Origin of the sequence: Streptococcus oralis (genome assembly GCF_023109315.1) — a bacterium.
In the GTDB taxonomy this organism is placed as follows: Bacteria; Bacillota; Bacilli; order Lactobacillales; family Streptococcaceae; genus Streptococcus; species Streptococcus oralis_BS.
This window is the reverse complement of sequence record NZ_JALDUF010000009.1, coordinates 1-57,671: the sequence shown is the minus strand read 5'-3', so window position 1 is coordinate 57,671 and position 57,671 is coordinate 1. Positions and strand designations below refer to the sequence as shown.

At 40.8% G+C, this 57,671-nt stretch carries 53 protein-coding genes, 2 tRNA genes and 2 pseudogenes; 54 read left to right on the top strand and 3 right to left on the bottom strand.

What is annotated here, in order from left to right; all coding sequences use genetic code 11:
• The first annotated feature begins 189 nt into the window (after positions 1–189).
• The 8 genes from M1F74_RS09510 (at position 190) to M1F74_RS09475 (ending at position 7,940) form a co-directional block, all read left to right on the top strand.
• Complete coding sequence (locus M1F74_RS09510) at positions 190–780, top strand: class I SAM-dependent methyltransferase (protein ID WP_247946967.1); 591 nt, start codon at positions 190–192, stop codon at positions 778–780.
• The gene (locus M1F74_RS09505) at positions 777–2,054 is read left to right on the top strand and encodes a pyrimidine-nucleoside phosphorylase (protein ID WP_247946966.1); all 1,278 of its coding nucleotides are present in this window, start codon (positions 777–779) and stop codon (positions 2,052–2,054) included. Before M1F74_RS09510 ends, M1F74_RS09505 begins: the two co-directional genes overlap by 4 nt.
• A 19-nt stretch (positions 2,055–2,073) precedes the next feature.
• Positions 2,074–2,736, top strand: a complete 663-nt coding sequence (deoC, locus tag M1F74_RS09500; RefSeq protein WP_247946965.1) for a deoxyribose-phosphate aldolase — start codon at positions 2,074–2,076, stop codon at positions 2,734–2,736.
• Entirely contained in the window at positions 2,723–3,112 is a 390-nt protein-coding gene (locus M1F74_RS09495; RefSeq protein WP_084853448.1) for a cytidine deaminase, read from the top strand. The genes deoC and M1F74_RS09495 overlap by 14 nt, the downstream gene beginning before the upstream one ends.
• 89 nt (positions 3,113–3,201) lie before the next feature.
• Entirely contained in the window at positions 3,202–4,257 is a 1,056-nt protein-coding gene (locus M1F74_RS09490; RefSeq protein ID WP_001036153.1) for a BMP family lipoprotein, read from the top strand.
• 137 nt (positions 4,258–4,394) lie between these two features.
• Entirely contained in the window at positions 4,395–5,930 is a 1,536-nt protein-coding gene (locus M1F74_RS09485) for an ABC transporter ATP-binding protein (protein WP_247946964.1), read from the top strand.
• The gene (locus M1F74_RS09480) at positions 5,923–6,981 is read left to right on the top strand and encodes an ABC transporter permease (protein ID WP_247946963.1); all 1,059 of its coding nucleotides are present in this window, start codon (positions 5,923–5,925) and stop codon (positions 6,979–6,981) included. Before M1F74_RS09485 ends, M1F74_RS09480 begins: the two co-directional genes overlap by 8 nt.
• Before the next feature lie 2 nt (positions 6,982–6,983).
• Positions 6,984–7,940: an ABC transporter permease gene (locus tag M1F74_RS09475; protein ID WP_247946962.1), complete on the top strand. Its 957-nt coding sequence runs from the start codon at positions 6,984–6,986 to the stop codon at positions 7,938–7,940.
• Positions 7,941–7,955: 15 nt separating this feature from the next.
• Here M1F74_RS09475 and plsY read toward each other — a convergent pair whose 3' ends face one another.
• On the bottom strand, positions 7,956–8,615 hold the full coding sequence (plsY, locus tag M1F74_RS09470) for a glycerol-3-phosphate 1-O-acyltransferase PlsY (protein WP_247946961.1): 660 nt from the start codon (positions 8,613–8,615) through the stop codon (positions 7,956–7,958).
• Positions 8,616–8,750: 135 nt separating this feature from the next.
• Between plsY and parE the strand changes: the two genes are divergently transcribed.
• The 18 genes from parE to M1F74_RS09380 all read left to right on the top strand — a co-directional run bounded on the left by parE (position 8,751) and on the right by M1F74_RS09380 (position 27,507).
• Complete coding sequence (gene parE, locus M1F74_RS09465; protein WP_247946960.1) at positions 8,751–10,694, top strand: DNA topoisomerase IV subunit B; 1,944 nt, start codon at positions 8,751–8,753, stop codon at positions 10,692–10,694.
• A gap of 18 nt (positions 10,695–10,712) precedes the next feature.
• A complete protein-coding gene (locus tag M1F74_RS09460) occupies positions 10,713–11,543 on the top strand; it encodes a hypothetical protein (RefSeq protein ID WP_247946959.1) in 831 nt (276 codons plus the stop codon).
• An 87-nt stretch (positions 11,544–11,630) separates the two neighbouring features.
• The gene (locus M1F74_RS09455; RefSeq protein WP_247946958.1) at positions 11,631–12,449 is read left to right on the top strand and encodes an aminoglycoside 6-adenylyltransferase; all 819 of its coding nucleotides are present in this window, start codon (positions 11,631–11,633) and stop codon (positions 12,447–12,449) included.
• Between the two features lie 206 nt (positions 12,450–12,655).
• Positions 12,656–15,136: a DNA topoisomerase IV subunit A gene (gene parC / locus M1F74_RS09450; protein WP_247946957.1), complete on the top strand. Its 2,481-nt coding sequence runs from the start codon at positions 12,656–12,658 to the stop codon at positions 15,134–15,136.
• 115 nt (positions 15,137–15,251) lie between these two features.
• On the top strand, positions 15,252–16,289 hold the full coding sequence (locus M1F74_RS09445) for a branched-chain amino acid aminotransferase (RefSeq protein ID WP_318779489.1): 1,038 nt from the start codon (positions 15,252–15,254) through the stop codon (positions 16,287–16,289).
• A 112-nt stretch (positions 16,290–16,401) separates the two neighbouring features.
• On the top strand, positions 16,402–16,632 hold the full coding sequence (locus M1F74_RS09440; protein WP_000037107.1) for a DUF2969 domain-containing protein: 231 nt from the start codon (positions 16,402–16,404) through the stop codon (positions 16,630–16,632).
• Between the two features lie 49 nt (positions 16,633–16,681).
• Positions 16,682–16,762: transfer RNA gene (locus tag M1F74_RS09435), tRNA-Tyr, on the top strand.
• An 8-nt stretch (positions 16,763–16,770) separates the two neighbouring features.
• Positions 16,771–16,842, top strand: a tRNA-Gln gene (locus M1F74_RS09430).
• 162 nt (positions 16,843–17,004) lie between these two features.
• On the top strand, positions 17,005–18,207 hold the full coding sequence (gene rpsA, locus M1F74_RS09425; protein WP_001001620.1) for a 30S ribosomal protein S1: 1,203 nt from the start codon (positions 17,005–17,007) through the stop codon (positions 18,205–18,207).
• 82 nt (positions 18,208–18,289) lie between these two features.
• Positions 18,290–18,787 carry a GAF domain-containing protein gene (locus M1F74_RS09420; protein WP_247946956.1) on the top strand — a complete coding sequence of 166 codons (498 nt, stop codon included), beginning with the start codon at positions 18,290–18,292 and terminating at the stop codon, positions 18,785–18,787.
• The gene (gene dnaX / locus M1F74_RS09415) at positions 18,787–20,442 is read left to right on the top strand and encodes a DNA polymerase III subunit gamma/tau (protein ID WP_247946955.1); all 1,656 of its coding nucleotides are present in this window, start codon (positions 18,787–18,789) and stop codon (positions 20,440–20,442) included. Before M1F74_RS09420 ends, dnaX begins: the two co-directional genes overlap by 1 nt.
• 27 nt (positions 20,443–20,469) lie before the next feature.
• A complete protein-coding gene (locus M1F74_RS09410) occupies positions 20,470–20,664 on the top strand; it encodes a DUF3272 family protein (RefSeq protein WP_001081611.1) in 195 nt (64 codons plus the stop codon).
• Positions 20,665–20,815: 151 nt separating this feature from the next.
• Positions 20,816–21,586 (top strand): Fe-S cluster assembly ATPase SufC, encoded by a 771-nt coding sequence (gene sufC / locus M1F74_RS09405; RefSeq protein WP_247946954.1) that lies wholly within the window; start codon positions 20,816–20,818, stop codon positions 21,584–21,586.
• 27 nt (positions 21,587–21,613) lie between these two features.
• Positions 21,614–22,876 (top strand): Fe-S cluster assembly protein SufD, encoded by a 1,263-nt coding sequence (sufD, locus tag M1F74_RS09400; RefSeq protein ID WP_247946953.1) that lies wholly within the window; start codon positions 21,614–21,616, stop codon positions 22,874–22,876.
• A 10-nt stretch (positions 22,877–22,886) separates the two neighbouring features.
• Positions 22,887–24,110: a cysteine desulfurase gene (locus M1F74_RS09395; RefSeq protein ID WP_247946952.1), complete on the top strand. Its 1,224-nt coding sequence runs from the start codon at positions 22,887–22,889 to the stop codon at positions 24,108–24,110.
• Positions 24,097–24,537: a Fe-S cluster assembly sulfur transfer protein SufU gene (gene sufU, locus M1F74_RS09390; protein ID WP_247946951.1), complete on the top strand. Its 441-nt coding sequence runs from the start codon at positions 24,097–24,099 to the stop codon at positions 24,535–24,537. The genes M1F74_RS09395 and sufU overlap by 14 nt, the downstream gene beginning before the upstream one ends.
• Before the next feature lie 35 nt (positions 24,538–24,572).
• Positions 24,573–25,985 (top strand): Fe-S cluster assembly protein SufB, encoded by a 1,413-nt coding sequence (gene sufB, locus M1F74_RS09385; RefSeq protein WP_049478151.1) that lies wholly within the window; start codon positions 24,573–24,575, stop codon positions 25,983–25,985.
• Between the two features lie 124 nt (positions 25,986–26,109).
• Positions 26,110–27,507, top strand: a complete 1,398-nt coding sequence (locus M1F74_RS09380) for an APC family permease (protein WP_247946950.1) — start codon at positions 26,110–26,112, stop codon at positions 27,505–27,507.
• Positions 27,508–27,529: 22 nt separating this feature from the next.
• Here the strand turns inward: M1F74_RS09380 and M1F74_RS09375 are convergent, their stop codons facing one another.
• The gene (locus M1F74_RS09375; protein WP_000619962.1) at positions 27,530–28,378 is read right to left on the bottom strand and encodes a YitT family protein; all 849 of its coding nucleotides are present in this window, start codon (positions 28,376–28,378) and stop codon (positions 27,530–27,532) included.
• Between the two features lie 143 nt (positions 28,379–28,521).
• Between M1F74_RS09375 and M1F74_RS09370 the strand changes: the two genes are divergently transcribed.
• Both M1F74_RS09370 and M1F74_RS09365 read left to right on the top strand, forming a co-directional pair.
• Complete coding sequence (locus M1F74_RS09370; protein ID WP_000195448.1) at positions 28,522–29,358, top strand: DegV family protein; 837 nt, start codon at positions 28,522–28,524, stop codon at positions 29,356–29,358.
• Between the two features lie 106 nt (positions 29,359–29,464).
• A complete protein-coding gene (locus M1F74_RS09365; RefSeq protein ID WP_001284630.1) occupies positions 29,465–29,740 on the top strand; it encodes an HU family DNA-binding protein in 276 nt (91 codons plus the stop codon).
• Positions 29,741–30,015: 275 nt separating this feature from the next.
• Here M1F74_RS09365 and M1F74_RS09360 read toward each other — a convergent pair whose 3' ends face one another.
• Entirely contained in the window at positions 30,016–31,002 is a 987-nt protein-coding gene (locus M1F74_RS09360) for an L-lactate dehydrogenase (RefSeq protein ID WP_000204722.1), read from the bottom strand.
• A gap of 194 nt (positions 31,003–31,196) precedes the next feature.
• On the opposite strand from M1F74_RS09360, the gene gyrA reads away from it, so the two are divergent.
• The 26 genes and pseudogenes from gyrA to topA all read left to right on the top strand — a co-directional run bounded on the left by gyrA (position 31,197) and on the right by topA (position 57,572).
• On the top strand, positions 31,197–33,665 hold the full coding sequence (gene gyrA, locus M1F74_RS09355; RefSeq protein WP_009730259.1) for a DNA gyrase subunit A: 2,469 nt from the start codon (positions 31,197–31,199) through the stop codon (positions 33,663–33,665).
• Positions 33,665–34,411, top strand: a complete 747-nt coding sequence (locus tag M1F74_RS09350; RefSeq protein ID WP_084852316.1) for a class A sortase — start codon at positions 33,665–33,667, stop codon at positions 34,409–34,411. The genes gyrA and M1F74_RS09350 overlap by 1 nt, the downstream gene beginning before the upstream one ends.
• Before the next feature lie 73 nt (positions 34,412–34,484).
• Positions 34,485–34,901 (top strand): hypothetical protein, encoded by a 417-nt coding sequence (locus tag M1F74_RS09345; protein ID WP_084873236.1) that lies wholly within the window; start codon positions 34,485–34,487, stop codon positions 34,899–34,901.
• Between the two features lie 26 nt (positions 34,902–34,927).
• A pseudogene (locus tag M1F74_RS09340) lies at positions 34,928–35,557 on the top strand (hypothetical protein).
• Positions 35,558–35,688: 131 nt separating this feature from the next.
• A complete protein-coding gene (locus M1F74_RS09335; RefSeq protein WP_084932676.1) occupies positions 35,689–35,892 on the top strand; it encodes a hypothetical protein in 204 nt (67 codons plus the stop codon).
• Positions 35,893–35,929: 37 nt separating this feature from the next.
• Positions 35,930–36,261: pseudogene (locus M1F74_RS09330) on the top strand (hypothetical protein).
• A gap of 45 nt (positions 36,262–36,306) precedes the next feature.
• Positions 36,307–36,654, top strand: a complete 348-nt coding sequence (locus tag M1F74_RS09325; protein WP_247946949.1) for a hypothetical protein — start codon at positions 36,307–36,309, stop codon at positions 36,652–36,654.
• Between the two features lie 124 nt (positions 36,655–36,778).
• Entirely contained in the window at positions 36,779–37,576 is a 798-nt protein-coding gene (locus M1F74_RS09320; RefSeq protein WP_000254787.1) for a formate/nitrite transporter family protein, read from the top strand.
• A 150-nt stretch (positions 37,577–37,726) separates the two neighbouring features.
• Complete coding sequence (locus tag M1F74_RS09315; protein WP_000196319.1) at positions 37,727–39,007, top strand: O-acetylhomoserine aminocarboxypropyltransferase/cysteine synthase family protein; 1,281 nt, start codon at positions 37,727–37,729, stop codon at positions 39,005–39,007.
• 94 nt (positions 39,008–39,101) lie between these two features.
• The gene (locus M1F74_RS09310) at positions 39,102–40,376 is read left to right on the top strand and encodes a DUF2130 domain-containing protein (protein WP_247946948.1); all 1,275 of its coding nucleotides are present in this window, start codon (positions 39,102–39,104) and stop codon (positions 40,374–40,376) included.
• A 6-nt stretch (positions 40,377–40,382) separates the two neighbouring features.
• Positions 40,383–42,053, top strand: a complete 1,671-nt coding sequence (locus tag M1F74_RS09305) for a hypothetical protein (RefSeq protein WP_247946947.1) — start codon at positions 40,383–40,385, stop codon at positions 42,051–42,053.
• A 9-nt stretch (positions 42,054–42,062) separates the two neighbouring features.
• Entirely contained in the window at positions 42,063–42,863 is an 801-nt protein-coding gene (locus M1F74_RS09300) for a hypothetical protein (protein WP_247946946.1), read from the top strand.
• The gene (locus M1F74_RS09295) at positions 42,864–43,949 is read left to right on the top strand and encodes an AAA family ATPase (RefSeq protein WP_247946945.1); all 1,086 of its coding nucleotides are present in this window, start codon (positions 42,864–42,866) and stop codon (positions 43,947–43,949) included.
• Positions 43,950–43,969: 20 nt separating this feature from the next.
• A complete protein-coding gene (gene truB, locus M1F74_RS09290; RefSeq protein WP_247946975.1) occupies positions 43,970–44,848 on the top strand; it encodes a tRNA pseudouridine(55) synthase TruB in 879 nt (292 codons plus the stop codon).
• Positions 44,849–44,960: 112 nt separating this feature from the next.
• Positions 44,961–45,599: a uridine kinase gene (gene udk / locus M1F74_RS09285; protein WP_001181372.1), complete on the top strand. Its 639-nt coding sequence runs from the start codon at positions 44,961–44,963 to the stop codon at positions 45,597–45,599.
• A 128-nt stretch (positions 45,600–45,727) separates the two neighbouring features.
• Positions 45,728–47,068, top strand: a complete 1,341-nt coding sequence (gene xseA / locus M1F74_RS09280) for an exodeoxyribonuclease VII large subunit (RefSeq protein ID WP_247946944.1) — start codon at positions 45,728–45,730, stop codon at positions 47,066–47,068.
• Positions 47,046–47,258: an exodeoxyribonuclease VII small subunit gene (locus M1F74_RS09275; protein WP_057487718.1), complete on the top strand. Its 213-nt coding sequence runs from the start codon at positions 47,046–47,048 to the stop codon at positions 47,256–47,258. The genes xseA and M1F74_RS09275 overlap by 23 nt, the downstream gene beginning before the upstream one ends.
• Positions 47,255–48,130 (top strand): polyprenyl synthetase family protein, encoded by an 876-nt coding sequence (locus tag M1F74_RS09270; protein ID WP_247946943.1) that lies wholly within the window; start codon positions 47,255–47,257, stop codon positions 48,128–48,130. The genes M1F74_RS09275 and M1F74_RS09270 overlap by 4 nt, the downstream gene beginning before the upstream one ends.
• A complete protein-coding gene (locus M1F74_RS09265; protein WP_247946942.1) occupies positions 48,123–48,938 on the top strand; it encodes a TlyA family RNA methyltransferase in 816 nt (271 codons plus the stop codon). The genes M1F74_RS09270 and M1F74_RS09265 overlap by 8 nt, the downstream gene beginning before the upstream one ends.
• Entirely contained in the window at positions 48,931–49,362 is a 432-nt protein-coding gene (locus M1F74_RS09260) for an arginine repressor (RefSeq protein ID WP_084932663.1), read from the top strand. The genes M1F74_RS09265 and M1F74_RS09260 overlap by 8 nt, the downstream gene beginning before the upstream one ends.
• A 6-nt stretch (positions 49,363–49,368) precedes the next feature.
• The gene (gene recN, locus M1F74_RS09255) at positions 49,369–51,036 is read left to right on the top strand and encodes a DNA repair protein RecN (protein ID WP_247946941.1); all 1,668 of its coding nucleotides are present in this window, start codon (positions 49,369–49,371) and stop codon (positions 51,034–51,036) included.
• A complete protein-coding gene (locus M1F74_RS09250) occupies positions 51,037–51,765 on the top strand; it encodes a metallophosphoesterase family protein (RefSeq protein WP_247946940.1) in 729 nt (242 codons plus the stop codon).
• 78 nt (positions 51,766–51,843) lie between these two features.
• Entirely contained in the window at positions 51,844–53,667 is a 1,824-nt protein-coding gene (gene lepA / locus M1F74_RS09245) for a translation elongation factor 4 (protein WP_247946939.1), read from the top strand.
• Positions 53,668–53,812: 145 nt separating this feature from the next.
• The gene (locus tag M1F74_RS09240; protein WP_247946938.1) at positions 53,813–54,436 is read left to right on the top strand and encodes a hypothetical protein; all 624 of its coding nucleotides are present in this window, start codon (positions 53,813–53,815) and stop codon (positions 54,434–54,436) included.
• A gap of 83 nt (positions 54,437–54,519) precedes the next feature.
• The gene (gene dprA / locus M1F74_RS09235; protein WP_247946937.1) at positions 54,520–55,368 is read left to right on the top strand and encodes a DNA-processing protein DprA; all 849 of its coding nucleotides are present in this window, start codon (positions 54,520–54,522) and stop codon (positions 55,366–55,368) included.
• Positions 55,369–55,484: 116 nt separating this feature from the next.
• Positions 55,485–57,572 (top strand): type I DNA topoisomerase, encoded by a 2,088-nt coding sequence (topA, locus tag M1F74_RS09230; protein ID WP_247946936.1) that lies wholly within the window; start codon positions 55,485–55,487, stop codon positions 57,570–57,572.
• Positions 57,573–57,671 lie beyond the last annotated feature (99 nt).

The window sequence follows — 57,671 nt, the reverse complement described above, 5'->3', positions numbered from 1 at the left end:
CCTGATTACAGACGAACTGTTTTTTCCTGACTATGATAATTTGTAGTTCCCGATAGATTGTAATGTATTTCTAATCATTGAAAGAGATTGAAGAAAAGGTTTTTTGACTAGGATTCTTCAGTCTTTTTCATTTTATCATCACTTTGTAAACGACTTACAATTCAAGCCAAATTATGGTAAAATAGTTTTATGAGTAAAATGTATTATGCAGAAAATCCTGACGCTGCTCACGACATACATGAGTTGAGAGTGGAGTTGTTGGGAGAAAAAATGACCTTTTTGACGGATGCGGGTGTTTTTAGCAAGAAAATGGTTGACTTTGGGAGTCAGCTTTTATTGAAGTGTCTAGAGGTTAACAAAGGAGAAACGGTCCTTGATGTGGGTTGTGGATATGGGCCTTTGGGCTTGTCCTTGACCAAGGCTTATGGAGTTCAGGCAACCATGGTTGATATCAATAATCGCGCCTTGGACTTAGCGCGACAAAATGCTGAACGAAATAAGGTTGAAGCGAGGATTTTCCAATCCAATATCTATGAACAAGTTGAAGGGAAATTTGACCATGTTATTTCTAATCCGCCTATTCGAGCGGGTAAACAAGTTGTTCATGAGATTATCGAAAAGAGCAGAGATTTCTTGAAAGATGGAGGTGATTTAACCATTGTTATTCAAAAAAAACAAGGTGCTCCGAGTGCCAAAAGCAAGATGGAAGATGTTTTTGGAAATTGTGAAATAGTAAAGAAAGACAAGGGATATTATATCCTTAGAAGTGTGAAAGAATGAGAGCAGTTGATTTAATTCAAAAGAAACGAGATGGTCAAGAACTTACTTCAAATGAAATCAAGTGGCTAATAGAAGGCTATGTGGCAGGAACTGTTCCAGACTATCAGATGTCTGCCTTTGCTATGGCGGTTTATTTCAAAGGAATGACGACACGAGAGATTTCTGACCTGACGATGAATATGGTTAAGACAGGTCAGGAGTTTGACTTGTCAGCTATTGATGGGGTTAAAGTTGACAAACATTCTACTGGTGGTGTAGGTGATAAGGTGACCTTGATTTTAGCTCCCCTTGTTGCTAGCTTTGGTGTGCCCGTGGCAAAAATGAGTGGTCGTGGACTAGGGCATACTGGCGGAACCCTAGATAAGTTGGAAGCAATCAAGGGCTACCAAGTCGAGCGAAGTCAAGAAGATTTCATTCGTCAGGTACAGGACATTGGTGTATCTGTTATTGGGCAGTCGGATCAGCTGGTTAAAGCAGACAAACTTCTCTATGCCCTCCGAGATGTGACAGCAACTGTCGACACGATTCCTTTGATTGCTAGTTCGGTGATGAGCAAGAAAATTGCTGCTGGGGCGGATGCTATTTTGCTAGATGTAACAGTCGGTGAGGGTGCCTTCATGAAGACGGTTGATGAGGCGCGTGAATTGGCTCAAACCATGGTCGATTTGGGTAAGGCCGTTGGTCGAAAGACAGTAGCGGTTATTACCGATATGAGCCAGCCCTTGGGACGAGCCATTGGCAATCGTCTCGAAATCCTAGAAGCAATTGAAATTCTTCAAGGAAAGGGTCGAGAAGATATCAGTCACTTTATTTGTGAACTAGCTCAGATTATGCTTGGTTTGGCAAATGTCGAGAAGACGGTTGAAGAAGTCCGTCAACACCTTGAAAACGGCCAAGCGCTGGCTAAGTTTGAAGAAATGGTAGCAGCTCAAGGCGGTGATTTAGAAGATCACTATCGTCCAGTAAATGTTACGCATGTGGTGGAAATCCCAGCTCAAGAGTCAGGTGTCATTTCAGCCCTTCCAGCGATGGAATTTGGTCTCTATGCCATGAGATTGGGAGCTGGTCGTGCAGTCAAGTCTGATGCTTTAGACTATGAAACTGGAATCGTTTTTGAGAAGAAGGTTGGTGACTCCGTTCAAAAGGGAGAAATTGTCGCAAAAGTTTATACAAATGGAAAAATTTCCCCTCAACTAGTTACAGAATTCCAAAAATATGTTAAAATAAATGATAGTGTGAAACGTTTGCAGGAAATAATTGAAATCATCTCATGAAAAAGAGAGGAATCCGAATATGAAATTAAACAAATACATTGATCATACGCTTTTAAAACAAGATGCAAGTCAAGAACAAATTGATCGTTTGCTATCTGAAGCGCGTGAGTATGACTTTGCCAGCGTTTGTGTTAATCCCACATGGGTTAAACATGCGAAAACAGGACTTGAAGACTCAGATGTAAAGGTTTGTACAGTAGTTGGTTTCCCCTTGGGAGCGACAACTTCAGCTGTAAAAGCTTTTGAAACCAAGGAAGCCATCCAAAATGGTGCAGATGAGATTGATATGGTTATCAATGTTGGTGCTCTCAAATCAGGTAATCTTGATTTGGTTGAATCGGACATCCGTGCTGTCGTAGAAGCAAGTGGTGACAAGTTGGTTAAGGTCATTATTGAAGCTTGCTTGTTGACAGACGATGAAAAGGTGGTGGCTTGCCAATTATCCCAGAAAGCAGGCGCTGACTTTGTCAAAACATCAACTGGATTTTCAACTGGTGGTGCCACTATAGAGGATGTTAAGTTGATGCGTAAAACGGTCGGACCAGATATGGGAGTTAAGGCAGCTGGTGGTGCTCGTTCTTATGCGGATGCCGTTGCTTTTGTGGAAGCGGGCGCTACCCGTATCGGAACGTCAGCTGGCGTTGCAATTTTAAAAGGAGAATTAGCAGATGGCGACTACTGAGTTGATTGAACTAGCAATTGAAACCAGCAAGCAAGCCTATGTACCCTATTCTCACTTTCCTGTTAGTGCTGTTCTAGTGGCGAAAGATGGTAACGTTTATACAGGTGTTAATATTGAGAATGCTAGCTATTCTTTGACAAACTGTGGAGAGCGTACAGCGATTTTCAAAGCAGTTTCCGAAGGCCAAAGAGAGTTTTCAGAGTTGATTGTCTATGGACAGACTGAAAAACCTATATCACCATGTGGTGCTTGTCGCCAAGTGATGGCTGAATTTTTTGAAAAAGATCTAAAAGTGACACTTGTCGCAAAAGATAAATCGACGGTCGAGATGACGGTCGGGGAGTTACTTCCATACTCTTTTACAGACTTAAACTAGTCTGAGTCACTCTTTGAGTGACGCGGTCCTTGTGGCCAACCAATCCATACTTGCAACATCGTTGCACATCTTATTTAGGAGGTTCAGTAATGAACAAGAAACAATGGCTAGGCCTTGGTCTAGTTGCAGTAGCAGCAGTTGGACTTGCTGCATGTGGTAACCGCTCTTCTCGTAACGCAGCTTCATCTTCATCAGAAATGAAGACGAAAGCAGCGATCGTAACAGATACTGGTGGTGTTGATGATAAATCATTTAACCAATCAGCTTGGGAAGGTTTGCAAGACTGGGGTAAAGAACACAATCTTTCTAAAGATAAAGGTTATACTTACTTCCAATCAACAAGCGAAGCAGACTATGCTAACAACTTGCAACAAGCGGCTGGAAGTTACAACCTGATCTTCGGTGTTGGTTTTGCACTTCACAATGCAGTTGAAGAGGCAGCAAAAGACCACTCTGACTTAAACTATGTCTTGATTGATGATGTGATCAAAGATCAAAAGAATGTTGCGAGCGTAACATTTGCTGATAACGAAGCAGCTTACCTTGCAGGTGTTGCAGCAGCTAAAACAACTAAAACAAAACAAGTTGGTTTTGTAGGTGGTATCGAATCTGAAGTTATTTCACGTTTCGCTGCTGGATTTAAGGCTGGTGTTGAGTCAGTAGACCCATCTATCAAAGTACAAGTTGACTATGCTGGTTCATTTGGTGATGCTGCCAAAGGTAAAACAATTGCAGCTGCTCAATACGCTGCAGGTGCAGACGTTGTCTACCAAGCAGCTGGTGGTACAGGTGCTGGTGTCTTTGCTGAAGCAAAATCTTTGAACGAAAGTAAAAATGAAGACGAAAAAGTTTGGGTTATTGGTGTAGACCGTGACCAAGCAGCAGAAGGTAAATACACTTCTAAAGATGGTAAAGAATCAAACTTTGTTCTTGTATCTACATTGAAACAAGTTGGTACAACTGTAAAAGATATTGCCAACAAAACAGAAAAAGGTGAATTCCCTGGCGGACAAGTTATTGTCTACTCATTGAAGGATAAAGGGGTTGACTTGGCAGTAACAAACCTTTCAGAAGAAGGTAAAAAAGCTGTTGAAGACGCAAAAGCTAAAATCCTTGACGGAAGCGTAAAAGTTCCTGAAAAATAATGGATAAAAGTCATTTCTTAGGAAGCGACCATCGGTCGCTTCTTTAAGAATTGAGGCAATTTTTTGTCTCAATAGAACTTGTTAACACGATTAGCAGGTTTTATTGAAACAAAATAAACCTCGGAAAGGAAAAGCATATGGCACACGAAAATGTCATTGAGATGCGGGATATTACCAAGGTGTTTGGTGAATTTGTAGCGAACGACAAGATCAACTTGCAACTGCGAAAAGGTGAAATCCATGCACTTTTAGGAGAAAATGGAGCGGGTAAATCCACTCTGATGAATATGCTGGCAGGACTTCTCGAGCCAACTAGTGGTGAAATTGCGGTGAATGGTCAGGTTGTCAAACTAGATTCACCTTCTAAAGCTGCTAGTCTTGGAATTGGGATGGTTCACCAACATTTTATGTTGGTTGAGGCTTTTACAGTAGCTGAAAATATCATTTTGGGGAGTGAAATCACTAAAAATGGTGTGCTAGATATAGCTGAAGCTACTAAAGAAATCAAGGCTCTTTCTGAACGTTATGGTTTGGCAGTGGATCCTGCTGCCAAGGTGGCAGATATTTCCGTTGGTGCTCAACAACGTGTAGAAATCTTGAAGACACTTTACCGTGGTGCTGGTATCCTCATCTTTGACGAACCTACGGCAGTATTGACTCCTTCAGAGATTGATGAGTTGATGGCTATCATGAAAAACCTTGTCAAAGAAGGAAAATCCATTATTTTGATTACCCATAAACTGGATGAAATTCGTGCGGTATCCAATCGAGTGACGGTTATCCGTCGTGGAAAATCAATCCAGACGGTGGAGATTGCAGGGGCAACCAATGCGGACTTGGCTGAGATGATGGTGGGACGTTCTGTCTCCTTCAAAACGGAGAAACAGGCACCACAACCAAAAGAAGTAGTCTTGTCTATCAAAGACTTGGTTGTTAATGAAAACCGAGGTGTACCAGCTGTGAAGAATCTTTCTTTGGATGTTCGTGCTGGTGAAATTGTCGGTATTGCAGGTATTGATGGCAATGGCCAATCTGAACTCATTCAAGCCATCACGGGTCTTCGTAAGGTTGAGTCTGGTAGTATTGAATTAAAAGGCAAATCAATCGTAGGGATGCACCCTCGACAAATTACGGAACTCAGTGTAGGGCATGTTCCTGAAGACCGCCACCGTGATGGTTTGATTTTGGATATGATGATTTCAGAAAATATCGCTCTTCAAACCTACTACAAAGAACCACTTAGCAAGAATGGTATCTTAAACTATGCGAATATCACTTCACATGCCAAAAAATTAATGGAAGAATTTGACGTCCGTGCGGCGAGCGAATTTGTCCCAGCAGCAGCTCTTTCAGGGGGAAATCAACAAAAAGCGATTATCGCTCGTGAGATTGATCGTGATCCTGATCTCCTTATCGTCAGCCAACCAACTCGTGGTTTGGATGTCGGTGCCATTGAATATATCCACAAACGCTTGATTGAAGAACGTGATAACGGAAAAGCTGTGCTTGTTGTCAGCTTTGAATTGGATGAGATTTTAAATGTTTCAGACCGAATTGCTGTTATTCATGATGGGAAGATTCAAGGTATTGTGTCGCCAGAAACGACTAACAAACAAGAACTTGGTATCTTGATGGCAGGTGGAAACTTGGGAAAGGAGAAGGATGATGTCTAAAAAGTTACAACAAATTTCGGTTCCCTTGATTTCCGTATTCTTAGGAATCTTGCTCGGAGCCATTGTCATGTGGATTTTCGGCTACGATGCTATCTGGGGTTATGAGGAGTTGTTCTATACAGCTTTTGGTAGTCTCCGTGGGATTGGTGAAATTTTCCGTGCCATGGGTCCTCTTATCTTGATTGGTCTGGGGTTTGCAGTTGCTAGTCGTGCAGGTTTCTTTAACGTTGGACTTCCTGGTCAGGCACTAGCGGGTTGGATTCTTAGTGGTTGGTTTGCTTTGTCGCATCCGGACATGCCACGCCCAATGTTGATTTTAGCGACCGTAGTAATTGCTTTGATTGCAGGTGGGATTGTAGGTGCTATTCCAGGTATTCTCAGAGCTTATTTAGGTACATCAGAGGTTATCGTAACCATTATGATGAACTATATTGTTTTGTACGTAGGGAATGCCTTTATTCATTCTTTCCCGAAAGACTTTATGCAAAGTACAGACTCAACGATTCGTGTGAGTGCCAATGCCACTTATCAAACACCATGGTTATCTGAGTTAACTGGCAATTCTCGTATGAATATCGGAATCTTTTTTGCCATCATTGCTGTTGGTGTGATTTGGTTCTTGCTCAAGAAAACGACTCTCGGTTTTGAAATTCGTGCAGTTGGTCTCAATCCCCATGCCTCAGAGTACGCTGGTATTTCAGCAAAACGTACAATCATCCTATCAATGATCATCTCTGGTGCATTAGCTGGTCTTGGTGGAGCGGTCGAAGGTCTTGGAACCTTCCAAAACGTTTACGTTCAAGGTTCATCATTAGCTATCGGATTTAACGGGATGGCGGTTAGTTTGCTTGCTGGGAATTCACCAATTGGGATTCTCTTTGCAGCCTTCTTATTTGGCGTTCTACAAGTTGGTGCGCCGGGTATGAACGCTGCGCAAGTTCCGTCTGAACTTGTCAGCATTGTAACAGCGTCTATTATCTTCTTTGTCAGCGTTCACTACCTAATCGAACGCTTTGTCAAACCTAAAAAACAAGTTAAAGGAGGTAAGTAAGGATGTCTATTACAACATTGTTCACCCTCTTGGTCTCTTCTATGCTGATTTACTCAGCGCCACTTATTTTTACGAGTATTGGAGGAGTCTTCTCTGAACGTGGTGGTGTCGTTAACGTCGGTCTTGAAGGAATCATGGTTATGGGAGCCTTTTCTGGGGTTGTCTTTAACCTTGAGTTTGCAGAACAACTTGGAACAGCGACTCCTTGGATTTCCTTGTTAGTTGCCGGTGCCGTGGGAGCTATTTTCTCCCTCATTCATGCAGTCGCTACAGTTCATTTCCGTGCGGATCATGTTGTCAGTGGTACAGTATTGAACTTGATGGCTCCTGCCCTAGCAGTTTTCTTGGTTAAGGTTCTTTATAACAAAGGACAAACGGATAATTTAAGCCAGACCTTTGGACGTTTTGATTTTCCAGTTTTGGCTAATATCCCAGTGATTGGAGATATCTTCTTCAAGTCAACAAGTTTGCTAGGTTATATCGCGATTGCCTTCTCATTCTTTGCTTGGTTTATCCTCTTCAAGACACGCTTTGGCCTTCGCCTTCGCTCTGTTGGTGAACACCCTCAAGCAGCGGATACCTTGGGGATCAATGTCTACAAGATGCGATATCTTGGGGTTATTATTTCAGGTTTCCTTGGTGGAATTGGGGGAGCGATTTATGCTCAATCCATTTCTGTCAACTTCTCAGTGACAACTATTGTCGGTCCTGGATTTATCGCTCTTGCTGCAATGATCTTTGGTAAATGGAACCCAATCGGTGCTATGCTTTCTAGTCTCTTCTTTGGACTTTCACAAAGTTTGGCAGTTATCGGTTCTCAATTGCCTTTCCTACAAGGAGTGCCAGCGGTTTACCTTCAAATCGCGCCTTATGTCTTGACCATCCTTGTCTTAGCAGCCTTCTTTGGAAAAGCAGTTGCACCAAAGGCAGACGGTATCAACTACATCAAGTCAAAATAAGCATACAAAAAAACGTCAGTTCAAACTGGCGTTTTTTTTGTTAGGATTTTGATGTGTCAAGTTTAGTCCCCAAGGAACGAGATTTTCAGTTTTATTTTTGATACGTGTGATATTATCCTTGTGACGAATGATAATCAAACTAGCAAGTGCTAGGATAATCAGAATGAAGAGAGGGTCATAGTTGTCTAGGATAAATCCAAATAGTGGAAATAGTAGAACTCCGATAACAGCTGCGATAGAAGCAGTAACGCTGGACAGGGAAATCATACTGCCTAGATAGAGGGTTCCAAAGAATACGACTGCTAGGTAGAGACAGAAGATAGGCGCGAATCCGAAAACAACCCCAGCACTAGTTGCGACAGCCTTACCACCTTTAAAGCCTGCAAAGATAGGGAAGGTATGTCCAACGACAGCCAAAAGTCCAAAGATAAGAGGTGATACACCTTGTAGGTGGAAAAGGATTGGAAGGAGAGTGGCCAAGGTTCCTTTGAAAAAGTCAATCACAAAGGTTGCCATACCTGCTTTTTTACCTAAAATACGGAAGGTATTGGTTGTTCCGGTGTTTCCAGAACCATGCTCTCGCAGATTTGTTTGAAAGAAGATTTGTCCAATCCAAAGACCAGACGGAATCGAACCTAGCAGATAAGCTAAAATTAATAATACAAATGTCATCATAGACCTATTATACCATGAAATGCTTTCGAAAGTCAGAGAATATCCTGTGAAATTGTGACGGCTGAATGGGAAAAATTTTGCAAAATCCCTAGAAAACCTGTAAAATAGTAAAGATGAACGAATAGGAGGTTCCTTGTGTCAAAAAAGGAAATCAATATTAATAACTACAATGATGACGCCATTCAGGTGCTAGAAGGGTTGGATGCGGTTCGTAAACGTCCGGGGATGTATATTGGTTCGACCGACGGTGCAGGTCTCCATCACCTAGTCTGGGAAATAGTGGACAATGCAGTCGATGAGGCCTTATCTGGATTTGGTGACCGCATTGATGTGACTATCAATAAAGACGGAAGTCTAACAGTAGAGGACCATGGTCGTGGGATGCCGACTGGTATGCATGCCATGGGAATTCCAACCGTAGAGGTTATCTTTACCATTCTCCACGCTGGAGGAAAATTCGGTCAAGGTGGCTACAAAACATCGGGTGGTCTTCACGGGGTTGGATCTTCCGTCGTGAATGCCTTATCTAGCTGGCTAGAAGTGGAAATCACTCGTGATGGTGCTGTTTATAAGCAACGCTTTGAAAATGGTGGAAAACCTGCCACGACTTTGAAGAAAATTGGTACAGCACCCAAGACTAAGACAGGTACCAAAGTCACCTTCATGCCTGACGCGACAATCTTCTCTACGACTGACTTTAAGTACAATACCATTTCAGAACGACTCAATGAGTCAGCCTTTCTCTTAAAAAATGTTGCCTTGTCTTTGACAGATAAGCGAACAGATGAAGCAATCGAATTCCATTATGAGAACGGGGTACAAGACTTTGTTTCCTATCTGAATGAAGACAAGGAAACCTTGACGCCTGTTCTTTACTTCGAAGGGGAAGACAATGGTTTCCAAGTGGAAGTCGCCCTCCAGTACAATGATGGATTTTCAGATAACATCTTGTCCTTTGTCAATAATGTCCGTACCAAAGACGGTGGAACCCATGAGACGGGACTCAAGTCTGCCATTACAAAGGTCATGAATGACTACGCGCGTAAGACAGGTCTTCTCAAGGAAAAAGATAAAAACCTAGAAGGTTCAGATTATCGCGAGGGACTAGCAGCCGTTCTTTCTATTCTGGTTCCTGAAGAGCACCTTCAGTTTGAAGGACAGACCAAGGACAAACTAGGAAGTCCTCTGGCTCGTCCAGTTGTGGATGGAATTGTGGCTGATAAGTTGACCTTCTTCCTAATGGAAAATGGTGAACTGGCTTCCAATCTCATTCGCAAAGCTATCAAGGCGCGTGATGCCCGTGAAGCAGCGCGTAAGGCTCGTGATGAGAGCCGAAATGGCAAGAAAAATAAGAAAGACAAGGGCTTGTTGTCGGGTAAATTAACCCCAGCCCAGTCTAAAAATCCTGCAAAGAACGAACTCTACCTGGTCGAGGGTGATTCTGCCGGCGGTTCTGCTAAACAAGGTCGTGATCGTAAGTTTCAGGCTATCTTACCTCTTCGAGGTAAGGTTATCAATACAGCCAAGGCCAAGATGGCGGATATCCTCAAAAATGAGGAAATCAACACTATGATTTACACCATCGGTGCAGGTGTCGGGGCAGACTTCTCCCTTGAAGATGCCAACTACGACAAGATCATTATCATGACCGATGCCGATACCGACGGTGCCCATATCCAAACTCTTCTTTTAACATTCTTCTACCGTTATATGCGTCCGCTAGTTGAGGCAGGACATGTCTATATCGCCCTTCCGCCTCTTTACAAGATGTCCAAAGGAAAAGGCAAGAAAGAAGAAGTGGCCTATGCTTGGACGGATGGTGAGTTAGAAGAACTTCGCAAGCAGTTCGGTAAAGGCGCTACGCTCCAACGCTATAAAGGTCTTGGTGAGATGAATGCAGACCAACTCTGGGAAACAACCATGAACCCAGAAACACGTACCCTTATCCGTGTCACAATTGAAGACCTGGCACGCGCCGAACGTCGCGTCAATGTCCTCATGGGAGATAAAGTTGAACCACGCCGCAAGTGGATTGAAGATAATGTCAAGTTTACGCTGGAAGAAGTGACAGTGTTTTAGTATAGTATAGGGAATATTATGGCGAGACAGAATTATTTTGATATTTTGAACCGGATGGAGTTTGATCCACAGAGAGAGTTGAAAAATTTGATGGATTTACTGGAAATGGAGAGAAATTTCAAGAGGAGCTATTATGAAACAAGTTTAAATAGTGCCATTTCTAATAATTTCTTAGATTATCCTAATCGTTCAACGTTCACCAGTTATTCACAAATGATAGAATTTGTTGGATCGAATATCTATAATACAACTGAACAACTATTTGTTTTCTCTGAGTTCTTAGTCGATATTTTTTGTAATCTTGCGGAAAAATTTACTGAGGAAGAGAGTGAGTTTATTCAAATTATATTTGATAATATTAAAAGGTTTTTAGAATTATCAAATCATGAATTGATTACATTGGACAATGGTAACAAAATCATCGTTGAAAAGAATGTCTATGCCTCGGAAGTTTCTCAGATTGTATCTGAAACTAGTATTGAAGATGCGATAAAAATTTTAGAATATAATCATTTTTCAAATAAGGGAAATATTCAGCGAAAAAAAGAGATACTCATTTCTTTGGCAAATTACTTGGAACCGTTGAGAGATGAATTGAATGCTTTTGAAGAATTAAAAGAAGTAATGAAAGTCAACAATAGTAAAAAAATTATTGCAGTTGAACAACTATTTGGAATGTATAATAATTTGGGATTGAGACATAACAACGATAAGCAATATCATCTCAATATGAATGATGAGGAATTGGAACAATGGTATGATGATATTTATACTTCAACCTTGTTTGTTATTCTGAGTTTGGATGAAGCTAGAATTTTGTCGAAATTAAAAACTTTAAGAGAAGGATAACTGAATCTTTTATAGTGGTTTAACTATTTTAACTAGAGAAATAGTATGCTAATATACAGGAATATCAAATGAGAAACAGGTGTTAATATGAGAACTGAACCCGAAATGCTTGATTTAATTTTTCAAACCGCAAAAGTGCTCCAAGTCGAGGCTGTCGCCATGTCTGGTTCACGGACTGATACAAAAGCTCCGAAAGATGAGTTTCAGGATTACGACGTGGTTTATGTCGTGGACGACTTAGATAATCTGACAAGTGACCTTGCTTGGTTGGACTCCTTTGGCACACGTATCATTGAGCAACATAATGTCCTAGGCAACCGTCGTCTTTATCTCATGCTCTTTGAAGATGGTAACCGTATTGATTTGACTCTATGTCCTAAAGAGTATATCAAGGAGTGGGTGAAAAGCGAAGCGGATTTCACGGTGCTAGAGGACACTAAGGGCTTGTTTGCGCCATATTCTCCAAATCCTCAGCGTTACTGGACAAGTCCAGCTCGTCAGATAGATTTTGAAAAAGCCTGCAATGAATTTTGGTGGGTGTCAGCCTACGTAGTCAAAGGAATCTGCCGCAAGCAACTACTCTATGCCACTGACCATCTTTATGGCATTTGTCAACAAGAACTCTTGAAGGTCTTGGCTTGGCAGGTAGTAATCGATAGGGGGAAGGTCAATATTGGCAAGAACTACAAGCATCTCTTTAACTATTTACCTGTTGAGAAAGAAAAGGAATTCTCAAATCTGCTTGATTTCTCCAGTTTAGAAAAAATCACTCAGTCTTTATTTGCAACAATGAAACATTTCCACCAAGAAGCTCAATACCTTGCTAACAAGATGGGCCTTGACTATGATAAGGAAGTGGCAGAAAGGATGATTAAGTATGCTGAGGAGAGACTTTCAAATCACTAACTAAAAAAAATATATAATTTAAAAGATTAAACTACAGAAAGGATCGTTTGGTTATATATAGTAACTGAACACGAGACTAATTTCTGTAAATTATCCCTTATTCTATAAAAACCTACTCTACATTCTTTGAAAGGAGTTGAACATGCCCTAAATACTGTGTGAAAAAGATAAATTTCCTTTTGTATTTTACGGGCTTTGTATCCTATATGAGTAATATCCAAAACATGTCCCTTGAGGACATCATGGGAGAGCGCTTTGGTCGCTACTCCAAGTACATTATTCAAGACCGGGCTTTGCCAGACATTCGTGATGGATTGAAGCCGGTTCAGCGTCGTATTCTTTATTCGATGAATAAGGATGGCAATACTTTTGACAAGAGCTACCGCAAGTCTGCTAAGTCTGTCGGTAACATCATGGGGAATTTTCACCCACACGGGGATTCTTCTATCTATGATGCCATGGTTCGTATGTCACAGGACTGGAAGAACCGTGAGATTCTAGTTGAAATGCACGGTAATAACGGTTCTATGGACGGCGATCCGCCTGCGGCTATGCGTTATACCGAGGCACGTTTGTCTGAAATTGCTGGTTATCTTCTTCAAGATATCGAGAAAAAGACAGTTCCTTTTGCTTGGAACTTTGACGATACCGAGAAAGAGCCGACGGTTTTGCCAGCAGCATTTCCAAACCTCTTAGTCAATGGTTCGACTGGGATTTCGGCTGGTTATGCTACAGACATTCCTCCCCATAATTTAGCTGAGGTTATTGATGCGACGGTTTACATGATTGATCACCCAACAGCCAAGGTGGACAAACTCATGGAATTCTTGCCTGGACCAGACTTCCCTACAGGAGCTATCATCCAAGGGCGTGACGAAATCAAGAAGGCCTATGAAACTGGGAAAGGGCGCGTGGTCGTTCGCTCTAAAACTGAGATTGAAAAGTTAAAAGGTGGCAAGGAACAAATCGTTATCACTGAGATTCCTTATGAAATCAATAAGGCTAATCTAGTCAAGAAAATCGATGATGTTCGTGTTAATAACAAGGTGGCAGGTATTGCTGAGATTCGTGATGAGTCTGACCGTGACGGTCTTCGTATCGCTATTGAACTTAAGAAAGACGCGAATACCGAGCTCGTACTCAACTATCTCTTCAAATACACTGACCTACAAATCAATTACAACTTTAACATGGTGGCGATTGACAATTTCACGCCTCGTCAGGTTGGGATTGTCCCAATCTTGTCTAGCTACATTGCCCACCGTCGTGAGGTGATTTTGGCGCGTTCTCGCTTTGACAAGGAAAAGGCTGAGAAACGTCTTCATATCGTTGAAGGTTTGATTCGCGTGATTTCGATTTTGGATGAAGTCATTGCCCTTATTCGTGCTTCTGAAAACAAGGCTGACGCCAAAGAAAATCTCAAGGTCAGCTATGATTTTACAGAAGAGCAGGCTGAGGCCATCGTTACTTTACAACTTTATCGATTGACCAATACAGACGTGGTTGTCTTGCAGGAAGAAGAAGCAGAACTTCGTGAAAAGATTGCCATGCTTGCGGCGATCATTGGTGACGAACGAACCATGTACAATCTCATGAAGAAAGAGCTTCGTGAGGTCAAGAAGAAATTTGCGACACCACGTTTGAGTACTTTGGAAGATACAGCAAAAGTAATCGAGATTGATACAGCTAGTTTGATTGCCGAGGAAGATACCTACGTTAGTGTGACCAAGGCTGGCTATATCAAGCGTACCAGCCCACGTTCCTTTGCGGCATCCACTCTGGAAGAAATTGGCAAACGTGATGATGATCGTTTAATCTTTGTTCAATCTGCCAAGACAACGCAACACCTCTTGATGTTCACAACTCTTGGAAATGTCATCTATCGACCAATCCATGAGTTAGCAGATATTCGCTGGAAGGACATCGGAGAGCACTTGAGTCAGACCATTACAAACTTTGAAACTAACGAAGAAATCCTTTATGTAGAAGTTGTGGATCAGTTTGATGATGCGACAACTTATTTTGCAGCGACTCGCCTTGGTCAAATTAAGCGCGTAGAACGCAAAGAATTCTCTCCATGGCGGACCTACAAGTCTAAGTCTGTCAAGTATGCTAAGCTCAAAGACGAGACAGACCAGATTATAGGGGTGGCTCCAATTAAACTGGATGATGTACTCTTGATTAGCCAAAACGGTTATTCCCTTCGTTTCAATATCGAAGAGGTTCCGGTTGTTGGTGCCAAGGCTGCAGGCGTCAAGGCTATGAACCTGAAAACAGATGATGCGCTTCAGGCTGCCTTCATCTGTAATACCTCATCCTTCTACCTCTTGACCCAACGTGGTAGCTTAAAACGCGTCTCCATTGAGGAAATTCCAGCGACCAGCCGTGCCAAACGAGGCCTACAAGTCTTGCGTGAGTTGAAAAACAAACCGCACCGTGTCTTCTTGGCTGGAGCAGTTGCAGAGCGAGGATTCGTTGGTGATCTCTTTAGTACAGAAATGGAAGAAAACGACCAAACGCTGCTTGTCCAATCTAACAAGGGAACAATCTATGAGAGTCGCTTGCAAGACTTGAACCTGTCAGAACGCACTAGCAATGGAAGCTTTATCTCAGATACCATTTCAGATGAGGAAGTTTTTGATGCTTACATCAAAGAAGTCTTTAAAGAGGACAAAACAAATTCGTAAAAAGAATCAGTCCAGAGGGCTGATTTCTTTATGTTGAAAAAATTTTCAGAAAATTACAAATAATACTTGAAATTTTACTAGAAAAGTGTAGAATAGAACACATAGTTTGAATAGTATAAAGGAGAAACACATGACAGTTGCAATTGATTGGGAAAACCTTGGATTTTCTTATATGAAATTACCTTATCGCTATATCGCTCACTACAAAAATGGTCAATGGGATCAAGGAGAATTGACAGAGGATGCGACCTTGCATATTTCAGAGTCTTCTCCAAGTCTTCACTATGGACAGCAAGCATTTGAGGGATTGAAAGCCTATCGTACGAAGGATGGTAGTATTCAACTTTTCCGTCCTGATGAAAATGCCAAGCGTCTGCAACGTACCTGCGACCGTCTCTTGATGCCCCAAGTACCAACAGAAATGTTCGTAGAAGCTTGTAAAGCAGTTGCTCGTGCAAATGAAGAATACGTCCCACCATATGGAACAGGTGGAACCCTTTATCTTCGTCCTCTCTTGATTGGTGTCGGAGATATCATCGGGGTAAAACCAGCAGAAGAGTACATTTTCACTATCTTTGCTATGCCAGTTGGAAATTACTTTAAGGGTGGATTGGTTCCAACCAATTTCTTGATTCAGGATGAATACGACCGTGCAGCTCCACATGGTACGGGTGCGGCTAAGGTTGGAGGAAACTATGCTGCGAGTCTTTTGCCAGGGAAGTTGGCCAAATCACGCCATTTCTCAGATGTTATCTACCTAGACCCATCTACACATACAAAGATTGAGGAAGTCGGTTCAGCTAACTTCTTTGGAATCACGGCAGACAATGAATTTGTTACGCCATTGAGTCCATCCATCTTGCCATCTATTACCAAGTACTCTTTGCTTTACTTGGCAGAACACCGCTTGGGCTTAACACCGATTGAAGGCGATGTCCCAATCGATAATTTGGATCGTTTTGTAGAGGCAGGTGCTTGTGGTACAGCAGCGGTCATTTCTCCAATTGGGGGGATCCAACATGGCGATGATTTCCATGTTTTCTATAGTGAAACAGAAGTAGGTCCTGTTACACGTAAACTCTATGATGAATTGACCGGTATCCAATTTGGTGACGTAGAAGCACCAGAAGGATGGATTGTCAAAGTGGACTAAAAGACATGAAGTAAAGAAGAGCTCCGTAGCAGTTGTAATAGCTGAAATGGAGTTTTTTCTTGCTAGTTTGAGCATTTTCTTGTACAATAGAAAAAGTGAAAAGAGGTACAGTATGAGTAAAAAAGATAAGAAAATTGAAATCCAATTAACTGATGCAAAAGTGACTGTTGGAAAAGACAGCTATGAAGGATACGTTTTGACGATCGGGAAAAAGGTCATTGGAGAAATTGCCGAATTAGATAGCCAATTTGCCATCATAAAGAATGGAAATGTCGATAGTTTTTATAAAAAACTTGAAAAAGCTGTGGAAATTTTGATTGAAAACTATAATTTGACAAAATAATACTTGTTTTATTGAAAATTTCATGATATAATAGTTCTCGTTAAACATTGGAGAGATAGCGAAGAGGCTAAACGCGGCGGACTGTAAATCCGCTCCTTCGGGTTCGGGGGTTCGAATCCCTCTCTCTCCATTCATCAATGGGGTATAGCCAAGCGGTAAGGCAAGGGACTTTGACTCCCTCATGCGTTGGTTCGAATCCAGCTACCCCAGTTCTTAGGTAATAAATTCAAGATAAAAAGAAAAATATCTTAGGGTATTTTATTTTTATAATTGAAAGACGTGAACGATATGAACATGTCTTTGCGGGTGCTTAGGAAAAAAATTATAAGTATGTCAAGTTTGGAAAGACTTGATTGTTGGAGGATTTTTTAGATGAACGAATTTGAAGATTTGCTAAATAGCGTTAGCCAAGTTGAGCCTGGTGATGTTGTTAGTGCTGAAGTATTGACAGTTGATGCGACTCAAGCTAACGTTGCAATCTCTGGGACTGGTGTTGAAGGTGTCTTGACTCTTCGCGAATTGACAAACGATCGCGATGCAGATATCAATGACTTTGTGAAAGTAGGAGAAGTATTGGATGTTCTTGTACTTCGTCAAGTAGTTGGTAAAGATACTGATACAGTTACATACCTTGTATCTAAAAAACGCCTTGAAGCTCGCAAAGCATGGGACAAACTTGTAGGACGCGAAGAAGAAGTTGTTACTGTTAAAGGAACTCGTGCCGTTAAAGGTGGACTTTCAGTAGAATTTGAAGGTGTTCGTGGATTCATCCCAGCTTCAATGTTGGATACTCGTTTCGTACGTAACACTGAGCGTTTCGTAGGTCAAGAATTTGATGCTAAAATCAAAGAAGTTGATCCTAAAGAAAATCGCTTCATCCTTTCACGTCGTGAAGTTGTTGAAGCAGCTACTGCAGCAGCTCGTGCTGAAGTATTCAGTAAATTAGCTGTTGGTGATGTCGTAACTGGTAAAGTTGCTCGTATCACTAGCTTTGGTGCTTTCATCGACCTTGGTGGTGTTGACGGATTGGTTCACTTGACTGAATTGTCACACGAACGTAACGTATCACCTAAATCAGTTGTAACTGTTGGTGAAGAAATCGAAGTTAAAGTCCTTGATCTTAATGAAGAAGAAGGACGCGTATCCCTTTCACTTAAAGCAACAACACCTGGACCATGGGATGGCGTTGAGCAAAAATTGGCTAAAGGTGATGTAGTAGAAGGAACAGTTAAACGTTTGACTGACTTCGGTGCATTTGTTGAAGTATTGCCAGGTATCGATGGACTTGTTCACGTATCACAAATTTCACACAAACGTATCGAAAATCCAAAAGAAGCTCTTACTGTTGGTCAAGAAGTTACTGTTAAAGTACTTGATGTTAACGCTGACGCAGAACGCGTATCTCTTTCTATCAAAGCTCTTGAAGAACGTCCAGCTCAAGAAGAAGGACAAAAAGAAGAAAAACGTGCTGCTCGTCCACGTCGTCCAAAACGTCAAGAAAAACGTGATTTCGAACTTCCAGAAACACAAACAGGATTCTCAATGGCTGACTTGTTCGGTGATATCGAACTTTAATCAAATTGAGAATCACAAAATCCTTTGTTTAAAACAAGGGATTTTTCTTTTGTCTCTTTCTCATTTTTGATATAATAGTTTTATGTTAGATTCAGAAAAAAAATCACGTTATCAACTGTTGAATGAGGAACTCTCTTATTTACTAGAGGGTGAGAGCAATGTTCTTGCCAATCTTTCGAATGCTAGCGCCCTCCTAAAATCTCGCTTTCCGAATACTGTATTTGCAGGTTTTTATCTGTTTGATGGTAACGAGTTGATTTTAGGGCCTTTTCAGGGCGGCGTTTCGTGTATTCGCATTGCGCTTGGGAAAGGCGTATGTGGAGAAGCTGCCGAGTTTCAAGAGACTGTTTTAGTAGGGGATGTGAGCACCTATCCAAACTACATTTCTTGCGATAGTAAGGCCAAGAGTGAAATCGTAGTTCCCATGCTCAAGAATGGTCAATTGCTGGGCGTCTTAGACTTGGACTCTTCTCTTATTGATGATTATAATGCCATTGACCGCGATTACTTGGAACAATTTGTCGCTATTTTGCTTGAGAAGACAGAATGGGACTTTACGATGTTTGAGGAGAAAGCCTAATGTATCAAGCACTTTATCGAAAATATAGAAGCCAGACTTTTTCGCAATTGGTCGGGCAAGAGGTTGTGGCCAAAACCCTAAAACAAGCGGTCGAGCAGGAAAAGATTAGTCATGCATATCTTTTCTCAGGTCCTCGTGGAACAGGGAAGACCAGTGTAGCCAAGATTTTTGCCAAGGCTATGAACTGTCCAAATCAAGTGGATGGAGAACCATGTAATCACTGCTATATCTGTCAGGCAGTGACAGAAGGTAGCCTAGAAGATGTTATTGAAATGGATGCGGCTTCAAATAATGGAGTTGATGAAATCCGTGAAATTCGTGACAAATCTACCTATGCACCTAGCTTGGCACGTTACAAGGTCTATATTATTGACGAGGTCCATATGTTGTCTACGGGAGCCTTTAATGCGCTTTTGAAGACCCTAGAAGAACCAACTCAAAATGTTGTCTTTATCTTGGCGACCACTGAATTGCATAAGATTCCAGCAACCATTTTATCGCGTGTTCAACGTTTTGAGTTCAAATCGATTAAAACTCAAGATATCAAGGAGCATATTTATCATATTCTAGAAAAAGAAAATATCAGTTCTGAACCGGAGGCTGTGGAAATCATTGCCAGACGAGCTGAAGGTGGAATGCGGGATGCCTTGTCTATTCTGGACCAAGCCTTGAGCTTGACACAGGGAAATGAGCTCACGACTGCTATCTCTGAGGAGATTACAGGCACCATTAGTCTATCAGCACTAGATGACTATGTAGCCGCCTTGTCTCAGCAGGATGTTTCAAAAGCGCTTGATTCTCTGAATCTTTTATTTGAAAATGGCAAGAGCATGACTCGTTTTGTGACGGATCTCTTGCAGTATTTGCGTGATCTACTAGTTGTTCAGACAGGTGGCAAAAATACTCATCATAGTCCAGTTTTTATGGACAATCTAGCTTTATCTCAGGGAAGTCTCTTTGAAATGATTCGAATAGCGACTGTGAGCTTGGCAGATATGAAAGCAAGCCTGCAACCTAAGATTTATGCTGAGATGATGACCATTCGTTTAGCTGAGATTAAGCCTGAATCAGTGCTTTCAGGAGCTGTCGAAAGTGAAATTTCTGCACTGAGACAGGAAGTAGTTCGTCTCAAACAAGAACTTGCTAATGTTGGAACAGCTCCTAAACAAGTGGTGCCAGTCCCTAGCCGTCCAGCCACTTCCAAGACAGTCTATCGAGTGGATCGCAACAAAGTTCAGGCTATCCTGCAAGAAGCTGTCGAAAATCCTGGTTTGGCACGGCAAAACTTGATCCGCCTCCAGAATGCATGGGGAGAAGTAATCGAAAGCTTAGCTGGTCCGGATAAGGCTCTGCTTGTTGGTTCTCAACCAGTTGCGGCCAATGAACATCATGCTATTTTAGCCTTTGAGTCTAATTTCAATGCAGGGCAAACCATGAAACGGGATAACCTCAATACCATGTTTGGCAATATTCTCAGTCAAGCGGCTGGATTTTCACCTGAAATCCTGGCAATTTCCCTAGAGGAATGGAAAGAGGTTCGCGCAGCATTTTCAGCTAAAGCTAAATCTTCTCAAGTTGAAAAAGAAGCAGAAGAAAGTCTGATTCCAGAAGGATTTGAATTTTTGGCTGATAAAGTGAAGGTAGAGGAAGACTAAAGAAAGATTTCATGATACAATAAGTTTATGAATAGACAACAATTTATTATGATAGCGTTATTTACGGCTGCTGAGACTTATTTTTTCAATGAAGCCTGGATGACCGGGCGTTATTTCATGGCAGCCTTTTGGGCCATTCTACTCTTTCGAAATTTTAGGTTAAGTTACGTGATGGGAAAAATTGTAGACACCATTGATCAGCACCTAAACCGCAAGGACTAGCTCCAAGCTTCTAGACAAAATCAAAGCCTTTTAGGCTTTTTTTTGTTATACTAGTAGAGTATATTTATGGACCTTTTCTTGTATTTTTAGAGAAATGTAAGTGATTTCGCTAAGGATAAGGGAAATAGGCCTGAAAAAGAAAGGAATTATCATGTCAGTATTAGAGATCAAAGATCTTCACGTTGAGATTGAAGGAAAAGAAATTTTGAAAGGAGTCAATCTGACTCTGAAAACAGGAGAAATCGCTGCTATCATGGGACCAAATGGTACTGGGAAATCGACTCTTTCTGCCGCTATCATGGGAAATCCAAACTATGAAGTTACCAAAGGTGAGGTCTTGTTTGATGGCGTAAATATCCTTGAGTTGGAAGTGGACGAACGCGCGCGTATGGGACTTTTCCTGGCTATGCAATACCCATCTGAAATTCCAGGAATTACTAACGCTGAATTTCTTCGTGCAGCTATGAATGCTGGTAAAGAAGATGACGAGAAGGTTTCAGTTCGTGAGTTCATCACTAAGCTAGACGAAAAAATGGAATTGCTCAACATGAAAGAAGAAATGGCAGAGCGCTACCTCAACGAAGGTTTCTCTGGTGGTGAGAAAAAACGTAATGAAATTCTTCAGCTTTTGATGTTGGAACCAACTTTTGCCCTTTTGGATGAGATTGACTCAGGTCTCGATATTGACGCCCTTAAAGTTGTATCTAAAGGTGTGAATGCCATGCGTAGCGAAGGTTTTGGTGCTATGATCATCACTCACTACCAACGTCTTTTGAACTATATCACGCCAGACGTGGTACATGTGATGATGGAAGGTCGTGTTGTCCTTTCTGGTGGTCCGGAATTGGCTGCGCGTTTGGAACGTGAAGGATACGCAAAACTAGCTGAAGAACTTGGCTACGACTACAAGGAAGAATTGTAATTCCCTCGTATCTTTTAGGAGAAGTAAATGACTAAAGAGAATATTAAACTTTTTTCAGAAATGCACGCTGAACCAAGCTGGTTGGCTGACCTCCGTCAAAAAGCTTTTGATAAGATTGAGAGTTTGGAATTACCAGTCATTGAGCGTGTCAAATTTCACCGTTGGAATCTGGGAGATGGTACCATCACAGAAAGTGAACCGTCAGCAAATGTTCCTGACTTCACTGCTTTAGATAACCACTTGAAGTTGGTGCAAGTAGGAACGCAGACTGTTTTTGAACAAACTCCAGTTGAATTGGCTGAACAAGGAGTAGTCTTTACAGACTTCCACTCAGCTTTAGAAGAAATTCCAGAACTTATCGAGGAATTCTTCATGTCATCAGTTAAGTATGATGACGACAAGTTGGCAGCCTACCATACAGCTTACTTTAACAGTGGTGCTGTACTCTATATTCCTGATAACGTAGAAATCACAGAGCCAATTGAAGGAATTTTCTACCAAGACAGCGATAGCGATGTGCCATTTAACAAGCATATCCTTATCATTGCTGGTAAAAACTCTAAGATTAGTTACTTAGAACGTTTAGAGTCACGTGGTGAAGGTAGTGCTAAGGCAACTGCAAATATTACAGTAGAAGTGATTGCACGTTCTGATGCGCAAGTGAAATTTGCTGCTATTGACCGTTTAGGTGAAAATGTCACTGCCTACATTAGCCGTCGTGGTAAACTAGGCAACGATGCAAGCATTGACTGGGCAATCGGTGTCATGAACGAAGGAAACGTCGTTGCGGACTTTGATAGCGATTTGATTGGGAATGGTAGCCATGCTGACCTGAAAGCCGTAGCTCTTTCAAGTGGCCGTCAAGTACAAGGGATTGATACCCGTGTAACTAACTACGGATGCAATTCTATCGGAAATATCCTGCAACATGGGGTTATCCTTGAAAAAGCAACCTTGACCTTCAATGGTATTGGCCACATCATTAAGGGGGCCAAGGGAGCAGATGCGCAACAAGAAAGCCGTGTTCTCATGCTTTCAGACCAAGCACGTTCAGATGCCAACCCAATTCTTTTGATTGATGAAAATGACGTAACTGCAGGTCACGCGGCCTCTATCGGTCAGGTGGATCCAGAAGATATGTACTACCTCATGAGCCGTGGTTTAGATCAAGCAACTGCAGAACGCTTGGTTGTTCGTGGTTTCCTTGGATCTGTTATCGTTGAGATTCCAGTCAAAGAAGTTCGTGATGAAATGATTGCAACTATCGAAGAAAAATTGTCAAAACGCTAAGGGGAAGCCTATGTTAGATATAGCGATTCGCAAGGATTTTCCAATTTTAGACCAGATTGTCAACGATGAACCTCTGGTCTATCTGGACAATGCTGCGACGACACAAAAACCATTAGCAGTTCTGGAAGCAATCAACCGCTACTATAAGCAGGACAATGCCAATGTTCACCGTGGGGTTCATACCTTGGCTGAGCGAGCAACAGCTTCTTATGAAGCTGCTCGTGAAACCATTCGTAAGTTTATCAATGCAGGCTCTACAAAGGAAGTTCTCTTTACCAGAGGAACGACAACCAGCCTTAACTGGGTAGCGCGTTATGCTGAGGAAGTTTTGACTGAGGGAGACCAGGTTTTGATTTCTGTCATGGAACACCATTCCAATATCATTCCTTGGCAGGAGGCCTGTCGCAAGACTGGAGCAGAGCTTGTCTATGTTTATCTCAAGGACGGTGCCTTGGATATGGATGACTTGCGTTCTAAATTGACTGACAAGGTTAAGTTTGTTTCGCTAGCTCACGCCTCAAATGTCCTTGGTGTGGTCAATCCAATCAAAGAAATCACACAAATGGCTCACCAAGTTGGAGCCATTATGGTGGTGGATGGTGCTCAGTCTACGCCTCATATGAAGATTGATGTGCAGGACTTGGATGTGGACTTCTTTGCCTTTTCAGGTCACAAGATGGCTGGTCCAACTGGTATCGGTGTTCTTTACGGCAAAGAAAAGTATCTTGAGCAAATGTCTCCAGTAGAATTTGGCGGTGAGATGATTGATTTCGTCTATGAGCAATCTGCTAGTTGGAAGGAATTGCCTTGGAAATTTGAGGCTGGAACGCCAAATATGGCAGGAGCTATTGGACTTGCAGCAGCAGTGGATTACCTAGAAAATCTTGGTATGGATGCGATTGAAGCTCATGAACAAGAATTGATAGCCTACGTCTATCCAAAACTTCAGGCAATTGAAGGACTGACTATTTATGGTTCTCAGGACCTGACTCAACGTTCGGGTGTTATTGCCTTTAACCTAGGTGATCTCCATCCTCACGACCTTGCGACCGCTTTGGATTATGAAGGAGTAGCTGTTCGTGCGGGTCACCACTGTGCGCAACCTTTGCTTCAGTATTTGGAAGTCCCAGCAACAGCTCGTGCAAGTTTTTATATCTACAATACCAAGGCGGATTGTGACAAGCTAGTCGATGCCCTACAAAAGACAAAGGAGTTTTTCAATGGCACTTTCTAAACTAGATAGCCTTTATATGGCAGTGGTGGCAGACCATTCGAAAAATCCACATCACCAAGGGAAGCTGGAAGATGCTGAGCAGATTAGTCTCAATAATCCAACCTGTGGGGATGTCATCAACCTCTCTGTCAAGTTTGACGCAGAGGACCGTTTGGAAGATATTGCTTTTCTAAATTCAGGATGCACGATTTCAACTGCTTCTGCTAGTATGATGACAGATGCTGTTTTAGGGAAGACCAAGCAAGAAATTCTAGAACTTGCAACCATCTTTTCTGAAATGGTTCAAGGTCAAAAGGATGAGCGTAAAGACCAACTTGGAGACGCGGCTTTCTTATCAGGTGTTGCCAAATTCCCTCAAAGAATAAAGTGTGCAACCCTAGCTTGGAACGCCCTTAAGAAGACAATTGAAAATCAAGAAGATAAATAAGAAACATAGAAATATATAATGAAAGAAAGGATATTATGGCTGAAGAAAGAGTAGAACCAAAACCAATTGACCTTGGTGAATATAAATTTGGTTTCCATGACGATGTAGAGCCTGTCCTATCGACAGGAAAAGGATTGAATGAAGAAGTCATTCGCGAATTATCAGCTGCTAAGGGTGAGCCTGAGTGGATGTTGGAGTTCCGTCTGAAGTCTTATGAAACCTTCAAAAAAATGCCCATGCAAACTTGGGGAGCAGACTTGTCAGAGATTGACTTTGATGATTTGATCTACTACCAAAAACCATCTGACAAACCAGCCCGTTCTTGGGATGACGTTCCTGAAAAAATCAAAGAAACCTTTGAACGTATCGGGATTCCAGAAGCTGAACGTGCTTATCTGGCTGGAGCTTCTGCCCAGTACGAGTCAGAAGTGGTATACCACAACATGAAGGAAGAGTTTGAGAAGTTAGGAATTATCTTTACAGATACAGATTCTGCCCTCAAGGAATACCCAGACTTGTTTAAACAATACTTTGCGAAGTTGGTACCTCCGACAGATAACAAGTTGGCAGCCCTCAACTCAGCAGTATGGTCGGGTGGAACCTTTATCTACGTACCAAAAGGGGTCAAGGTAGATATTCCACTTCAAACCTACTTCCGTATCAACAACGAAAATACAGGTCAGTTCGAACGTACCTTGATTATTGTTGATGAAGGAGCAAGCGTCCACTACGTAGAAGGATGTACAGCACCAACTTATTCTAGCAACAGCTTGCACGCTGCCATTGTAGAAATTTTCGCTTTAGACGGAGCTTATATGCGTTATACAACCATCCAAAACTGGTCTGATAATGTCTATAACTTGGTAACAAAACGTGCCAAAGCCTTGAAAGATGCGACTGTTGAGTGGATTGATGGTAACTTGGGTGCCAAAACAACTATGAAATATCCATCTGTTTACCTAGATGGAGAAGGTGCGCGTGGTACGATGCTTTCTATTGCCTTTGCCAATGCTGGGCAACACCAGGATACGGGTGCCAAGATGATCCATAATGCTCCGCATACAAGCTCATCTATCGTATCAAAATCCATCGCTAAAGGTGGAGGAAAGGTTGACTACCGTGGACAAGTAACCTTTAACAAAAACTCTAAGAAATCTGTTTCTCACATCGAGTGTGATACCATTATCATGGATGACTTATCAGCGTCAGATACCATTCCATTTAATGAAATTCATAACTCGCAAGTTGCTTTGGAGCACGAAGCCAAGGTATCTAAGATTTCAGAAGAACAACTCTATTACCTCATGAGCCGTGGTTTGTCAGAATCTGAGGCAACCGAGATGATTGTCATGGGATTTGTCGAACCCTTCACCAAAGAACTTCCAATGGAATACGCAGTTGAGCTGAACCGCTTGATCAGCTATGAAATGGAAGGTTCAGTCGGATAAGAATATGCAAAATCTGAACAGGAATCCTTCCTGTTCAGATTTTTTTCAAAAAGGACCTAATAAATATTCACAAAAATGCTTTTGTATGGTAAAATAAAACAACTATATTTAGTGGAGATGAAGTATGAATATTTTTAGAACCAAGGATGTTAGTTTGAGACAGACAGAGATGCGTCGCCATTTGAAATTGTGGGATTTGATTCTATTGGGGATTGGTGCCATGGTAGGAACTGGGATTTTTACCATTACAGGAACTGCAGCAGCAACACTTGCTGGTCCATCACTAGTGGTTTCTATCGTGATTTCTGCCCTGTGTGTTTCTCTATCAGCTCTCTTTTTTGCAGAATTTGCCTCTCGTGTACCCGCAACTGGGGGTGCTTATAGTTATCTCTATGCGATTTTGGGAGAATTGCCAGCCTGGATTGCTGGCTGGTTGACCATCATGGAATTCATGACGGCTGTTTCAGGTGTGGCGTCTGGCTGGGCAGCTTACTTTAAGGGATTGCTCAGTGATTATGGTATCTCCATGCCCCAAGCCTTGAATGGTACCTTTAATCCTGAACAGGGGACCTATATCGATTTTCTGCCTATTTTAGTGCTGACCTTGGTAACAGGATTGGTTTTATTAAATTCTAAGGCAGCCTTGCGCTTTAATTCGCTTCTAGTAATCTTGAAATTTTCTGCTCTAGCCTTATTTATCCTAGTTGGTATTTGGTACATCAAACCTGAAAATTGGTCGAATTTTGCTCCTTTTGGCTTTGGCCAGATTTATGGAGGAAGCACTGGGATTATGGCAGGTGCATCTTTGATGTTCTTTGGATTTCTCGGATTTGAGTCTATTTCCATGGCAGTTGATGAAATCCAAAGCCCGCAAAAAAATATTCCTCGCGGAATTGTCCTTTCTCTGACAATCGTCACTATTCTCTATGCTTTGGTGACCTTAGTATTGACAGGGATTGTTCACTATAGTAAGCTCAATGTGGACGATGCAGTAGCATTTTCATTACGGAGTATTGGTATCGGTTGGACAGCCAACTATGTTTCGCTTGTAGCCATTCTCACCCTGATAACGGTATGTATTTCCATGACTTATGCTTTGTCTCGGATGATATATAGCTTAGCACGTGATGGACTTTTACCCCAAAGTTTCAAACAATTAAGCAAGACCAGTCGCGTTCCTAAAAATGCGACTCTCTTAACAGGAGTTGCTTCAGCTATTGCTGCCGGAGTGTTTCCTCTAGCCAGTATTGCAGCCTTCCTAAATATCTGTACGCTAGCTTATCTCATTTTACTAGCCTACGGAATAATAAAACTCAGAAAAGATAAGGGTATGCCCCAAAAAGGAGAGTTTAAAACTCCTTTGGTGCCACTTTTGCCAATCCTTTCCATCCTTATCTGTGTTTCCTTTATGCTTCAATATAGTCTAGATACCTGGATTGCCTTTGGCATTGCTCTTGTAGTTGGTCTAGTCATCTACTTTACTTATGGTTATCATCATTCAACCCTCACAGAAGAAAAATAAAAGCTGGGAATTCCCAGCTTTTTTAATCTTTCACATAAGTAAATCCTTCACCCAGAATTTCATGAGCCTCAGTGATGGTGATAAAGGCTTGAGGGTCGATTTTGTGAATCATATCTTTCATTTTTACGATTTCGTTTCGACCGACGATACAGTAGATAATTTTTAAATCCTTTTTGCTGTAGTATCCTTGACCAGATATAAAGGTAACGCCACGGCCAAGCTCCTCATTAATCTTATCAGCCAGTTGGTCAGGATATTGAGTAATGATGATAAATCCTTTGCCAGCGTAACCCCCTTCGCCAATCAGGTCAATAACGCGAGCGATGATGAAGTCAAACAAGAGAGTGTAGGTCACAAGACGGAGATCTTGGAAAATAAGCAGAATTAACATTAAAATGAAAAAGTCAATTCCAAAAAGCAATTTCCCAATCGAAATATTGGTGTATTTGTTAAGGATGCGGGCAACGATATCAGAGCCACCAGTGGTTCCACCAGCATTAAAGATAATTCCTAAACCAACTCCCAGTAAAACCCCTGAGACCAAAGCGACAATGATGAGATCCCCTTGCAAGTCGATGTGCAAAGGAATACGCTCAAAAATTGCTAGCCAAACGGAAAGTGAAATAGATCCTAAAAGACTGGAGTAGAGGGTCTTAGGTCCAAATATTTTCCAAGCTAGGATAAATAAAGGGATATTAATCAAGAGATTCATCAATGAGACAGGGATTTTAAAAAGATAGTAGGTAATCAAGGTGATACCTGTCGCCCCTCCCTCAAATAGATGATAAGGAACAACAAAGTAGGTGAGACCAAAGGCATAGATAGCTGCTCCAAATATAATCGTAATAATCGGTTGAACTTTTCGAATCATAGCTGTTCCTCGCTTTTCTATAGATAGATTATACCAAAAATTCAGTTTTTTTAATTGGATTACTTATGATTTTTTATCATTTTTTTGATATAATAAGAGTGAAAAATCCCAATCCTATTGAGAAGAATAGAAAGATTGAACTTATGACACAAGTAAAAATTGTAACGGACTCTTCTGTTACTATCGAACCAGAAGTAGTTAAAGAATTAAATATCACTATTGTCCCCTTATCAGTTATGATTGATGGCGTACTCTACTCAGATGCTGATTTAAAAGAGGGGGAATTCCTTCATCTCATGCAACAAAGCAAGAATCTCCCTAAAACGAGCCAACCTCCAGTAGGAGTGTTTGCTGAAGTCTTTGAAGAGCTGGGAAAAGATGGCAGTCAGGTTGTTGCTATTCATATGTCTCATGCCTTGTCTGGAACGGTTGAAGCTGCTCGCCAAGGCGCAAGTCTCTCAAGTTCTGATGTGACTGTTATTGATAGTTCCTTCACAGATCAGGCTATGAAGTTTCAAGTTGTTGAAGCTGCAAAACTTGCTAAAGAGGGTAAAGATTTAGAAACTATTCTAGCACATATAGAAGAAGTGAAGAATCACACAGAGCTTTATATCGGTGTTTCGACTCTAGAAAACCTAGTGAAAGGTGGGCGTATTGGACGTGTGACGGGACTATTAAGCTCACTATTAAATATTCGTGTAGTGATGCAGATGAAAAACCACGAACTCCAACCAATCGTCAAAGGGCGTGGTGCGAAAACTTTCAAAAAATGGCTTGAAGAGTTAACGGTGGCCCTTACTCATAAATCAGTTGCAGAAATTGGAATTTCCTATGCTGGAACGAATGAATGGGCAAATGAGATGAAGAGTTCATTGCAAGCCTATGTTGAGAAACCAATCTCTGTACTGGAAACTGGCTCTATTATTCAAACTCATACTGGAGAGAATGCTTGGGCAATTCTAATCCGCTATAATTCCTAAAAAAATAGAGAAAAATGTTTGAAATGGTGTTTTTGACTTGACCTATGGGCAATTTTAGGATATGATTATATTTGTTAATCAGAAATTATTTGGAGGATTTGTTAACATGGCAAACAAACAAGATTTGATCGCTAAAGTGGCAGAAGCTACAGACTTAACTAAGAAAGATTCAGCAGCAGCAGTTGATGCTGTATTTGCAGCAGTAACTGAATACCTTGCAGCTGGTGAAAAAGTTCAATTGATTGGTTTTGGTAACTTTGAAGTTCGTGAACGTGCTGCACGTAAAGGTCGCAACCCACAAACTGGTAAAGAAATCGAAATCGCAGCTTCTAAAGTTCCAGCATTCAAAGCTGGTAAAGCTCTTAAAGACGCTGTTAAATAATGAATTTAGAAAAAGCCTATTGTATCAAGCTTTCTAGCTTGGTCAATAGGCTTTTTTTGTTGCTTTGGGGCATTTTGGGGGCAAAGACGAATACTTTTTCGTGATAGCTACCACTGTTGATTTCATTTCTTTAGTTATATATAAATTTAGGTGTTTTTTCAATCGAGCATTTGATATGATATATAACTTCTGAGATAAGTAGTCTTTTGAAAAATAGGGTTTAAGCCTTTACAGTAAAAGAAAAAAGGTTCCCATGTTTGGGAACCTTCTTTTCATTAGTTTTTAGAAGCTGCTTGGAATTCAGGGTTTTTCCATGCTTCATCAATGATAGCTTGCAATTCTTTAGCAGATGCTTGCATTTTTTGAGTTTCAGCGTCGTTCAATGGGATGTTTACTGGACGAACGATACCGTGTGCACCAACAACAGCTGGTTGACCGATAAAGACGTTTTTAACACCGTATTGACCTTCTTGGAAGACTGAAAGTGGAAGTACTGCATTTTCGTCATCAAGGATTGCTTTTGTGATACGAGCAAGTGCTACTGCGATACCGTAGTAGGTAGCTCCTTTTTTGTTGATGATTGTGTAGGCAGCGTCACGAACACCTTCGAACAATTCAATCAATTCAGCTTCTTGAACGTTTTGAGTATCTTTAAGGAATTCTTCAAGGTTTACACCAGCAATGTTGGCATGTGACCAAACCGCAAATTCAGAATCTCCGTGTTCACCCATGATGTAGGCGTGAACTGAACGAGCATCAACATCCAATTTTTCAGCAAGTGCTTGACGGAAACGTGCTGAGTCAAGTGAAGTACCTGAACCGATAACACGTTCTTTAGGGAATCCAGAGAATTTCCAAGTTGAGTAAGTCAAAACGTCAACTGGGTTAGCCGCAACAAGGAAGATACCATCAAAACCTGATTCAACAACTTGTGTTACAATTGATTTGTTGATAGCCAAGTTTTTACCTACAAGGTCAAGACGAGTTTCACCTGGTTTTTGAGGAGCACCTGCAGTGATAACAACAAGGTCAGCGTCTGCACAGTCAGAGTATTGAGCAGCGTAGATTTTTTTAGGTGAAGTGAAGGCAAGGGCGTGGCTAAGGTCAAGCGCATCACCAACAGCTTTTTCGTGTAATTGTGGAATTTCGATAATTCCAAGCTCTTGTGCAATTCCTTGGTTAACAAGTGCAAAAGCGTAAGATGAACCTACGGCACCGTCACCAACAAGGATCACTTTTTTGTGTTGTTTAGTTGAAGTCATTATCTAAACATCTCCTTCATTTTTTTTTAGGGGAATCCCCAGACACTTTCATTCTATCACTTTTAAAAAACTTTGTCACGAATATTCTATTCGGTTATCGATGTAAACGTTTTAGTGGTTTTCAAAGACTGAAATGAAGGACAAATTATGGTATAATATATCTAATTACTAATAGTGAAATGAGGCATTTATTAATGCAGGATAGAAATTTAGTGAATGTCAATCTGACAAAGGAGATGAAGACCAGCTTTATCGATTACGCTATGAGTGTTATCGTTGCGCGGGCTCTTCCTGATGTTCGAGATGGTTTAAAACCTGTTCACCGCCGTATTCTTTACGGAATGAATGAACTAGGTGTTACACCAGACAAACCTCATAAAAAATCAGCCCGTATTACAGGGGATGTTATGGGGAAATACCACCCACACGGGGATTCATCTATTTATGAAGCCATGGTTCGTATGGCTCAGTGGTGGAGCTACCGTTACATGCTTGTCGATGGACATGGAAACTTTGGTTCCATGGACGGGGATGGTGCCGCCGCACAGCGTTACACTGAGGCTCGTATGAGTAAGATTGCTCTTGAAATGCTTCGTGACATCAATAAAAACACAGTTGATTTCGTAGACAACTACGATGCTAACGAACGTGAACCCTTGGTTTTGCCAGCTCGTTTTCCAAATCTTTTGGTCAATGGGGCAACTGGTATCGCTGTTGGGATGGCAACCAATATCCCACCTCACAACCTGGGTGAAACCATTGATGCAGTGAAATTGGTCATGGACAATCCTGAAGTGACGACTAAGGACTTGATGGAAGTTTTACCTGGTCCAGATTTTCCAACTGGTGCCCTTGTCATGGGGAAATCAGGTATCCACAAAGCTTATGAGACTGGTAAAGGTTCCATTGTCCTCCGTTCTCGAACAGAGATTGAGACGACTAAGACAGGGCGTGAGCGCATCGTGGTAACAGAATTTCCTTATATGGTCAATAAAACCAAGGTACATGAGCATATCGTTCGTTTGGCGCAAGAAAAACGAATTGAGGGAATTACAGCTGTACGTGATGAATCCAACCGCGAAGGCGTTCGCTTCATTATCGAAGTGAAGCGTGATGCTTCTGCAAATGTCATCCTCAATAACCTCTTCAAGATGACCCAGATGCAAACCAACTTTGGTTTCAATATGCTTGCTATTCAAAATGGCGTACCAAAGATTTTGTCCCTTCGTCAAATTTTGGATGCTTATATCGAGCACCAAAAAGAAGTGGTTGTTCGCCGTACTCGTTTTGACAAGGAAAAGGCAGAAGCGCGTGCGCACATCTTAGAAGGCCTTTTAATCGCGCTAGACCATATCGACGAAGTGATCCGCATCATCCGTGCTAGTGAAACGGATGCGGAAGCACAAGCTGAGTTGATGAGCAAGTTTAAGCTTTCTGAACGTCAAAGTCAGGCTATCCTTGATATGCGTCTTCGTCGTTTGACAGGATTGGAACGCGATAAGATTCAGTCTGAATATGATGAATTGATTGCCTTGATTGCAGACCTAACCGATATTCTTGCTAAACCAGAACGCGTAGTGCAAATCATAAAAGATGAATTAGATGAAGTAAAACGTAAATTTGGTGACAAACGTCGTACCGAGTTGATGGTTGGAGAAGTCTTAACTCTTGAAGATGAAGACTTGATTGAGGAGTCAGATGTCTTAATCACTCTTTCTAACAAGGGCTATATCAAACGTTTGGACCAAGGTGAATTTACTGCTCAAAAACGTGGTGGTCGTGGAGTCCAAGGTACGGGAGTTAAGGATGATGACTTTGTGCGTGAGTTGGTTTCAACCAGCACCCATGATCATTTGCTCTTCTTTACCAATAAAGGTCGTGTATACCGACTAAAAGGTTATGAAATTCCTGAATACGGTCGCACGGCCAAGGGATTGCCGGTTGTCAATCTTTTGAAGCTGGATGAAGGGGAGAGCATACAGACCATCATTAATGTTAAATCTGAACGTAGTGATGACGCCTATCTTTTCTTCACAACCCGTCACGGTATCGTGAAGCGAACCAGTGTTAAAGAATTTGCTAATATTCGTCAAAATGGACTTAAGGCTTTGAATCTCAAGGATGAAGATGAACTGATTAATGTCTTGCTGACAGAAGAAGATACAGATATCATCATTGGTACTAAGTTTGGTTATGCCGTTCGCTTTAATCAATCAGCCGTTCGTGGTATGAGCCGTATCGCGACAGGTGTCCGAGGTGTTAACCTCCGTGATGGAGACACTGTAGTTGGTGCTAGTGTCATCACTGACCAGGACGAGGTCCTTATCATCACTGAAAAAGGGTATGGTAAACGTACTCTTGCAACTGAATATCCAACAAAAGGTCGTGGTGGTAAAGGAATGAAGACAGCCAATGTTGCTGAGAAAAATGGCCCTCTTGCAGGTCTCCTCACTGTTAAAGGAGATGAAGACCTGATGATTATCACGGATACAGGTGTCATGATTCGAACAAATGTTGCCAATATTTCACAAACAGGACGCTCAACTATGGGAGTTAAGGTGATGCGTCTAGACCAAGATGCCAAGATTGTGACCTTTACAACGGTTGATGCGGTAGAAAAAGAAGAAGTTGGGACTGAAAACGAAACAGAAGGTAAAGCATAATGTCTCATAAAAAAACGAAAAGTAAGAAGAATAAGCGTAGGAATCTATTTCTCAATATTTTAGCGGTTTTCTTAATTCTTTTATCCTTAGCTTTGATTTTTAATTCAAAGATTCGAGATCTCTTTATGGTGTGGAATACCAATAAATACCAAGTCAATCAGGTTACTAAAGAAAATATAGATGAAAATCTCAAAACAGAAGGAAATTTTGATTTTGATTCGGTTAAATCTATTTCATCTGAAGCAGTTCTAGCCGCTCAGTGGGACGCTCAGAAGCTTCCTGTTATTGGAGGAATTGCTATTCCCGAAGTGGAGATTAACTTGCCAATTTTCAAAGGGTTGGATAATGTAAACTTGTTCTACGGAGCAGGAACCATGAAACCAGATCAAAAAATGGGAGAGGGCAACTATTCTCTAGCCAGTCACCATATCTTTACTGCTGAAAATGCCAGTCAAATGCTCTTTTCACCTTTAGTTAACGCTAAAGCGGGTATGAAAATTTATCTGACTGATAAGGATAAAGTTTATACTTATGAGATTACGGAAGTTAAACACGTTACTCCGGACCGAGTAGATGAAATCGAAGATCGTGATGGTATTAAAGAAATCACATTGGTGACCTGTGTGGACTATAATGCGACAGAGCGGATTATTGTTAAAGGTGATTTTAAAGAAGTTAAAGCTTATTCTGAAACATCTGATGATATCCTAAGCGCCTTTAATAAGCCATATAAACAACGTTATTAACCTCAAAAACCAGTGAATTGTATTTTTCACTGGTTTTTGTCAAATAGAAGCGTCAGTCAAAGGAGAATGATGCATGTTCGAATATTTTTTGTTTGGAATGAAAACGATGTGGGGAAGTCCTGTCTTTAGTTTTGCCTTTTACTTATTAGCCTCTATTCTTTTACTAATCCTTTGGCGACGTTTTATAATTGTCAGTCGTAGTGGTGGTGATTTTTTTGCCCCGTTTCACATTGCCAATGGGAGACTTTATATTCACAATGCTTTTGTATTTGTGAAGAGAATCATTCCGCTGAATAACATCAAAATGATTGAAGTCAAATATATTCGAAGTGTCAAATTGAATGGGGCAAGGTATCATTTGTGTATCGAAAGAAAAGATGGAAAAGCTGTCAGTTTTTTCTTCGGACAATCAAAACAGAATGATCTCCTTGTGAAGAATCTAAAGAATGAAACTAAAAACTACCATATTAGAATTGTAATAGATGGATAAGTGTTTAGCTTAAGAAAGGAATGATCATGGATAAGCTACAAGAAGTCAGAGAAAATGAACAGTTAAGGACCTTACTGATGACTGAATGTGATATTTATTTTTATGACAAGATAAGTGAAGCCTAGTTTTCAGGGAACAATGAGGAGTACTCTCTTGCCTGTAAGGCTTTTGCTCAAGATGGTAGTGGGGGAGAATATGTTTTTCTCGAAGATAACAGCATAGGCTTTATCGGAAGTGAGGGCCAAGTGGGGAGAGTAGCAGAAAGTCTGGATGACTTACTAACATTCCTACTTCACGCAGGTTGTATTTCAGATTTTAGCTGTCAGTATTTTTATCAGAACACAGACTTATTGAAAGCATTTTGTAGGGGCTATGTGTCTAAAATACGAGAAAGCTATCAGGTTAAGCAGGAAAATTGGGATCAGATACGAGGAAATATGGCTCAAAAACTATCACTTGATTTCAATCCCAAAAAACTAGAAAAAGTAGCCATGGCATTTTATCAAGCGGCGACAAGGAAGCCTGTCTTTTCCTGTAAGTATATAGACGGTGAAGTAGAGTATACCTGCGATTCAGTCTTATCGGACATTGTAGGCTTGTGGACGACAGAACTTGTAGGCATGAGTAGAGAAGAAATTGAAAACTATAAAATTTGATAATGTTTGATGCTTGCAAGATGATCATTCAACTTTAATGGTATCTTTTCAATGTGAAAGGAAACTGGTCAGTAGATTGAAAGGTTTATCGTAAGTAACCGAAGGATGCCTGGCATAAGAGAGGATAGACAATGAGTCAGTTAAGAGAAAAGTCTTTCGTTACGCTCAAAGAAGACATAACAAGTAGTTTTCCATTTGACAAGGATCTTCCTATGATATTCTTGGGAGAAATTGCCAATATGGCTGGACACGGAATCTTCATAGGGAAATCTGGGAAGTCTTATTCTGGATATCATATTTCACATTTTAAAGAACTAAGTGAAGATGAGATATAGGACTTTCGCAGTAGGAAAAATAGATGAGGAGTTGAGAATGAATAATCAGATTGACTTGGCACTTCCGAACCCATACGCAGAATTCCTGAGTAAAATCGACAAAGCAGGAGAGTTGATAATAGAGAATACAGGCATCACCTTATACTCAAGACTAGATTTGCTAGAAAGAAACTCCACCTACCAAATAGAAGAGTGGGAACCTGATTTTTTCCTGATTGGGCAAGATGGGGATGTCGCTTTTTTATAAAGAAAGATTCTGACGACGCTATTTATATGAATGATTTGGGGGCATTAGGTTCACTAGAAATGAAACCCATATCTTTGAATATTTTCGAGTTTGTGAAACAAGCGAGTGAACATTTTGATTAATGTTACTAAATTTTTAGTAAATGATAATGATTTGGAGAGTGAACAATGAATTTTGATGAGAGTTTACAGCAATACGCTTATGAGCATGAGGGAGTAACCTTTGTTTGGGACGAAGAGCCTGATTGTGACTTTATAGATAAAGTTGAACTGTTATCAAAAAATTATCAGGAAAATCTCAATAGAATTATCAACTTCATGCTAGCTGATCTTAAGGAAATGTATGGAGCAGTCAGCGAGGAAGATGTGAAGAACAAGCTGGGGAAACCTATCATTGACTACAATCAAGGAACAGTTAGTTATTGTGAGCAAACCTTCGATGACTGGCACCTATTTGAGTTTGAATTTTTGGATGATCAATTTGAAATATTGAAATGTTTTTCTGTTAATGGGTAAAGGAAAGATTTATGGAATTCCTCCAATGCCTTGATTTTCTTTGTAGAAAACGTATACAAGAAAGGCTTTTCAAAATGCGTGCTTTATGTTATAATATTCACAAATAAAAGTTTAGGAGTTTTTTATGGTCTCTTCAGAATTTATCTCAAAGATTGAATTTGCTTGCAAGAAGAAAGAAAGTCTTTATAGTCAAAGCAAGTTTAAGTATGCAATTCGTTCCATGTTTGCAGGTGCCTTTTTAACATTTAGTACGGCTGCGGGTGCAGTTGGGGCTGACTTGATTAATAAGATCGCACCTGGTAGTGGACGTTTCCTTTTCCCATTTGTTTTTGCTTGGGGATTGGCCTACATTGTTTTCTTGAATGCCGAGTTGGTAACTTCAAATATGATGTTTTTGACAGCTGGTAGTTTCTTGAAAAAAATCTCTTGGAGAAAAACAGCTGAGATTTTACTTTACTGTACCTTGTTCAATCTCATCGGAGCTTTGATAGCAGGTTGGGGCTTTGCCCACTCAGCAGCCTATGCAAATCTAACACATGATAGCTTCATTTCAGGGGTTGTAGAGATGAAGTTAGGTCGTTCCAATGAGTTAGTCTTACTTGAAGGTATTTTAGCCAATATCTTTGTAAACATTGCCATTCTTTCCTTTGTTCTGGTGAAAGACGGTGGCGCCAAACTTTGGCTTGTCTTATCAGCAATTTACATGTTTGTATTCTTAACAAACGAACACATTGCTGCGAACTTTGCTTCTTTTGCGATTGTTAAGTTTAGTGTTGCAGCTGATTCAATTGCTAACTTTGACATACCAAATATTCTTCGTCACTGGGGTGTAACCTTTGTCGGGAACTTTATCGGAGGAGGTCTCTTGATGGGCTTGCCTTACGCCTTCCTCAATAAAAACGAAGATACTTATGTCGATTAAAGAAATGAGCACGAGTGAATCGTGCTTTTTTGTTTGATGTGTAAGACTAGTCATAGTTGTTCCTTATATCAAAATATAGAAAATCAGTATTGGAAAAGACTAGCCCAAGATGATACAATATCCGTAATGAAGCTATTTGGAGGTCGTCTTATGACTCGTGATTTTAAATTTGAAACCCTACAATTACATGCTGGTCAAGTTGTGGATCCAGCGACCAAATCTCGTGCAGTACCGATTTATCAAACAACATCCTTCGTTTTTGATGACACGCAGGAAGGTGCGGATCTGTTTGCTTTGAGAAAACCCGGGAATATCTATACTCGTATCACAAATCCTACAACAGCAGCCTTTGAGGAAAGAATAGCTGCTCTTGAAGGTGGTGTTGGAGCACTAGCGACAGCATCAGGGATGGCTGCTGTAACCTACACTATTTTGGCGCTTGCTCACGCAGGTGACCATGTGGTTGCTGCGTCAACTATTTACGGTGGGACCTTCAACCTCTTGAAGGAAACCCTTCCTCGTTATGGGATCACAACAACCTTTGTGGATGTGGATAATTTGGAAGAAGTGGAAGCAGCTATCAATGACAATACAAAGCTTGTCTTGATTGAAACCTTGGGGAATCCCTTGATTAACATTCCTGACTTGGAAAAATTGGCTGAGATTGCGCATAAACACCAGATTCCTCTCGTTTCGGACAACACTTTTGCCACACCATATTTGATTAACGTCTTCTCTCACGGTGTAGATATTGCCATTCACTCAGCAACTAAGTTTATCGGTGGACATGGTACGACTATTGGAGGAGTGATTGTTGATAGCGGTCGTTTTGACTGGGCAGCTTCAGGGAAATTCCCCCAATTTGTTGAGGAAGACCCAAGCTACCATAACTTGAGCTATACTCGTGATGTGGGTGCAGCAGCCTTTATTATCGCTGTTCGTGTTCAATTGCTCCGTGATACAGGTGCTGCCTTGTCACCATTTAATGCCTTTCTCTTGCTCCAAGGGCTTGAAACTCTCTCTCTTCGTGTTGAACGTCATGTGCAAAATGCAGAGAAAATTGTTGATTTCCTTGTCAACCATCCTAAGGTAGAGAAGGTAAATTATCCAAAACTAGCTGACAGTCCTTATCATGCCTTGGCTGAGAAATATTTGCCAAAAGGTGTTGGTTCAATCTTTACCTTCCATGTCAAAGGTGGAGAGGCAGAAGCTCGCAAGGTAATTGATAATTTGGAAATCTTCTCTGACCTTGCAAACGTGGCAGATGCTAAATCTCTTGTTGTCCATCCTGCGACAACCACTCACGGTCAGTTGTCAGAAAAAGACCTAGAAGCAGCAGGAGTCACACCAAACCAAATCCGCTTGTCGATCGGTCTTGAAAATGTAGAGGATTTGATTGAAGATTTGCGTTTGGCCTTGGAAAAAATTTAAAGTAACAGATATAAACAGTGGGTTTCGACTCACTGTTTTTGATTTTCCCTCAGGCATGATATAATGGTTACAGAAGTCTAGAAAGAGGAAAGTTATGAACGAAATCAAATGTCCCAACTGTGGGGAAGTCTTTACAGTAAATGAGAGTCAGTATGCCGAACTCTTATCCCAAGTGAGAACGGCTGAGTTTGATAAGGAACTGCACGATCGAATGAAGCAGGAGCTGGCCTTAGCTGAGCAAAAGGCCATGAATGAGCAACAGACTAAACTGGCTCAGAAGGATCAAGAAATTGCGCAACTGCAGAGTCAAATCCAAAACTTTGATACAGAGAAAGAGTTGGCCAAGAAAGAAGTAGAACAAACTGCTAGTCAAAGTCTACTAGAGAAGGAAAAAGAAGTTCAGCAACTTGAGAATCAGCTGGCTACCTTGCGCTTGGAGCATGAAAACCAACTGCAAAAGACCCTTTCTGACTTAGAAAAAGAACGCGATCAGGTCAAAAACCAGCTCCTCTTGCAAGAAAAGGAAAATGAGTTGTCTTTGGCTTCTGTTAAGCAAAATTACGAAGCTCAGCTTAAGGTAGCCAGTGAACAAGTCGAATTTTACAAGAATTTCAAAGCCCAACAATCCACAAAAGCTATCGGTGAAAGTTTGGAACAATATGCAGAGAGTGAGTTTAACAAGGTTCGTAGTTTTGCCTTTCCAAATGCTTACTTTGAAAAGGATAACAAGGTTTCTGCGCGTGGTTCTAAGGGGGACTTTATCTTCCGTGAATGTGATGAAAATGGTCTAGAGTTCATTTCCATCATGTTTGAGATGAAAAACGAAGCGGATGGGACGGAGAAGAAGCATAAGAACCCGGATTTTTACAAAGAATTAGACAAGGACCGTCAGGAGAAGAACTGTGAGTATGCCGTTTTGGTGACTATGTTAGAAACGGATAACGACTACTTTAATACAGGGATTGTGGATGTCAGTCATGAGTATGAGAAAATGTACGTTGTCCGTCCTCAGTTTTTTATCCAGTTGATTGGTCTCTTACGCAATGCCGCGCTTAATTCCCTTAAATACAAGCAAGAGTTGGCCTTGGTTCGCGAGCAAAATATCGATATCACCCATTTTGAAGAAGACTTGGATGCCTTTAAACAGGCTTTTGCCAAGAACTACAATTCAGCTTCAACTAACTTTGGTAAAGCTATTGATGAAATCGACAAGGCTATTAAGCGTATGGAAGAGGTCAAAAAGTTCCTAACCACATCTGAAAACCAACTCCGCCTCGCAAATAATAAATTAGAAGATGTTTCAGTTAAAAAATTGACCCGAAAAAATCCAACTATGAAAGCGAAGTTTGAAGCACTGAAGGGGGAGTAGAAAGCAGTGGAAAATGAATTATTAGTATTGGGTACTGAAGAAGTAGATGAGTCTAAAAATATAAACTATGACGAATTAGAAGAACTATTGGAACAGCAATTTACAATGGAGTTTTCTAATCTCGAAAAATTAGAACTAGAATGTAAAGAGATTAGTTCATCAGATAAATTAGGAGATGTTATTTTAGATGAAATCTGGGATCAATTTGCGAATCAAATTGGTTTAGATATGACAAGTGACACGCTTCTTAAGCAGTATAACGATAAACATCCTAATAGTTATACAAAAGAAGAGGGTGCTAAAATAATGAAAGATAAAAGGTATACTGATGCAAATAATGCTATGAAAGAAAAGCAAAAATCTGGAAATTTAAAGGATGAATATACTGGAAAAACTTTAAAATTAAATGAAAACGCAAATTTGGATCACGTTGTAGCACGTAAACAAATTTTTGAAAATTCTTGGAGAAAGATTGCTGATATAGATACTGCAGATTTAGCAAACAAAAAGGAAAATTTAGCAGCAACTAATGAATCACTTAATAAAAGTAAAGGTGCAAAATCTAATAGCGAGTATATAAAGGATAGAGAAGTAAGAGAAAAAAATCTAAAAGAACAAGTTGAAAGAGCTAATAAAAAAATTGACAAGAAGGATATTTCAGATTCCGAAAAACGAAATCTTAAAGCTATAAACGAAAAAAGATTAAATGATAAACTAGCAGCTGATTCAAAGAAGATGCTTAAGGCTGAGAAGACAGCAAAGAAAGCTATTAATAAGGATATTGCAAAGAAAGCTTCTGTCAGAATGGCCAATAAAGCTGGTAAAGATGCTATAAAAGCTATGTTTGTTGCAACTCTATTTGGAATGCTGAAGGAAATTATGAATGCTCTAGTGAGGTATTTTAAAGCAAAAAAACAATCTTTTGATACATTTATGGAGGAAATGAAAAAAGCACTTCATTCATTTTTTGGCAAAATCAAAGATTTTATTAAAGTAGGTGTAGATAGTTTTGTTGGAAGCATTGTTGGAGAAATTATTGGCGCATTTAACCAGAAATTACAAAAACTTCCAAACTTGATTAAACAATTATTTGGTTCTATCAGAGAAAGCATTTCTTATTTATCTAACCCTGAAAATCAAACACATTCTACAGCAATTAAGATAGCTCACATTTCAAAAATCATTACTTCTGGTTTAGTTGCTGTAGGAGCAATGTTTTTAGGAGAATATTTTGAGCAGTTCTTAAATAAGATACCAGGTATGACTTTTGAAATAAAACTCCTAGGAACAATTGCTAATATTTTAGGGATGTTCTTTGCAAGTTTACTAACTGGAATCTTGGGAGCGATAATCATTAACGGACTTGATCAATTTATTTCAAAAAAATTAATTGAGGAAAATCAAAAGAAACAAGCTAATAAGAAAAACGAATTGTTAAGAATTCAGGATGTTCAAATTTTTGTTGCCGAGCAAAATGTTGCTGTTAAGCGAAATGATATATTCATTAAGATGGCTAAGAACCATCAAAAACTAAGAGAACTTCTTGGCAATGTTCAAGAGGAGTTTTCTAATTCAAAGATTGATTTCAAACAGCGATTATTAGCTAACGAAATATACTTTGATGAAAAGCAAAGTGAACTTGAAGAAATGCAAAGTGCATTAAATGATTTACTATAGGAGAATGTTATGTCAGAAGAATTAGAGATTCAGGTTTTAGCAAAGTCTGAAAGATTTAATGAGAAAAAAGAAGCGTTGAAAGCTTTTAGTGAAGAAATTCCAGAACAATCAGATTTACCGACTGTCCCACAAGACGATCCTATACTAGGATTTATTGGTATGGAATATGATGTTAAAGGTAAGGATTTAAATGCTCTCACCGATGCTGTTCAAAATAGAATGATTGAACAAAACAAGCATATTAAAAAGATTATTCAGGAATTTAATACCATTTATGAAACTTTCCAAATATTGGATGATGAGTATATTCAAAGTATTTCAAAGTCTTTGATTGCAGCCAAAGAGGCAAATGATAAAGCTATGCAGGGATTGCACGAGATAGAAGAATATCAAACTGGTAATAAAAAACTATTAGATGACGTTTTTAAACAGAATAAAGATTTAATTGATATATTGAAGAAACATCATAAAAAGCTAGAAGAGTTAGAACAACTTGAAGAGAAGCAAAGTGAAATTCAAATTGAAATTGATACTTTAAAAGCGAATCTAAAAACATTAGTGAAAATAGAAAATAGTTTTAACGATTTGCATTTACAGGTTAAAGAAACACAAAATGAACTGAAAAACGACGTAGATAAGATGGATGTTCGATTAATAGACGAAAGTAAAAATCTTACTTTAATAGTCGAGAAATTTCAAACTGAACTAGAGGAAAAACAAAAAGAGATTAGTTTCCTTAGAAAAGGATTCTATGCCTTAGGAATCTTATTCGCTCTAATAGTAGTATTTCTGTTATTTAAAGGAATGTAGATGATTAGTGAAACTTATTTAAAATTGTTAAAATCAGAAGTGAAAAAGCTTGATGACTTAACAAATAAATCTTATGAATTTGAGACTGCTATTCAAGAAATTGTTGATAATAAAAAGCATTCAGAATTAGAATTTATAAAGCGTTTAGGAAATTTGTCAAATAATGATAAATTTCCTAAAATTAAAGAAAGACAGTCAACGGTTTTAGAGTTACTGTATAAATATCTTGGTTCTAGATTAATAGATAGTGAGTACGCTATTTTAAAAGAAATCAATACCAAATCATTTGATGAGATGTCTGATGAATTGAACTCCCTGATAGGATTAGAAAATGTAAAGAAAGAAATAGAAGACCTAGTAATCTTTAACAAAGTTCAGAAAAACCGAGAAAAGATTGGGTTAAAAAAAACTAATAGAACGATGCATATGGCTTTCCTAGGGAATCCGGGTACAGGTAAAACAACAGTTGCTAGAATTGTTGGTAATATGTATCGTTCTCTAGGAATACTAAGCAAAGGTCATTTTATTGAAGCAACTAGAACTGACTTAATAGCAGAATATCAAGGGCAAACTGCTTTAAAAGTTAAAAGACTGATCCAAAAAGCTAAGGGGGGCGTTTTATTTATTGATGAAGCATATAGTATTACTGAAAACGATAAAAGTGATAGTTATGGTCGAGAGTGTTTAACTGAGTTAACTAAAGCATTAGAAGACTATCGAGATGATTTAGTTGTTATTGTAGCAGGATATGATAATTTAATGAAAAAGTTTTTTGAATCTAATCCTGGGTTAAAATCAAGATTTAATTATTTTATTACGTTTGAAGATTATACTGTGGACCAAATGTTTGATATTTTTCTTTCATATTGCAAAAATGAAGAATACATTTTGCATGATTCTGCAAAAGAAAAATTAAAAAAATATTTAGAATTACATAGTAGCAATCCTGAAAATAAAAATGCGAATGGTCGATTTGTAAGAAATGTATTTGATAGGATAGTTATGAACCAAGCAAGAAGATTAGCCACATTATCTTTTGTTACAAAAGATAATTACATTACAATTCTTGAAGAAGATATTTCATGAATGAAATCAGAAAGCAACACATGAACGGTATTATCAATTTAAAAAAAGAAGCGGGGATGACTTCGCATGATGCGGTTTTTAAGCTGCGTAAGATTTTGGGAACCAAGAAAATTGGTCATGGTGGGACCTTGGATCCAGATGTGGTGGGTGTTTTGCCTATTGCAGTTGGCAAGGCGACCCGCATGGTCGAGTTTATGCAGGATGAGGGAAAGGTCTATGAGGGGGAGATTACTCTTGGCTATTCAACGACGACCGAGGATGGTAGTGGGGAAGTAGTTGCAGAGACACCTGTTTTGTCGCCCTTGGATGAAACCATTGTCGATGAAGCGATTGCGAGTCTGACTGGGCCTATTACTCAGATTCCACCGATGTACTCGGCTGTTAAGGTTAATGGTCGCAAGCTCTATGAGTATGCGCGTGCTGGTCAGGAAGTGGAACGTCCAGAACGTCAGGTGACTATTTATCACTTTGAGCGGACTAGTCCGATTTCTTATGAAGGCGAACTTGCACGTTTTACCTTTCGTGTGAAATGTAGTAAGGGGACTTATATCCGTACCTTGTCTGTTGACTTGGGAGAGAAGCTGGGTTATGCGGCCCATATGTCCCATTTGACTCGGACGAGTGCAGCAGGTTTACAGTTAGAAGATGCCTTGACTTTGAATGAAATTGCTACAAAAGTGGAGGCCGGTCAACTGGACTTTCTCCATCCTCTTGAAATTGGAATAGGTGACCTTGTCAAAGTTTTCCTAACTCCAGAAGAGGCCACAGAAGTGCGCTTTGGTCGTTTTATTGAGTTAGAACAAACAGACAAAGAATTGGCTGCCTTTGAAGGAGATACATTGCTAGCCATTCTAGAAAAAAGGGGCAATCTCTACAAGCCAAGGAAGGTTTTTAGCTAGTTTAACTAGAGTGTGGGGATGGAATCGTTTCCCCCTAGACTATCCAAATCAGACTATAAATTTTGAAAAAAATATGATAGAATAGACGACGGATAAAAAAACGGAGGATAGCATGCAAAATAGACCAATCATTATCGGAGTGACAGGTGGTTCTGGTGGTGGTAAGACCAGTGTTTCAAGAGCCATTTTATCGCATTTTCCTGATGAAAAGATTTCCATGATTGAGCATGATTCATACTACAAGGATCAGTCTCACTTGACTTTTGAAGAGCGTGTCAAAACCAACTACGACCATCCATTTGCCTTTGATACAGACTTGATGATCGAGCAGATTAAGGAATTGTTGGCAGGGCGCCCAGTGGACATTCCGACTTATGACTATACAGCCCATACACGGAGTAGCAAGACCTATCGTCAGGAGCCTCAAGATGTCTTTATCGTTGAGGGAATTTTGGTCTTGGAGGACAAGCGTCTGCGCGATTTGATGGATATCAAGATTTTTGTGGATACAGATGATGACGTGCGTATTATTCGCCGGATCAAGCGTGATATGGAGGAGCGTGGACGTAGCCTTGACAGTGTCATTGAGCAGTACTTAGGTGTAGTTAAACCTATGTACCACCAGTTTATCGAGCCGACTAAGCGTTATGCCGATATCGTCATTCCTGAGGGAGTCAGCAATACCGTTGCTATCGACCTTTTGACCACTAAGATTGCAAAGATTTTGGAAGAAGCTCGAAACAGTAAATAATCAGATGAGGAGGCCTTGCCTCCTTTTTCTATTTTTCCTTTAGTTTCAGTAGGAAAAAGGTGATTTTTAAGCATGTTTTTGGTATAATAATACCCATGGAAAAGCAAGAAAATGAATAGTAGGTGGAGATGGAAAAGTATTTATCGGTAACAACTTTGACCAAGTATCTGAAAATGAAATTCGATAAAGACCCTTACTTGGAACGGGTCTATTTAACTGGTCAAGTTTCCAACTTTCGTAAACGACCTACTCACCAATATTTCTCCCTAAAGGATGACCATGCAGTTATTCAAGCGACCATCTGGTCAGGGATCTATCAGAAATTAGGTTTCGACCTGGAAGAAGGTATGAAGATCAATGTAATTGGGCGTGTGCAGGTTTATGAACCCAGTGGGAGCTACTCTATCATCATTGAAAAGGCTGAGCCTGATGGGGTTGGGGCGCTCGCGATTCAGTTTGAACAACTTAAGAAAAAATTGACGGAAGAAGGTCTGTTTCAAGAACGTTTCAAGCAACCTCTTCCCCAGTTTGCTAAGCGAATCGGTGTGGTAACCAGTCGCAGTGGAGCTGTTATTCGAGATATCATCACGACTGTCAGCAGGCGTTTTCCAGGTGTTGGTATCCTTCTCTATCCGACCAAGGTACAAGGTGATGGAGCTGCGGAGGAAATTGCTCGAAATATTGCGCGTGCCAATCAACGTGAGGACCTAGATGTTCTCATCATTGGTCGTGGTGGGGGTTCCATTGAGGATCTCTGGGCTTTTAACGAAGAGATCGTGGTACGGGCTATTTTTGAATCCCGTTTGCCAGTCATCTCTAGTGTTGGTCATGAGACAGATGTGACCTTGGCGGATTTTGTGGCAGATAGACGGGCTGCAACGCCAACAGCTGCAGCTGAACTGGCAACACCTGTAACTAAGTTGGATCTCTTGACGCATTTGCAAAATCAAGAAAAACGGATGGCAACAGCAGTTCAGAATGTCTTGTCAAAGAAAAAAGAGGCTTTGAAAAAATGCAGTCAGTCTGTTATCTTTAGACAGCCAGAGCGCTTGTATGATGGTTATTTGCAACGGTTAGATCAACTGCAACTGCGATTAAAACAAAGTTTGCGAACACGGATTTCTGATAACAAACAGCTAGTCCAAGCAAGGACGCATCGACTAGTCCAGTTATCACCTGTTACCAAAATCCAGCGTTATCAAGACCGTCTTGGTCAGTTAGACAAGCTTCTACGCAGCCAAATGGCGCTGGTTTATGATGCCAAGGTTGCTGAAGTCAAGCGACTTTCAGAAGCTTTGATGATGTTGGATACCAGTCGAATCGTGGCGCGTGGTTATGCAATTGTCAAAAAAGAAGAGTCTGTAGTCGATTCTGTTGAGATGTTGAATAAAAAAGACCAAGTGACGCTTTTGATGCGAGATGGTCAAGTAGAATTAGAGGTTAAAGATGTCAAAACAAAAGAAATTTGAGGAAAATCTAGCAGAATTGGAGACCATTGTCCAAAGTTTGGAAAATGGTGAAATTGCTTTGGAAGATGCGATTGCGGCCTTTCAAAAGGGCATGGTTTTGTCAAAAGAGCTCCAAGCGACGCTGGACAAGGCTGAAAAGACCTTGGTCAAGGTCATGCAAGAAGATGAAACAGAAAGTGATTTCGAATGAAGAAGCAAGAAAAATTAGCTCTTATCGAGTCGGCTTTGGAAGATTTTTATGGAGACCAGCAGTTTGCCTCTAGTTTGCGAGAGTCTGTTCTCTATTCCATTCATGCTGGTGGCAAGCGTATTCGGCCTTTTCTCTTGCTAGAGGTTCTGGAATCCTTGCATGTTACTATTAGACCCGCTCATGCGCAGGTAGCCGCGGCCTTGGAAATGATTCATACAGGAAGCTTGATTCATGATGATCTTCCTGCCATGGATGACGATGATTATCGTCGGGGGCGTTTAACCAATCATAAGAAATTTGGCGAAGCTATGGCCATTTTGGCAGGAGATGCTTTGTTCCTAGATCCCTATGCCTTAATAGCGCTGGCGGATTTGCCAAGTCAGATCAAGGTGGACTTGATTGCTAACTTATCCCTTGCATCAGGTAGTCTAGGCATGGTAGCAGGTCAGGTTTTGGACATGGAAGGCGAACACCAGCACTTGTCCTTGGAAGAACTTCAGACCATTCATGCTAATAAGACTGGAAAATTGCTAGCTTATCCCTTTCAAGCAGCTGCTATCATAGCTGAATTAGCACCAGAAATCCAAGCAAAACTGAAAACAGTTGGTGAATTGATTGGACTTGCTTTTCAAGTTCGAGATGATGTACTGGATGTGACAGCTAGTTTTGAGGAAATCGGCAAGACTCCACAAAAGGACTTGCAGGCTGAAAAATCAACCTATCCAGCCTTGTTGGGCTTGGAAGAGGCCATTTCCTTTTGTAACCAAACTTTGGATCAAGCCGAGGCTAAATTAGAAGAAATTGCCCAGCAAGTCAGCTTTGAAACAGCGCCGATTGTGAAAGTAGTAGAAAGTTTGAGAATCAATGGCTAAGGAAAGAGTAGATGTACTAGCTTATAAACAGGGCTTGTTTGAAACGCGAGAACAGGCCAAGCGTGGTGTCATGGCTGGTCTGGTTGTAGCTGTCCTCAATGGGGAGCGTTTTGACAAGCCAGGAGAGAAAATCCCAGATGATACTGGACTAAAACTCAAGGGTGAAAAACTCAAGTATGTCAGTCGAGGTGGTCTAAAACTGGAAAAGGCTTTGCAGGTCTTTGATTTGTCAGTTGAAGGAGCGACAACGATTGATATTGGGGCCTCCACTGGAGGATTTACCGACGTCATGTTGCAGAATGGTGCTGAGTTGGTCTTTGCAGTTGATGTTGGTACCAATCAGTTGGCTTGGAAATTACGCCAAGACCCTCGGGTTGTCAGCATGGAACAGTTTAATTTTCGCTATGCTGAAAAGACTGACTTTGAGCAGGAACCGAGCTTTGCCAGTATTGATGTGAGTTTCATTTCCCTCAGTCTGATTTTGCCGGCCTTGCACCGCGTCTTGGCAGATCAAGGGCAGGTTGTGGCTCTGGTTAAGCCCCAGTTTGAAGCAGGTCGTGAGCAGATTGGAAAGAATGGAATCATTCGCGATTTCAAGATTCATCAAACTGTCCTTGAATCTGTCACTGCTATGGCAGTTGAACAAGGTTTTTCAGTGCTTGGATTAGACTATTCACCAATCCAAGGTGGACATGGGAATATTGAGTTTTTAGCTTATTTGAAAAAGGAAGAGGGAGCAAGTAATCAAGTTGCCCCAGAAATAGAAAAAGTTGTAGAGAGAGCGCATAGAGAATTTAAAGATGAATAAAAAAGAGAGACTTGAAAAAATTAGAAGATTTGTTACGGATTATCAAATCGGGACTCAGGAAGAAATTGTTGAGTATTTGAAGGAAGCAGGTATTTCTGCTACTCAAGCCACCGTTTCAAGGGATATCAAAGAACTTGGAATTGTTAAAATTCCTTTGAAGAACAACACCTATATCTATGAGTTGCCAAAATCAATCGTCAAAAGTTTGCAGTTGGCCGAGGACAACATTGTGAGTTCTGAGTTAATGGGAAATATGATCAACCTTGCTGTCATTCCTGGAAATACTACTTTTGTGAAGAGTCAGTTGGTTGAAGCATTTTCTGAACAGATTTTTAGCTGTCTAGCTGATGATGATTCTATCTTAATTGTGGCTAGAACAGCAGAGGCAGCTGAAGAAATTGTTGAACAAGTCAAAAAATGGTAGGTCAGTATGTTACTTGAAATTTCGATAAAAAACTTTGCCATTATTGAGGCGATTTCCCTCAATTTTGAAAAGGGTATGACTGTTTTGACCGGAGAAACGGGTGCTGGAAAGTCTATCATTATTGACGCTATGAATCTCATGTTGGGGTCTCGGGCAACGACAGGCGTTATTCGTCATGGTGCTTCTAAGGCAGAGATTGAGGGGCTTTTCTCGGTTGAAAATAGTCGCCTTTTACAGGAACTTTTTGAAAATCAAGGTTTGGAAATGGGTGATGAAATTATCATCCGCCGGGAAATTTTGCAAAATGGTCGTAGTGTTAGTCGCGTGAATGGTCAGATGGTCAATCTTTCCGTCTTGCGTGCTATTGGGCAACACCTTGTGGATATCCATGGTCAGCATGACCAAGAGGAGTTAATGCGTCCTCAACTGCACATTCAGATGTTGGATGAGTTTGGTGATGCAGCTTTCTTGGACTTGAAGGAGACCTATCAGACGAGCTTTGATGCCTATCGCAAAATGCGTAAGCAGGTTCTAGAAGTCAAGAAAAATCAGCAGGAACATAAGGCTCGTATTGAGATGCTGGAATTTCAAATGGCAGAGATTGAGGCAGCGAACTTGCAAGCTGGTGAAGACTTGGCTCTCAACCAAGAACGAGATAAGCTTCTCAATCATAAAAATATTGCGGATACGCTAACTAATGCCTACACTATGTTGGACAATGAGGAATTCTCCAGCCTAGCAAATGTCCGTTCAGCCATGAATGACATGGAAAGTGTCGAAGAATATGATCCTGAATACCGTGAAATTTCGAGTTCTCTATCAGAAACCTATTATGTTTTAGAAGATATTACAAAGCGTTTGGAAGATATCATTGAGGACTTGGATTTTGATGGCAATCGCCTCATGCAGGTTGAAAATCGCTTAGACCTTATAAATACTATTACCCGCAAGTATGGTGGAACTGTGGACGACGTTTTGCTTTATTTTGCCAAGATTACGGATGAGTACAATCTCTTGACGGGTAATAACCTTTCTTCCGAAGATATGGAAGCAGAGCTCAAGAAATTGGAAGTTAATCTTGTTGATTTGGCAGGGCAGCTTGCATCAGCTCGCCATGACTTGGCCCAGCAGCTAGAGGCAGAGATTAAACAAGAACTGCAAGATCTCTATATGGAGAAGGCTCAATTTCAAGTTCGTTTTAGTAAGGGCAAATTCAGCCGTGAAGGAAATGAAGCGGTTGAGTTTTACATTTCAACCAACCCTGGTGAAGACTTTAAACCTTTGGTCAAAGTTGCATCTGGTGGGGAATTGTCTCGTCTCATGCTCGCTATTAAGTCTGCCTTTTCTCGTAAGGAAGGTAAGACTAGTATTGTCTTTGATGAGGTGGATACAGGAGTTTCAGGTCGTGTTGCCCAAGCTATTGCTCAGAAGATTCATAAGATTGGCCAACATGGTCAGGTTTTAGCTATTTCTCACTTACCACAAGTGATTGCCATCGCGGATTATCAGTTCTTCATTGAAAAGATTAGCGACGAACATTCAACTGTTTCGACAGTTCGTCTCTTGACTTTAGAAGAGCGAGTAGAGGAAGTTGCTAAGATGTTGGCAGGAGAGAATGTAACAGAAGCAGCCCTTACCCAAGCGAGAGAATTATTGCAAACGAGGGAGAAATAAATGACAGACTATTATGTAATTGGAGATGTCCATGGAAAAGCAGGTATGCTGGAAGACCTTCTCAAAACATGGGATGGCCACACCCAGTTGCTTTTTCTAGGGGATTTGATTGACCGTGGTGAAGACAGTCGCCGTGTTCTAGAAATGGTCAAAGACTTGGTCGACAATCAAGGAGCTATCTGTCTATCAGGAAACCACGAGTATATGTTTCTGACTTGGCTCGATGACCCAGAAGAAAGCTATGACCATTATCGTCGCAATGGTGGAGATACAACTATTAACTCTATTTTAGGTCGTCCCTTGGATGCACCAGTTGATGGCGTAGAAGATGCCAAGCGTGTTGCGACTGAAGCGGCAGACTTGGTCGAATTTATTCGTCAAATGCCATTTGTGGTGGAGACAGACAAGTATATCTTTGTTCATGCGGGTATTGACTTGACCTTGGATGATTGGCATGAAACCACAGATTATAAGAAAGTCTGGCTCAGAAAGCCATTCCACGAAGCTGAAAATCATACTGGAAAAACTATTGTATTTGGGCATACACCGGTTTATGGTTTGTTGAAGCAAGACCGAGGTACTGCTGAACTTTGGATAACAGAAGATGGCAAGATTGGCATGGATGGAGGAGCCGTTTACGGCGGCGTCCTTCATGGTATTGTCTTTACTGATCAAGGCATGACCGAGCACTATTTCATTGAAAATGACGGCTTTATCGCCGAAGATTAGTACTCCTAGCAGGGTATGGTCTTGTCAAAATGTTAAAAACAATTTATAATAAATAGATACCCTGAAAGGAAGAGAATCATGAATTTAGAAGAATTGAAAAAACGACAGGAGAAGATTAGAAACTTCTCTATTATCGCCCATATTGACCATGGGAAGTCAACGCTTGCAGACCGAATTTTGGAAAAGACAGAGACGGTTTCAAGCCGTGAAATGCAGGCCCAGCTTCTGGATAGCATGGATCTAGAACGGGAACGTGGGATTACCATTAAACTCAATGCTATCGAGCTCAATTACACTGCGAAAGATGGGGAGACTTATATTTTCCACTTGATCGACACACCTGGGCACGTGGACTTTACCTATGAAGTGTCGCGTTCCTTAGCTGCCTGTGAAGGAGCGATTTTAGTAGTCGATGCCGCACAAGGGATTGAGGCTCAGACGCTTGCCAATGTCTATCTTGCCTTGGACAATGATTTGGAAATTCTTCCAGTTATTAACAAGATTGACTTACCAGCAGCCGATCCTGAGCGCGTTCGTACAGAGATTGAGGATGTCATTGGACTGGATGCTAGTGAAGCAGTTTTGGCTTCTGCTAAGGCTGGTATTGGTATTGAAGAAATTCTAGAGCAGATCGTAGAGAAAGTTCCAGCACCAACGGGTGATGTGACGGCGCCACTCAAGGCCTTGATTTTCGACTCTGTCTACGATGCCTACCGTGGGGTTATCCTCCAAGTTCGTGTCATGGATGGGGTAGTCAAACCTGGCGATAAGATTCAGCTCATGAGCAATGGCAAGACCTTTGATGTGACTGAGGTCGGAATTTTCACTCCGAAAGCAGTAGGGCGTGATTTCCTAGCCACAGGTGACGTTGGCTATATTGCGGCTTCTATCAAGACGGTTCAAGACACGCGTGTCGGAGATACAGTGACTCTATCAAGCAATCCTGCGGCTGAACCACTGGATGGCTACAAGCAGATGAATCCGATGGTCTTTGCAGGTCTTTATCCAATCGAGTCAAACAAGTACAATGACCTTCGTGAAGCCCTAGAAAAATTGCAACTTAACGATGCCAGCTTGCAGTTTGAACCGGAAACCTCACAGGCCCTTGGATTTGGTTTCCGTTGTGGTTTCCTTGGACTTCTCCATATGGATGTTATCCAAGAGCGTTTAGAACGTGAGTTCAACATTGACCTCATCATGACAGCACCGTCTGTTATTTACAAGGTTAACCAAACTGACGGTGAATCTATGGATGTGTCTAATCCGTCTGAGTTTCCAGACCCAACCAAGATTGCGACCATTGAAGAACCTTATGTTAAGGCGCAAATCATGGTACCGCAAGAGTTTGTTGGAGCAGTGATGGAGTTAGCTCAGCGCAAGCGTGGGGACTTTGTGACCATGGACTATATTGATGACAATCGTGTCAATGTCATCTATCAAATTCCGCTTGCTGAAATCGTCTTTGACTTCTTTGATAAGCTCAAGTCTTCGACGCGTGGTTATGCAAGCTTTGACTACGAATTGTCCGAGTATCGCCCATCTAAGCTAGTCAAAATGGATATCCTTCTCAATGGAGACAAGGTGGATGCCCTTAGCTTTATCGTTCACAAGGATTTTGCTTACGAACGTGGAAAACTCATCGTTGATAAGCTCAAGAAAATCATCCCTCGTCAACAGTTTGAGGTGCCAATTCAGGCAGCTATTGGACACAAGATTGTGGCTCGTACGGATATCAAGGCCCTTCGTAAAAACGTACTTGCCAAGTGTTATGGTGGTGACGTTTCTCGTAAACGGAAACTCCTTGAAAAACAAAAAGCTGGTAAGAAACGCATGAAGGCTATCGGATCAGTAGAAGTTCCCCAAGAAGCCTTTCTCAGCGTCTTGAGCATGGATGAAGAATAGAAATAGAAAACTAAACTCTTGAAGATTTTTCAAGAGTTTTTGCTTTAAATGAGAACGAGAAAAATCGTCAACTGACAGAATCGATTAGGTTAAAATTTGACAGTAGTTCTTATTTTTCTTATAATGCAGATGGAAAGGTGGTAGGATGAAAAAATTATTAATTTTAGGAACTGTTGTTACTGCTAGTGTTTTTCTAGCTTCATGCGCCAATAAGTCTCAAACAGCAACCGAAGAAAGTTCGACTGCGGTTGTTAGTTCCTCTAGCAGTCAGGAAACAAGTAGCTCTAGTTCTACTGTTTCTGAAGCGAAAAAGGAAGAGACGCAAATCATCGGTTCAAATGAATATGGTTTTGTCAAGGTACCCAAATCATGGGTTCGATTCCATGAGGTAGAAGGTGGAAACGATATACAGTATTGCGATGGAACAGATATCAACATTGTTACGCTGAATACCTTCAAGGCTGAGCAGTTTGATATCAGCGAAGAAGAGTATGCAAAACTGGATGATGTGACTGTCTCATCTAGTATTTTAACTTCCAAAGAACAAAGCTCTGATTTCAGTAAGGTTTGGGGCTCCAAATCGACTATTGGAGGCTATGAAGCCTATGTTGTTAATGCAATTGCTAAGTCGGGGAAATACCTCGTTACCTGGATTTTCCGATCAAATGATGGTAAAATCCGCTATGTTTCACTTGAAGGGGATGGTGAAACTTTAAAAACAATCTTACCGATGGTTGAAAGTAGCTGGTCAACTACTAAAGCTGAATAAATGAAAAAAAAGAAGATCCTTGGTCTTCTTTTTATTTTTTTTACGAATAGATAGATGAGTAGAAAGAAGAAATGGAGATGTTTATGAAGATTACAAATTATGATATTTACAAATTAAGAAAAGCAGGGTTGACCAATCAACAGATTTTAACTGTCCTTGAATATGACGAGACTGTGGAGCAGGAACTTTTGTTAGGGGATATTGCTGAAATCTCTGGTTGCCGCAATCCTGCTGTCTTTATGGAACGCTATTTCCAGATAGATGATGCGCAGTTGGAGAAGGAGTTTCAAAAATTCCCATCCTTCTCGATTCTAGACGACTGCTATCCTTGGGATCTGAGTGAGATTTATGACCCTCCAGCTCTTTTGTTTTATAAAGGAAATCTGGATTTATTGAAATTTCCAAAGGTGGCTCTTGTAGGGAGTCGTTCTTGTTCTAGTCAAGGAGCAAAATCAGTTCAGAAGATTATTCAAGGTTTGGAAAATGAGTTAATCGTAGTTAGCGGTTTAGCTAAGGGTATCGACACCGCTGCCCATATGGCTGCGCTCCAGAATGGAGGACGAACGATTGCTGTCATTGGAACTGGATTGGATGTTTTTTATCCACGTGCCAATAAACGCTTGCAGGAGTACATTGGCAATCATCATCTGGTGTTAAGCGAGTACGGTCCAGGTGAAGAACCCTTGAAATTTCACTTTCCAGCCCGTAATCGTATCATTGCAGGATTGTGTCGTGGAGTTATAGTAGCAGAGGCAAGGATGCGTTCAGGAAGTCTCATTACCTGTGAACGTGCTATGGAGGAAGGACGCGATGTTTTTGCTATTCCAGGGGAGATTTTAGACGGTCATTCAGATGGCTGTCACCACTTGATCCAAGAGGGAGCGAAACTGGTCACAAGTAGTCAAGATGTCTTGGCTGAGTTTGAATTTTAAGGAGAAATTGTTCACTCAGATAAACTTTTCTTCTATATATAGTAGCTAAGTCTTGACAGTTATGGCAAAATGGTTTACACTTTATAAAGTTTATTACTTTGAAAAGGTGTGATAGTGTGGCTACGGCAACAAAGAAGAAAAAATCAACAGTTAAAAAAAATCTAGTCATCGTAGAGTCGCCTGCTAAGGCGAAAACGATTGAGAAATATCTAGGACGAAATTACAAGGTTCTAGCCAGTGTCGGGCATATTCGTGATTTGAAAAAATCCAGTATGTCAGTCGACATTGAAAACAACTACGAACCGCAGTATATCAATATCCGAGGAAAAGGTCCTCTCATCAATGACCTGAAAAAGGAAGCCAAAAAGGCCAATAAAGTCTTTCTGGCGAGTGACCCGGACCGTGAAGGAGAAGCGATTTCCTGGCATTTGGCTCATATTCTCGATTTGGATGAAAATGATGCCAACCGTGTGGTTTTTAATGAAATCACCAAGGACGCAGTAAAGAATGCCTTTAAAGAACCTCGCAAGATTGATATGGACTTGGTCGACGCCCAACAAGCTCGTCGTGTCTTGGACCGTTTGGTAGGTTATTCGATTTCGCCAATTTTGTGGAAAAAGGTTAAGAAAGGCTTATCAGCAGGGCGCGTGCAGTCTGTTGCCCTTAAGCTCATCATTGACCGTGAAAATGAAATCAATGCCTTTCAACCTGAAGAATACTGGACGATTGATGGTGTCTTTAAGAAGGGAACCAAGCAATTTAAGGCTTCATTCTATGGTATGAATGGCAAAAAGATGAAATTGACCACTAACGAAGAAGTCAAAGAAGTCTTGTCCCATCTGACAAGCAAAGATTTTACAGTGGATCAGGTAGATAAGAAGGAGCGCAAACGCAATGCGCCACTACCTTATACGACCTCAACCATGCAAATGGATGCTGCCAACAAAATCAATTTCCGTACTCGTAAGACCATGATGGTTGCCCAACAGCTCTATGAAGGGATCAATATCGGTACAGGCGTGCAAGGTTTGATTACCTATATGCGTACAGACTCCACCCGTATCAGTCCTGTGGCTCAGAATGAAGCGGCAAGCTACATCAAGGACCGTTTTGGTAGCAAGTATTCCAAGCATGGTAGCAGGGTCAAGAATGCCTCAGGTGCTCAAGATGCCCACGAAGCCATTCGTCCATCTAGCGTCTTTAATACACCAGAGAGCATCGCTAAGTACTTGGACAAAGACCAGCTCAAACTCTATACCCTTATCTGGAATCGTTTTGTAGCGAGCCAGATGACGGGAGCTATCTTTGATACCATGGCTGTCAAGCTCTCTCAAAATGGAGTCCAATTCGCTGCAAATGGTAGTCAAGTTAAGTTTGATGGGTATCTTGCTATCTACAATGACTCAGATAAGAACAAGATGTTGCCAGATATGGCTGTTGGAGATGTAGTCAAGCAGGTGAATAGCAAGCCAGAACAACATTTCACTCAACCACCTGCTCGCTATTCGGAAGCGACCCTTATCAAGACCTTGGAGGAAAATGGTGTTGGACGTCCGTCAACTTACGCTCCGACCATTGAAACCATCCAGAAACGCTATTATGTTCGTCTGGCAGCCAAACGATTTGAATCAACAGAATTGGGAGAAATTGTCAATAAACTCATCGTTGAATATTTCCCAGACATTGTCAATGTGACCTTCACAGCTGAAATGGAAGGAAAACTGGATGATGTCGAAGTTGGAAAAGAGCAGTGGCAACGTGTTATTGATGAATTTTATAAACCATTCTCCAAAGAAGTAGCCAAGGCTGAAGAGGAAATGGAAAAAATCCAGATCAAAGATGAGCCAGCTGGATTTGACTGTGAAGTCTGTGGTAGCCCAATGGTGATTAAGCTAGGACGCTTTGGTAAATTCTATGCTTGTAGCAACTTCCCAGACTGCCGTCATACGCAAGCAATTGTTAAGGAGATTGGTGTCGAATGTCCAAGTTGCCATCAAGGACAAATCATTGAACGCAAAACCAAACGCAATCGTATCTTCTATGGTTGCAATCGCTATCCAGAATGTGAATTTACTTCCTGGGACAAACCAATTGGCCGTGACTGTCCAAAATGCGGACACTTCCTTGTGGAGAAAAAAGTCCGTGGTGGTGGCAAGCAGGTTGTATGTAGTAATGGCGACTACGAAGAGGAAAAAATTAAATAAAATGCAGAGTCCTGAAAATGAATTTGTACTGACCCCAAAAAGTTAGACAAATAATTATTGAAAGGATTTAGTTCTGTACTGCACAGGACTAAGTCCTTT

Bases quoted from the DNA above. Each gene is read 5' to 3' on its own strand.
- M1F74_RS09510 (WP_247946967.1), top strand. From the start codon at position 190: ATGAGTAAAATGTATTATGCAGAAAATCCTGACGCTGCTCACGACATA.
- M1F74_RS09505 (WP_247946966.1), top strand. From the start codon at position 777: ATGAGAGCAGTTGATTTAATTCAAAAGAAACGAGATGGTCAAGAACTT.
- deoC (WP_247946965.1), top strand. From the start codon at position 2,074: ATGAAATTAAACAAATACATTGATCATACGCTTTTAAAACAAGATGCA.
- M1F74_RS09495 (WP_084853448.1), top strand. From the start codon at position 2,723: ATGGCGACTACTGAGTTGATTGAACTAGCAATTGAAACCAGCAAGCAA.
- M1F74_RS09490 (WP_001036153.1), top strand. From the start codon at position 3,202: ATGAACAAGAAACAATGGCTAGGCCTTGGTCTAGTTGCAGTAGCAGCA.
- M1F74_RS09485 (WP_247946964.1), top strand. From the start codon at position 4,395: ATGGCACACGAAAATGTCATTGAGATGCGGGATATTACCAAGGTGTTT.
- M1F74_RS09480 (WP_247946963.1), top strand. From the start codon at position 5,923: ATGTCTAAAAAGTTACAACAAATTTCGGTTCCCTTGATTTCCGTATTC.
- M1F74_RS09475 (WP_247946962.1), top strand. From the start codon at position 6,984: ATGTCTATTACAACATTGTTCACCCTCTTGGTCTCTTCTATGCTGATT.
- plsY (WP_247946961.1), bottom strand. From the start codon at position 8,615: ATGATGACATTTGTATTATTAATTTTAGCTTATCTGCTAGGTTCGATT.
- M1F74_RS09460 (WP_247946959.1), top strand. From the start codon at position 10,713: ATGGCGAGACAGAATTATTTTGATATTTTGAACCGGATGGAGTTTGAT.
- M1F74_RS09455 (WP_247946958.1), top strand. From the start codon at position 11,631: ATGAGAACTGAACCCGAAATGCTTGATTTAATTTTTCAAACCGCAAAA.
- parC (WP_247946957.1), top strand. From the start codon at position 12,656: ATGAGTAATATCCAAAACATGTCCCTTGAGGACATCATGGGAGAGCGC.
- M1F74_RS09440 (WP_000037107.1), top strand. From the start codon at position 16,402: ATGAGTAAAAAAGATAAGAAAATTGAAATCCAATTAACTGATGCAAAA.
- rpsA (WP_001001620.1), top strand. From the start codon at position 17,005: ATGAACGAATTTGAAGATTTGCTAAATAGCGTTAGCCAAGTTGAGCCT.
- M1F74_RS09420 (WP_247946956.1), top strand. From the start codon at position 18,290: ATGTTAGATTCAGAAAAAAAATCACGTTATCAACTGTTGAATGAGGAA.
- dnaX (WP_247946955.1), top strand. From the start codon at position 18,787: ATGTATCAAGCACTTTATCGAAAATATAGAAGCCAGACTTTTTCGCAA.
- M1F74_RS09410 (WP_001081611.1), top strand. From the start codon at position 20,470: ATGAATAGACAACAATTTATTATGATAGCGTTATTTACGGCTGCTGAG.
- sufC (WP_247946954.1), top strand. From the start codon at position 20,816: ATGTCAGTATTAGAGATCAAAGATCTTCACGTTGAGATTGAAGGAAAA.
- sufD (WP_247946953.1), top strand. From the start codon at position 21,614: ATGACTAAAGAGAATATTAAACTTTTTTCAGAAATGCACGCTGAACCA.
- M1F74_RS09395 (WP_247946952.1), top strand. From the start codon at position 22,887: ATGTTAGATATAGCGATTCGCAAGGATTTTCCAATTTTAGACCAGATT.
- sufU (WP_247946951.1), top strand. From the start codon at position 24,097: ATGGCACTTTCTAAACTAGATAGCCTTTATATGGCAGTGGTGGCAGAC.
- sufB (WP_049478151.1), top strand. From the start codon at position 24,573: ATGGCTGAAGAAAGAGTAGAACCAAAACCAATTGACCTTGGTGAATAT.
- M1F74_RS09380 (WP_247946950.1), top strand. From the start codon at position 26,110: ATGAATATTTTTAGAACCAAGGATGTTAGTTTGAGACAGACAGAGATG.
- M1F74_RS09375 (WP_000619962.1), bottom strand. From the start codon at position 28,378: ATGATTCGAAAAGTTCAACCGATTATTACGATTATATTTGGAGCAGCT.
- M1F74_RS09370 (WP_000195448.1), top strand. From the start codon at position 28,522: ATGACACAAGTAAAAATTGTAACGGACTCTTCTGTTACTATCGAACCA.
- M1F74_RS09365 (WP_001284630.1), top strand. From the start codon at position 29,465: ATGGCAAACAAACAAGATTTGATCGCTAAAGTGGCAGAAGCTACAGAC.
- M1F74_RS09360 (WP_000204722.1), bottom strand. From the start codon at position 31,002: ATGACTTCAACTAAACAACACAAAAAAGTGATCCTTGTTGGTGACGGT.
- gyrA (WP_009730259.1), top strand. From the start codon at position 31,197: ATGCAGGATAGAAATTTAGTGAATGTCAATCTGACAAAGGAGATGAAG.
- M1F74_RS09350 (WP_084852316.1), top strand. From the start codon at position 33,665: ATGTCTCATAAAAAAACGAAAAGTAAGAAGAATAAGCGTAGGAATCTA.
- M1F74_RS09345 (WP_084873236.1), top strand. From the start codon at position 34,485: ATGTTCGAATATTTTTTGTTTGGAATGAAAACGATGTGGGGAAGTCCT.
- M1F74_RS09335 (WP_084932676.1), top strand. From the start codon at position 35,689: ATGAGTCAGTTAAGAGAAAAGTCTTTCGTTACGCTCAAAGAAGACATA.
- M1F74_RS09325 (WP_247946949.1), top strand. From the start codon at position 36,307: ATGAATTTTGATGAGAGTTTACAGCAATACGCTTATGAGCATGAGGGA.
- M1F74_RS09320 (WP_000254787.1), top strand. From the start codon at position 36,779: ATGGTCTCTTCAGAATTTATCTCAAAGATTGAATTTGCTTGCAAGAAG.
- M1F74_RS09315 (WP_000196319.1), top strand. From the start codon at position 37,727: ATGACTCGTGATTTTAAATTTGAAACCCTACAATTACATGCTGGTCAA.
- M1F74_RS09310 (WP_247946948.1), top strand. From the start codon at position 39,102: ATGAACGAAATCAAATGTCCCAACTGTGGGGAAGTCTTTACAGTAAAT.
- M1F74_RS09300 (WP_247946946.1), top strand. From the start codon at position 42,063: ATGTCAGAAGAATTAGAGATTCAGGTTTTAGCAAAGTCTGAAAGATTT.
- M1F74_RS09295 (WP_247946945.1), top strand. From the start codon at position 42,864: ATGATTAGTGAAACTTATTTAAAATTGTTAAAATCAGAAGTGAAAAAG.
- truB (WP_247946975.1), top strand. From the start codon at position 43,970: ATGAACGGTATTATCAATTTAAAAAAAGAAGCGGGGATGACTTCGCAT.
- udk (WP_001181372.1), top strand. From the start codon at position 44,961: ATGCAAAATAGACCAATCATTATCGGAGTGACAGGTGGTTCTGGTGGT.
- xseA (WP_247946944.1), top strand. From the start codon at position 45,728: ATGGAAAAGTATTTATCGGTAACAACTTTGACCAAGTATCTGAAAATG.
- M1F74_RS09275 (WP_057487718.1), top strand. From the start codon at position 47,046: ATGTCAAAACAAAAGAAATTTGAGGAAAATCTAGCAGAATTGGAGACC.
- M1F74_RS09270 (WP_247946943.1), top strand. From the start codon at position 47,255: ATGAAGAAGCAAGAAAAATTAGCTCTTATCGAGTCGGCTTTGGAAGAT.
- M1F74_RS09265 (WP_247946942.1), top strand. From the start codon at position 48,123: ATGGCTAAGGAAAGAGTAGATGTACTAGCTTATAAACAGGGCTTGTTT.
- M1F74_RS09260 (WP_084932663.1), top strand. From the start codon at position 48,931: ATGAATAAAAAAGAGAGACTTGAAAAAATTAGAAGATTTGTTACGGAT.
- recN (WP_247946941.1), top strand. From the start codon at position 49,369: ATGTTACTTGAAATTTCGATAAAAAACTTTGCCATTATTGAGGCGATT.
- M1F74_RS09250 (WP_247946940.1), top strand. From the start codon at position 51,037: ATGACAGACTATTATGTAATTGGAGATGTCCATGGAAAAGCAGGTATG.
- lepA (WP_247946939.1), top strand. From the start codon at position 51,844: ATGAATTTAGAAGAATTGAAAAAACGACAGGAGAAGATTAGAAACTTC.
- M1F74_RS09240 (WP_247946938.1), top strand. From the start codon at position 53,813: ATGAAAAAATTATTAATTTTAGGAACTGTTGTTACTGCTAGTGTTTTT.
- dprA (WP_247946937.1), top strand. From the start codon at position 54,520: ATGAAGATTACAAATTATGATATTTACAAATTAAGAAAAGCAGGGTTG.